Origin of the sequence: Pseudomonas sp. V88_4, from assembly GCF_029967985.1 — a bacterium.
Lineage (GTDB): Bacteria > Pseudomonadota > Gammaproteobacteria > Pseudomonadales > Pseudomonadaceae > Aquipseudomonas > Aquipseudomonas glycinae.
In genome coordinates, this window is the sequence record NZ_JASCAF010000044.1 from 1 (window position 1) to 54,891 (window position 54,891).

Consider the following 54,891-nt stretch of genomic DNA (forward strand, 5'->3'; position numbering starts at 1 on the left):
TGAGTCTCAAGGAGTTTTCCGTTTCGACTGCGCCGGAAGTGGGGCGAATTATAGAGACTCAGAATCTGCCGTCAACCCTTAATTTCGCTTTTCTTTCAATAACTTGCAGACAGGTCAAAAAACATCCAACTTCCTCTATACAGAAGAAGGATTCAGTATCCCTTCTATATAGAGAGAACCATCAGAGCACTCCATCCTCTTTCATCGCAGCCACTGCTCCAGCCCCAAGACCCAGCACCCGCTGCAAAACCTCCAACGTATGCTCGCCCAACAAAGGAGGCGCAAGGCGATACTCGACAGGCGTCCGCGACAACCTAATCGGACTGGCCACCTGCGGCACCATCCCCGCCAGCGCGTGAGGCAGCTCAATCGCCAACCCGCGAGACTTCACCTGTGGATCCTCGAACACCTGTGACAGATCATTGATCGGGCCGCATGGCACGCCCGCCTGCTCCAGCTGGCTCACCCACTCTGCGGTGGTCTTGAAAACGGTCGCCTGGCGGATCAGCGGAATCAGGACGGCCCGATTCGCCACCCGCAGCTTATTAGTCGCGAAACGCGGATCATCCGCCCACTGCGGTTGCCCCGCCACTTCGGCGAATTTGCGGAACTGCCCGTCATTGCCCACGGTAAGAATGAAGTCGCCATCGGCCGTAGGAAAATCCTGATACGGCACGATGTTCGGATGCGCATTACCCAGCCGCTTTGGCGCAGTACCCGTCGTCAGGTAGTTCATCGCCTGGTTGGCCAGGCACGCTACCTGAACATCCAGCAGCGCCATATCGATGTGCTGACCGCCGCCATCGTGATCACGGTGGGCCAGCGCCGCCAGAATCGCCACGGTCGAATACAGGCCCGTCAGGATATCCGTGAGCGCCACACCCACCTTCACCGGCCCGGCCCCCTCATCACCCTCAGGTCGCCCGGTCAGACTCATCAGCCCGCCGAGACCCTGGATCATGAAGTCATAACCCGCGCGCTTGGCATACGGTCCGGTTTGACCAAAACCGGTGATCGAGCAATAGATCAGATCTGGATTGATTGCCTTCAGCGACTCGTAATCCAGGCCGTAAGCCGCCAGGCCACCCACCTTGAAGTTCTCGATCAGGATGTCGGACTTGGCTGCCAGCTCCCGAACCAGCTTCTGACCTTCGGGACGCGTGAAGTCGATCGTCACCGATTGCTTGTTGCGGTTGGCCGACAGGTAGTAAGCCGCCTCGCTGGTGTTCTCGCCGTAGGCGTCTTTCAGGAAGGGCGGCCCCCAGGCGCGAGTGTCGTCACCATTACCCGGGCGCTCAACCTTGATCACTTCCGCCCCAAGATCAGCAAGAATCTGACCAGCCCATGGGCCGGCCAGCACTCGCGATAAATCCAGTACCCGTAGATGCGACAGCGCGCCCATGGTCGCTCTCCTGTTAATAGAACGCCTGCAGGCCGGTCTGCGCACGACCGAGGATCAGCGCGTGAACGTCGTGAGTACCTTCATAGGTATTCACCACTTCCAGGTTGACCAGGTGACGGGCCACCCCGAACTCATCGGAGATCCCGTTGCCGCCCAACATGTCACGCGCCATACGAGCGATATCCAGAGACTTGCCGCAAGAGTTGCGCTTCATGATGGAAGTGATTTCAACCGCAGCAGTGCCCTCATCCTTCATGCGACCCAGACGCAGACAGCCTTGCAGCGCCAGAGTGATCTCGGTCTGCATGTCAGCCAGCTTCTTCTGGATCAACTGAGTAGCGGCCAGCGGACGACCGAACTGTTGACGATCCAGGGTGTACTGGCGAGCGGTGTGCCAGCAGAACTCGGCAGCACCCAGCGCCCCCCAGGAGATGCCATAGCGTGCGGAGTTGAGGCAGGTGAACGGACCTTTCAATCCACGCACGTCCGGGAAGATGTTCTCTTCCGGCACGAACACGTTGTCCATGACGATTTCGCCGGTGATCGAAGCCCGCAGGCCGACCTTGCCGTGAATCGCCGGAGCGCTCAGGCCTTTCCAGCCCTTCTCCAGAACGAAGCCGCGAATATCGCCAGCATCGTCCTTGGCCCAGACCACGAACACATCAGCGATCGGGCTATTGGTAATCCACATCTTGGCGCCGGTCAGGCTGTAGCCGCCTTCGACTTTACGTGCACGAGTAATCATCGCGCCCGGGTCGGAACCGTGGTTCGGCTCGGTCAGACCGAAGCAGCCAATCCACTCGCCGGAAGCCAGCTTCGGCAGGTACTTCTGTTTCTGTGCTTCGGTGCCGAATTCGTTGATCGGCACCATCACCAGCGAAGACTGCACACTCATCATCGAACGGTAGCCAGAGTCGACACGCTCGACTTCACGGGCAATCAGGCCATAGCTGACGTAGTTGAGGCCGCTGCCACCGTACTGCTCGGGGATGGTTGCGCCCAACAGGCCGACCTCACCCATTTCACGGAAGATCGCCGGATCGGTCTTCTCATGGCGGAAGGCTTCGAGAACGCGCGGCGCGAGGCTCTGCTGGGCGAATTGCTCGGCAGTGTCGCGGATCATGCGTTCTTCTTCAGTCAGCTGTTGATCCAGCAGCAGGGGATCGATCCAGTTGAAGCTAGCTTTGCCGCCCATGAGTGAGTCCTCGCAAATCGGGTGAATTAACGTGGCATTGATCCTAGGCCCGCTTCGCCATCCCGGCAAACGAGGATTTCGCATCCTGTTGTGCTAATTTCTCACTCCGAAACGTCGCGAAATGCCGATTAAGCAATGTATTAGTGAGGTTGACGTACATGCGCCGCAAGATACCCAGCACCACCGCCCTGATCAGCTTCGAAGCCGCCGCCCGACACGAGAGCTTTACCAAGGCCGCCGAAGAACTTTCCCTCACACAGGGCGCCATTTGCCGACAGATCGCCAGCCTCGAGGACTTCCTCAGTGTCGAACTGTTCCGACGCTCGCGTCGCGGAGTGAAGCTGACCGAAGCGGGGCTTTCCTACAGCCGCCGCGTAGCGACTCAGCTCGATGCCGTTGAGCGCGACACCCTGTCGGTGATGGGTCAGCAAGGTGCCAACGTGATCGAACTCGCCGTGGTCCCCACCTTCGGCACGCAATGGCTGCTGCCAAGACTGAAGGACTTCCAGCTCAAACATCCGGAAGTGACGGTCAACCTGACCAACCGCACGCGCCCGTTCCTGTTTGCCGACACCGATTTCGACGCGGCGATCTACTTCGGCGATGCCGACTGGTCCGGCACCGAATCCCACAGGTTGATGGGCGAGAATCCGATGCCGGTGTGCAGTCCTGCCCTGCTCGGCAACAAGACGCATCTGACACCCGATGAGATCGCCGATCTGCCGCTGCTCCAACAAACCACCCGCCCGTACGCCTGGCGACAGTGGTTCAACTCGCAACACCTGAACATTCCCCGCGACATGACAGGTCCGCGCTACGAGCTATTCTCCATGTTGGCCCAGGCCGCCATGCACGACATGGGCATCGCGCTGATCCCACCGTTCCTGATTCAGCGCGAACTGACCGAGAAACGCCTGGTGATTGCCAACCCGAACGCGCTCTCCAGCATCAAGGCGTATTACCTGATGATTCCGGAGCGAAAGGTCGAATCAGCGTCACTCAAGGCTTTTCGCGACTGGCTGGTGAACCAGGCACACAGCTACAACCCAGAAGAATAAAGGCTTCCAACGATTACTAACCTCGTAGTCAGGAAAATAAAAGCCCTACAGATATAACTATTTGTCGCAAATAGACAGACTGTATCCGAAAGTCGTACAGACGTCCCACAAGCGCCTGCCGACGTGGCTTTGCGCCCTCATTCGCGACGCATTGCGGCCTATTCACGTCACCGATGAGAAAATTCTTCAAATTCATCCAGACTCCTTGAAAGGCACGGCCTGCAAGGGATTCAACTGGCCATCTGCGACATTCGGTCACGGGATGACTTGTAGTTAATTTTCCGTCACCCGTCATAATCCCTTGAAGGGCATAAACTTCGCCTGCAAAATGCCGCGCCCCGCCCTGATTTGGCGGGATCGTGCTGATCGGCCGCCCCAGTCGCACCATCCGTAGTGCATGGGTTTACTCAATAAGATCACGCAGGAGATTTGACGTGCACATTGGTGTTCCTCTCGAAACCCAGACCGGTGAAACACGGGTTGCTGCAACCCCGGAAACCATTAAAAAGCTGATCAGCCAAGGTCATAAGGTCACTGTGCAAACCGGCGCCGGCGTGAAAGCCAGCGTTGTCGACAGTGCCTATGAAGCGGCAGGCGCAACCATTGGCAGTGCCAATGACGCGTTTGGCGCCGAGCTGATTCTCAAAGTGGTCGCGCCAAGCGATGCCGAACTGACGCTGATCAAGCGCGGAACGGTGCTGGTGGGCATGCTCAACCCGTTCAACAACGACACCATCGCGAAAATGGCTGAATGCGGGATTACCGCGTTCGCCCTGGAAGCGGCGCCACGTACCTCCCGGGCCCAGAGCCTCGACGTGCTGTCGTCCCAGGCGAACATTGCCGGCTATAAGGCCGTGCTGCTGGCCGCTCATTACTATCCGCGCTTCATGCCGATGCTGATGACCGCTGCGGGCACTGTGAAAGCGGCGCGCGTGCTGATTCTGGGGGCCGGTGTGGCCGGGTTGCAGGCGATTGCCACGGCGAAACGTCTGGGTGCCGTCATCGAAGCGTCCGACGTACGTCCGGCCGTGAAGGAACAGATCGAATCCCTCGGCGCCAAGTTCGTCGACGTGCCTTACGAGACAGATGAAGAACGCGAATGCGCGGTCGGCGTCGGCGGTTACGCACGCCCGATGCCGGCGAGCTGGATGCAGCGTCAGGCCCAGGCCGTGCACGAGCGCGCCAAGCAGGCTGACATCGTCATCACCACCGCACTGATTCCGGGCCGCAAGGCGCCGACGCTGTTGAGCGCGGACACCGTGGCGCAGATGAAACCCGGCTCGGTGGTCATCGACCTCGCGGCAGCCCAGGGTGGCAACTGCCCGCTGACCGTGGCCGATCAGGTCGTGATCGAGAACGGCGTGACCATCGTCGGCCCGACCAACCTCGCCGGTGAAGTCGCCGCCGACGCCTCGGCGCTGTACGCACGCAACCTGCTGGACTTCCTGAAGCTGGTCTTCACCAAAGAAGGCCAGTTCGAAGTGAACCTCGAAGACGACATCGTCGCCGCGTGCCTGATGTGCCGCGACGGCCAAGTCATCCGCAAAAACGCCTAAGCAGGGATTCAGACGATGGAAGAGCTTATCTCCCCCGGTATCTACAACCTGATCATCTTCGTGCTGGCGATTTATGTCGGTTACCACGTGGTCTGGAACGTTACGCCTGCGCTGCACACGCCGCTGATGGCGGTGACCAACGCCATTTCAGCGATTGTGATCGTCGGCGCCATGCTCGCCGCAGCCCTGACCGTCACCCCGCTGGGCAAGACCATGGGCACCCTCGCCGTGGCGCTGGCCGCGGTCAATGTGTTCGGTGGTTTCCTGGTCACCCGCCGCATGCTTGAGATGTTCAAGAAGAAAGCCCCGAAAGCAAAAGAAGAGGCGCCTAAGTAATGAGCATGAACCTCGTCACGACGCTCTACCTGATCGCGTCGATCTGCTTCATCCAGGCCCTCAAAGGCCTGTCGCACCCGACCACGTCGCGCCGCGGCAACCTGTTCGGCATGCTCGGTATGGCGCTGGCAATCATCACCACGGTCGGCCTCATCTATAAGCTGGGCGCTGAGCTGGCGACCGCAGGCATCGGTTACGTGATCGTCGGCCTGCTGATCGGCGGCACCGCCGGTTCGATCATGGCCAAACGCGTTGAAATGACCAAGATGCCGGAACTGGTTGCGTTCATGCACAGCATGATCGGCCTGGCAGCGGTGTTCATCGCCATTGCCGCAGTGGTCGAGCCGCAGTCGCTGGGCATCGTAAAGCAACTGGGCGACTCGATCCCGGCGGGTAACCGTCTGGAGCTGTTCCTCGGCGCAGCCATCGGTGCAATCACCTTCTCCGGTTCGGTGATCGCATTCGGCAAGCTGTCGGGCAAGTACAAGTTCCGTCTGTTCCAGGGTGCACCGGTACAGTTCAGCGGTCAGCACAAGCTGAACGCAGTACTGGGTCTGGCGACGCTGATCCTCGGCGTGACTTTCATGCTGACCGGCAACCTCGCCGCGTTCGCACTGATGCTGGCCCTGGCGTTCGTCATGGGCGTGCTGATCATCATCCCGATCGGCGGCGCCGACATGCCGGTGGTGGTGTCGATGCTCAACAGCTATTCCGGCTGGGCAGCGGCGGGGATCGGCTTCTCGCTGAACAACTCGATGCTGATCATTGCCGGCTCGCTGGTGGGTTCGAGCGGTGCGATCCTCTCGTACATCATGTGCAAGGCGATGAACCGTTCTTTCTTTAATGTACTGCTCGGCGGTTTCGGCAATACAGCAGATGCCGGCCCTGCCGGTGAGAAGGAAGCCCGTCCGGTGAAATCCGGTTCGGCTGACGACGCGACCTTCCTGCTGACCAACGCCGACACTGTGATCATTGTTCCGGGTTACGGCTTGGCGGTGGCTCGCGCACAGCACGCCTTGAAAGAGCTGACCGAGAAGCTGACCCACCATGGCGTGACCGTGAAGTATGCGATCCACCCGGTGGCCGGTCGGATGCCTGGCCACATGAACGTACTGCTGGCCGAGGCCGAAGTGCCGTACGACCAGGTGTTCGAGATGGAAGACATTAACTCCGAGTTCGGTCAGGCCGATGTGGTCCTGGTGCTGGGCGCCAACGACGTGGTCAACCCGGCTGCCAAGAACGATCCGAAATCGCCGATTGCCGGTATGCCGATCCTCGAGGCGTTCAAGGCCAAGACCATCATCGTCAACAAGCGCTCGATGGCCAGCGGCTATGCCGGTCTGGACAACGAACTGTTCTACCTGGACAAGACCATGATGGTGTTCGGCGACGCGAAGAAAGTCATCGAAGACATGGTCAAAGCGGTCGAGTAACCCTCGCCAGCAACACCGAACGCCCCGACTTGTCGGGGCGTTTTTGTTTGCGCAAACCGTCGGACAATTTGCCGCGTTGTTGCAGATCCAGTAACGGTGTTTTACTTGAAACCCGCTAAATAGACGCCTCGTTTGCGACCTTGGTAGCGGGACAGGCGCTCGCGAAATTCACTAGACTGCGCATCCTGCTACTCGCTGCCCGAGAAAATAATCCATGTACCGTGACCGTATTCGCCTGCCTTCGTTGTTGGATAAAGTGATGAGCGCCGCCGACGCCGCTGCGCTGATTGAGGACGGCATGACCGTCGGCATGAGCGGCTTCACCCGCGCGGGCGAAGCCAAGGCCGTGCCCCATGCGCTGGCCGAGCGAGCCAAGGTCACGCCGCTGAAGATCAGCCTGATGACCGGCGCCAGCCTGGGCAACGACCTCGACAAGCAACTGACCGAGGCCGGCGTCCTGTCCCGGCGCATGCCGTTCCAGGTCGACAGCACCCTGCGCAAGGCGATCAACGCCGGCGAAGTGATGTTCATCGACCAGCACCTGTCGGAAACCGTCGAGCAACTGCGCAACCAGCAACTGAAACTGCCAGACATCGCCGTGATCGAGGCCGTCGCCATCACCGAACAGGGCCACATCGTGCCAACTACATCGGTGGGCAACTCGGCGAGCTTCGCGATCTTCGCCAAACACGTGATCGTCGAGATCAACCTGGCGCACAACGCCAACCTCGAAGGTCTGCATGACATCTATATCCCGACCTATCGCCCGACCCGCACGCCCATTCCGCTGGTAAAGGTCGACGACCGCATCGGCAGCACTGCGATACCGATCCCGCCGGAGAAAATCGTCGCCATCGTCATCACCCAACAGTCGGACTCGCCGTCCACCGTGTCATCGCCGGATGTCGATACCAAAGCCATCGCCGATCACCTGATCACCTTCCTCAAGCAGGAAGTCGATGCCGGTCGCATGACCAACAAGCTCGGACCGCTGCAGGCCGGGATCGGCAACATCGCCAACGCGGTGATGTGCGGGCTGATCGACTCGCCGTTCGAAGACCTGACGATGTACTCCGAAGTGCTGCAGGACTCGACCTTTGACCTGATCGATGCGGGCAAGCTGAGCTTCGCCTCGGGCAGCTCGATCACCCTGTCGGAGCGGCGCAACAGTGACGTGTTCGGCAATCTGGAGAAGTACAAGGACAAACTGGTACTGCGCCCGCAAGAGATCTCCAACCACCCGGAGGTGGTGCGGCGCCTGGGCATCATCGGCATCAACACGGCCCTTGAGTTCGACATCTATGGCAACGTCAACTCCACTCACGTCTGCGGCACGCGGATGATGAACGGCATCGGCGGCTCGGGCGACTTCGCACGCAACGCACACCTGGCGGTGTTCGTGACCAAGTCGATTGCCAAAGGCGGCGCGATTTCCAGCGTGGTGCCGATGGTCAGCCACGTCGACCATACCGAGCATGACGTCGACATCCTGGTGACCGAGGTGGGCTTGGCCGACCTGCGCGGGCTGGCGCCACGGGAACGCGCCCGGGTCATCATCGATAATTGCGTGCACCCGGATTACCGCCCGGCGCTGAACGATTACTTCGAAAAAGCCTGTGCGATCGGCGGCCACACCCCGCACATCCTGCGTGACGCCCTGAGCTGGCACATCAATCTGGAAGAAACCGGACGCATGCTGGCGGTGTAATCCGCACAGATTTTCCGCTGGCGCAGACACAGTTTCGCCAGCGGTATTTTGAAAACCGCTGCAAGCGTAAAAAACTGTACTGCTGTACCGGTCTTTTCCTACGGCTTTTACCTACTCGAATCATCGAACTGGGTAAAAATGCACCAAATAAGCGCAGACAGGTACAGTTTGCGCAATTTTGACCCGTACACCCCCTATAAACAGTTAACTGGTCACTCACAATACAGGTGAACTGTATCTAGAGAGTCTGGCCAAACGAGAGGATCATGGGCACCAGTTAAACCACTACCTAATCCCGCCACAAGCGGAAGGATGTCAACCATGGAACGTACACTCAGTTCCGAACTGTTCTTCGAAGACAAAGCTGTAAAAACCCAGGCTTCCCTGCCTCTGCGCGTTATCGCCAACCTGATGTTGTGGCAGCGCCGCATCTCCAGCCGCCATCAACTGGCTCGTCTGGATTCGCGTCTGCTGGCCGATGCCGGTATCAGCGAAGCACAACGCTACGAAGAGCTGAGCAAGCCGTTCTGGCGCTAAGCAGCGTCGCTGGCTCTGGTCGTTAGACCCACCGCCAGCAACCCGAATTGAACACACAAGACCCGTCGCGGGAAACCGCGACGGGTCTTGTCGTTTCAGGGCAGAAAAAACTGAATATCCAGCCCGAAACACGAGACAGGTACAGTTTCCAAGAATAGATAAACGACAAGTACAGTTACGTAAAATGTGTTCAGGCCAGCATCCTGACCACTGTGCGAACCCCGAACGGAAGCCTAAGCTCCATTCAGAACGTGGCGAATGCTGTGCGACTGGCGTCTGACCTTTCAGACACCGAGCCACCTCTCAATACGGTTTATCCACAGGAGTTCTCCCATGTCCCGTCTTCGTCTGTTCAGCGCTGCCGCCCTGCTGGCCGTCGCTGCCAACGCCAGCGCCACCAGCTTCATTGTTACCACCGACGCCGTGGTTGGCGCGCTCAAGTCTTCCTCCGACGCTACCTCCGACGTCACATCGTCCTTCCGTGATGACAAGATCGTGCTCGCTGCTCGTGACGACGCTGCCAGCTTCGTGGCCAGCGAAGGCGAGATCCGTGGCGTGAAACTGGAGAGCGCACTGGATCACATCCGTCATCAGGCTCCGCAACTGAACGCAACCGACGCACAGCTGGCCCAGGCCATTCTGACGATCTAAGCGACAGAAACATCGCGGGACACGCCGGTCGTTTCCCGATGTTTCGGCGCTGGCTCTAGTCCGGGCATTGCGCTAGCCTTGGGACTCGCCAACAGTTGCCGAGTCCCATGCGTTTTCTTACAAATCTGCTTATCCCCTCTGTACTGATCACCGCCTGCTGGGTTCCTCTGGCAGACGCCTTCGACGTGTCCACACAAAACACTGTGGTCAGCGTCTGGGCCACCGGCATGGTGTCTTCCGCGCCGTTCGACCGTAAACTGATCGTCGCCGCGCACGACGATGCCGCAGCGTTCGTTGCCAGTGACGGCCAGATGCGCGGCGCACAGCTCGAATCCGCCCTGCATTACCTGCGCAAGAGCCGGCCAAAACTTCATGTCAGCGACCTTGAACTGGCACAGGCAATTCTCGTCCAATAGTCATCCCTGTCCTTTCGGAGTCGTTCCATGCGTAGCCCGCTGATTGCTGCCACCCTTGGCCTGCTGTTGTTGGCCGATATGGCCCAGGCGCACACCCTGGTAGCCACCAGTAACATCATCGTCCGCGCCTCCCAGCGCACCATCGATTTCACCTCCGACACCACTACGTCGATTCGCGATTCGAAAATCATCCGCGAAGCCCACGACGACGCTGCCAGTTTCGTGGCCAGCGACGGTGATATCCGTGGTGCAAACCTGGAGGCGGCCTTCAATACCTTGCGCACCCGCGTGCCGGAAGCCCGTGACGCCAGTGATCAGGTACTCGCCGAAGCCATCCTCGCACTGTGAGGTCACTCGGCGCCTGGCTGCTGGCCGGGGCGTTGTTGCTGCTTGGCAACAGCGCCCACGCCGGCCTGCAATTGCGGCTCAAGACCGATGACCTGAGCCCCGCCCAACAACAGGCCAGCCAGGCGCTTCTCCATGAAGCCATGCAGGCGTTGCCGCCGAGCTTCATCGAACGCCTGGACCGGCGCATCGATGTCGGCTGGACCGACGACATGCCCAGCAACGCCTATGGTCAGGCGACGCTCGTCTCCGAGCTGGACCTGAACCGCAAACTGCTCGCCAGCCTCACCGATGGCAGCGCGGCCACTCAAAAAACCAATCGCCCCCACGACACTGTACGCCGGGAACTGCTGGCCACGGTGCTGCACGAAATCACCCACATTTACGATCGCGCGCGCTTGTGGCCGGCGGCCGAACGCACGCTGATCCAGCGCTGCACCCGGCGCAACAACAGCGCCGGGCTGATCGGTATTCCCGATGAGTGCCGCGGCCAGAACGGTCGCCGCTTTACCCTCAGCGATGATCCACGCCTGCTCGACCTCGCCGGCTGGCAGCAATACGTCGGCCGTCGTGGCGAACGTGAACAGCACAACCGGCAGATCGCTCGCAGCCCAGACCTCTACGAAATCTCCAGCCCGAAGGAGTTTGTCGCGGTCAACATGGAGTATTTCCTCCTCGACCCGAGCTACGCCTGCCGCCGCCCGGCGTTGTATCGCTATTACCAGCAGCACTTCGGCTGGGCACCGCCGGCAAAGGATGAATGCGCCAAAACTTTCGCCTTCCTCAATGCCGGCAACGACTTTGCCAAACAGCCCCTGGGCCAGGTCGATCCGGAACGCGTGTACGCGGTGGATTACCTGTTGGCCGAAGCCAACCAGAACTGGGTCAGTCGTTGGGGCCACAGCATGTTGCGTCTGGTGATCTGCGCACCGGGGCGGCCACGCGGGCCGGACTGCCGACTGGATCTGGACCAGCATCTGGTGCTGTCATACCGCGCCTTCGTCGGTGACGTACAGCTGTCGAGCTGGGACGGGCTGGTCGGCAAGTACCCGTCGCGCCTATTTGTGTTGCCGCTGGCGCAGGTGATCGACGAATACACCAAGACCGAACTGCGCAGCCTGGCGTCGGTGCCGCTGAATCTTTCGCGCAGCGAAATCGAGGGCGTAGTCGAACACGCCGCCGAAATGCACTGGAGCTACGACGGCAATTACTTTTTCCTCTCCAACAACTGTGCAGTCGAAGGCCTGAAGCTGTTGCGCAGCGGCAGCAACAATGCCCGCCTCACCGGCCTCGACAGCATCATGCCCAACGGATTGCTGGAAGTGCTGAAGGGCCGAGGCCTGGCCGACACCAGCGTGCTCGATGATCCGAAAGAGGCGTTGCGCCTGGGTTATCGCTTCGACTCGTTCCGTGATCGATATCAGGCGATGTTCGATGTGTTGAAGAAGCAATTGCCGATCAAGCAGACAACCGTTGAAGAATGGCTTTCGCTGTCCGCCGAAGAGCGTCGTCCATGGTTCGAACGGGCTGACCTGCGCACCAGCGCCGCGCTGCTATTGCTGGAGCAAGCCAGTTTCCGCCGCCAACTGTTGCTGGCTCAGGATGAGGTCAAGCAACGCTACCTCGGCGCCCGGGAGCTGGAGAACGGTGGCATGGACAAGGCCAACGCGACCTTGCAGCAGATCCTCGCCAACAGCGGCTTCCTCAGCCGACCGGCAGAACTGCTCGACTCCCGAGGTTATGGCCTGCCTCAACCGAGCGAGTTCAGCAGGCTTGAAGCGGAAAGCAGCCAGCGTCAGAAACAGTTGCTGGCCCTGACCGGCGATCTGGATAAAGAAGTGCGCGCACTGCTGGAGCCCAAACGAGCGGCCGAGATTGCGGCCAGCGAGGCCAACGTAAAGCAGATCGGCGAGCACCTGCGCAAACTGCACAAAGCCTCGGGCGGACTGGAGTTGCCCTGAAAAACAACGGCCCCGAAAACAAAAGACCGCAGCCTGTGAGGCTGCGGTCTTTTTTATTGCCTGACGATCAGTACAGAACGCCATCCAGCACTTCGTAAACGATCCCGGTGCCCACCGCGATCAGCACGATGTCACCACCGGCGCGACGCCATTCATAACCCGGGTAATACGGCAGGCGACTCAACGCCCGGTTATCCAGCCGCTCGCCGTAATAGCCATGGGGCAGCGGTCGGCCACGGACCAGGTGGATGCCTGGAGGGGGCGGCGCACCGCGAACGAAATAGCCATGATTGTCACGGATCACCTGACGCACCGGGCCGAAGTCCCGAGGCGGCGGGCCGCCGCGATGGTTGCTTTGCCAATCATGGTGATCGCCACCTCGATTGTCGTAGTGGCCCTGCTGCGGGCCGCCGTGGTCGTGATCGTCGCGCGGATCGGCGCTGGCCAGCAGCGGCGCTGCGCTGATCATCAGCGCGCCCAGACTGGCAATCAGACGTTTCGGCATTTTCATCGGATCTTTCCTCACTGCACTGACAGCAAAAAGGGGTTCAGAACCTGGCTCTGAACCCCTCGGTCTTGCTCAATTAGTCTGTGCCGCGAAGCCCTAATTCCTCTGTATCAGGAACTTTACCTTCAGCTGACGCGAGCCTTACGCACGCCTTCGGACAGCGCCGAGCACAGGCTCAGCACGCCGTCGATGGCCTGGTCCGGCGTGGTCGCGTTGGCGATGTGATCGATCAGCGCCGAACCCACCACCACACCATCGGCCAGACGCGCAATGGACGCGGCCTGCTCCGGCGTGCGGATACCGAAACCGATGCTGATCGGCAGATCGGTATGACGACGCAGACGCGCCACCGCTTCTTCGACGTGTTCCAGCGTCGCCGCACCGGCACCGGTCACACCGGCAACCGACACGTAGTAAACGAAGCCGGAGCTGCCGTTCAAGACTTTTGGCAGACGCGCATCATCGGTGGTCGGGGTGGTCAAACGGATGAAGTCGATGCCTGCCGCCTGGGCCGGGTCGCACAGCTCCGAGTTGTGCTCCGGAGGCATGTCGACCACGATCAGGCCGTCCACGCCCGCCTCTTTGGCTTCGGCGATGAAGCGCTCGACGCCGAACTTGTGGATCGGGTTGAAGTAACCCATCAGCACCAGCGGCGTGTCGCTGTTGTCCTTGCGGAACTCGCGAACCATTTGCAGGGTTTTCGTCAGGTTCTGCTTGGCGCCCAAGGCACGGATGTTCGCCAGCTGAATCGCCGGGCCATCGGCCATCGGGTCGGTGAACGGCATGCCCAGTTCGATCACGTCGGCACCGGCTTTCGGCAGGCCTTTGAGGATCGCCAGCGAGGTGTCGTAGTCCGGGTCGCCAGCCGTGACGAAGGTCACCAGGGCGGCGCGGTTCTGTTCCTTGAGTTCGGCAAAGCGGGTTTGCAGGCGGCTCATCAGTGTTTCTCCTGCTTCGATTGTTCCATGTGGTGCATGACGGTCTGCATGTCTTTGTCGCCGCGGCCGGACAGGTTGACCACCATCAGGTGATCCTTCGGCAGTTTCGGTGCGCGTTTGAATACTTCGGCCAGGGCGTGGGCGCTTTCCAGTGCCGGGATGATCCCTTCCAGACGGCAGCACTGGTGGAATGCGGCGAGGGCTTCGTCGTCGGTCACCGAGGTGTACTGAACGCGGCCGATGTCATGCAACCACGCGTGTTCAGGGCCGATGCCCGGATAGTCGAGGCCGGCGGAAATCGAGTGGGCATCAATGATCTGGCCATCGTCGTCCTGCAGCAGGAAGGTGCGGTTGCCGTGCAGCACACCCGGTACACCGCCGTTGAGGCTGGCCGCGTGCTTGCCGGTCTCGATGCCGTAACCGGCGGCTTCGACGCCGATGATTTCAACGCTCTTGTCGTCGAGGAACGGGTGGAACAGGCCCATGGCGTTGGAACCGCCGCCGATGCACGCCACCAGGCTGTCCGGCAGGCGGCCTTCCTGGGCTTGCAGTTGATCGCGGGTTTCCTTGCCGATCACCGCCTGGAAGTCGCGAACCATGGCTGGATAAGGGTGCGGACCGGCCACGGTGCCGATCAGGTAGAAGGTGCTGTCGACGTTGGTCACCCAGTCACGCAGCGCTTCGTTCATCGCGTCTTTCAGGGTACCGGTGCCGGCGACCACCGGGATCACCTCGGCGCCCAGCAGTTTCATGCGGAACACGTTGGCCTGCTGGCGTTCGATGTCAGTGGTGCCCATGTAGATCACGCAGTCAAGACCGAAACGCGCAGCCACGGTGGCGGTAGCCACGCCGTGCATGCCGGCGCCGGTCTCGGCGATGATGCGTTTCTTGCCCATGCGCCGCGCCAGCAGGATCTGGCCGATGCAGTTGTTGATCTTGTGCGCGCCGGTGTGGTTCAGCTCTTCGCGCTTGAGGTAGATCTTGGCGCCACCGCAGAACTCGGTCAGGCGCTCGGCGAAATACAGCGGGCTCGGACGTCCGACATAGTCACGCTGGAAGTAGGCCAATTCTTCTTTGAACGCCGGATCTTCTTTGGCCGCTTCGTATTCGCGGGCCAGGTCGAGGATCAACGGCATCAGGGTTTCGGCAACGTAACGGCCGCCGAACGAGCCAAACAGGCCGTTGGCGTCAGGGCCGTTACGCAGATCGGAGGTGTTCGAAGTCTGGGTCATGGTTCGCTCCAGCGGATTTCACGAGAAGACAATGGCGTTCACTCTACCCCTGACCTTCCAGGCTGAAAACCGATAAGATCGCCACAACCTGTCAGGAAAACTCACAGATATCATGAGCCATGACCTTCCCCCGCTGAACGCCCTGCGCGCCTTCGAAGCCACCGCCCGGCTGAACAGCGTCAGCCAGGCTGCCGAACAGCTGCACGTAACGCACGGTGCGGTCAGTCGCCAGCTCAAGGCGCTTGAAGAGCACCTGGGCGTCAGCCTGTTCGTCAAGGACGGTCGCGGCCTGAAACTCACAGATGCCGGCGTTCGCCTGCGCGATGCCAGCGGCGAGGCGTTCGACCGCTTGCGCAGCGTTTGCGCCGAACTGACCCAAAGCACCGCCGATGCGCCGTTCGTGCTCGGTTGCTCCGGCAGTCTGCTGGCACGCTGGTTCATTCCTCGATTGGGACGCTTGAATGCCGATCTGCCGGACTTGCGTCTGCACCTGTCGGCCGGGGAAGGCGATCTCGATCCGCGCCGTCCGGGGCTGGATGCACTGCTGCTGTTCGCCGAACCCCCATGGCCGGCAGACATGCAGGTCTATGAGCTGGCCAGTGAGCGCATCGGCCCGGTCATGAGCCCGCTGTTCAGCGGCTACCAGCGCCTGCAATCGGCACCGCCCATTGCCCTGCTCGACGAACCCTTGCTGCACACAACCTCACGCCCGCAAGCCTGGCCGAGCTGGGCGCAGCAAAGCGGCCTCGACGCCAAGGCGTTGAAGCTGGGGCAAGGTTTCGAGCATTTGTATTACTTGCTGGAAGCGGCCGTCGCCGGCTTGGGCGTGGCAATCGCGCCAGAGCCGCTGGTGACCGAAGACTTGAAGGCCGGACGCCTGGTCGCGCCGTGGGGTTTCAGTGAAACCTCGGCGCAACTGGCGTTGTGGCTACCCAAGCGCGCCGCAGACGGACGCGCCCGGCAATTGGCGCAGTGGCTCAAAAACGAGCTGCGCCAGGCGGATCACTCGCCGCGCTTGAACAGCAAGTAAGCGGCCAGCAGACCCAGCGCACCAACCGCCACACCGGCAGTCGTCCACGGGTGTTCCTGCGCGTAATCGCGGGTGGCGATCCCGGTCTCGCGGGTTTTGACTTTGACTTCTTCGTAGGCATCGCTGAGCAGGCTGCGCGAATGTTTCAGCGCGCTTTCGGCATTGCTTTTCAGCGCCTTGAGGGTCTTGCGCGACTCGTCAGAAGCGTCGTCCTTCAGGCTTTCCAACGACTTGAGCAGACTCTCGATCTCCGCTTCCATGCTTTGCAACGAGGCTTTGCGTAACGAGGTGTTGGCCATGGTGGCTCTCCTGCATTGGTGATGAGTGGCGTGTGTTGGTTGGGACTTCAGCGTTTCTGGAAAGTGCAGAAAATCTGAACTTCCTCTCGCCCGGATCGCCGAAATCAACACGGCAAATCGCTGCTAGGCTCAATTGCACACGTCAAGGAGAACACCATGAGTGACCATCACACCTACAAGAAAGTCGAGCTGGTCGGTTCGTCCACCAGCAGCATCGAAGACGCGATCAACAATGCGTTGGCCGAGGCCAACAAGAGCATCAAGCATCTGGAATGGTTCGAAGTGACCGAAACCCGCGGCCACATCAAGGACGGCAAGGCGGCGCACTTTCAAGTGACCCTGAAAGTCGGGTTCCGGATTGCCAGCAGCTGAGTTTGGTCTACGCTTCTGAACTTGCGCGCTGGCCGAGTGCCATAGGAATGGCAATGCGCTACGAGGTGAGCGCATCGAGCGAAAGGCTCGATGCCCGCCTTAATTAATCCGACCAGGGAGTGCGACCGATGAAGAAGTTGATATTGGCAGTAGGTTTGTTGAGCCTTGCGGGTGGTGCGTTTGCTGCCGGCAAGCCCTGTGAAGAACTGAAGGCCGAAATTGCGGCCAAGCTGGATGCCAAGGGCGTTTCCGGGTATTCGCTGGAGGTTGTCGACAAGGGTGCAGCCAGTGGCGGCAAGGTCGTCGGCACCTGCGAAGGCGGTGCCAAAGAGATCGTCTACACCCGCGGCTGATCACGCCGGAAAAACAAAAGCCGACGCAATGCGTCGGCTTTTTTCTGAACGGCTATCGGGTTCAGCCCTTCATCACCTGCGCCAGCAGCTCGTAGGAGTGCAGGCGGTCGGCGTGTTCGTACAGGTCGCAGGTGAAGATCAGTTCGTCAGCCTGGGTCTGTTCGATCAGCACTTCGAGTTTCGCGCGGATTTTCTGCGGACTGCCGACCATCGCCAGACCGAGGAAATCCCCCACCGCCTCACGCTCGTGGGGCAACCACAGGCCGTCCATGGTTTTTACCGGCGGACGCTGCACCAGACTTTGCCCACGCATCAGCGCGAGAATTCGCTGGTACACCGAGGTCGCCAGGTAGTCGGCCTGCTCATCAGTGTCCGCGGCCACCAGCGGCACGCCGAGCATTACGTACGGCTTGTCGAGCACTGCCGATGGCTTGAAGTGATTGCGGTAGACGCGAATCGCCTCGTGCATGAAGCGCGGTGCGAAATGCGAGGCGAAGGCGTAGGGCAAACCGCGCTCGCCGGCCAGTTGCGCACTGAACAGACTGGAGCCGAGCAGCCAGATCGGTACATTGGTGCCGGTGCCCGGCATCGCGATCACGCGCTGATCAGGGGTGCGCGGCCCGAGAAAGCGCGCCAGTTCAGCCACGTCTTCAGGGAAATCATCGGCACTGCCGGAGCGCTCGCGGCGCAGGGCACGGGCAGTCATCTGATCGGAACCCGGCGCACGGCCCAGGCCGAGGTCGATCCGCCCCGGATACAGGCTTTCAAGGGTGCCGAACTGCTCGGCAATAACCAGCGGCGCGTGGTTGGGCAGCATCACGCCACCGGAGCCGACCCGGATGGTCGACGTGCCGCCGGCCAGATAACCCAGCAACACCGAGGTGGCAGAACTGGCGATGCCATCCATGTTGTGGTGCTCGGCGACCCAGAACCGCGTGTAGCCGAACTTTTCGACGTGCTGTGCCAGATCCAGCGAGTTGCGCAGCGACTGGGCCGGGCTGCCGTTCTCGCGCACCGGCACCAGGTCGAGGGTGGAAAACTTTACGTCGGACAGTTGCTTCATAAACCTGCATCTCCGATTGAGGGCGCAGGTGTGTTCTTGGCGAACGCAAACCTGCCCAATTCATAAGCGTGTTCTGTGCAATGAGGGCATATACCCGAGTTTCAATAGCCGATCCGAAATTTCCTACTAAAAAAGTCAACGATTCACTTGGGCTGAACTTTGTTCCAGCGTCTATCCTCAGAAGCCTTGCAGGCAAAAACCACGACGGCGCGGCGTTTCGCGCCCGATTTGAAGGAGGCACACATGGCTATCGTGAAGAAGGCATCCGCGCATTGGGAAGGTGACCTGAAAACCGGCATCGGCTCGATTTCCACCGAAACCGGCGTCCTGCGTGAAGCGCCCTACGGCTTCAAGGCGCGCTTCGAGGGCGGCAAGGGCACCAATCCGGAAGAACTGATCGGCGCTGCCCATGCGGGCTGTTTCTCCATGGCGTTCTCCATGATTCTCGGTGACGCCGGGCTCAAGGCCGACAGCATCGACACTCAGGCTGAGGTCACGCTGGATCAGGTGGACGGCGGCTTTGCGATCACTGCAGTGAAACTGATTCTCAAGGCAAAAATTCCGGGAGCGACCCAGGCGCAGTTCGAAGAGCTGAGCAACAAGGCCAAGGAAGGTTGCCCGGTGTCCAAGGTGCTGAATGCGAAAATCAGCCTCGACGCCTCACTGGTCAGCTGACTGCTTGAGCCGGATCAGAACCCGCCAGGCAAAAATGTGGTCGAATAAGTGACAGCAGCTTTCGCGCATCTTCGTGCGCGCTGCTTCGATGGAGCTTCAACCATGAAACGTTTTGCCTTGGCGGTTATCTGTGGCGTGCTGGCAACGTCGGCCTTCGCAGCGCCCAAAGACTGCGAAGAACTCAAGCAAGAGATCGAAATCAAGATTCAGGCGAATGCCGTGCCCTCCTATACCCTGGAGATAGTGTCCAAAGAGGAGGCTGAAAAACACGACGTCGCCATGATCGTCGGCACCTGCGACAACGGCACAAAAAAGGTCATCTATCAGAAGAACGACCGCTGATACGCTTCAGATGATGCAGTTGACTTCGCGATCCTCGGCGACGATTTCCCGCTTGTCGTTATACAGGCGGGCACTCGGGGTGAAGGCCAGAGAACGGCCTTCCAGCCTGTAGCGCTGCCCCGCTTCGAAATGATCGTAGCGGATGGTCAGATAACACAGGCGCTCCACCGGGCCGGTCATCAGGCTGCCACCTCCCCCGAACACTTCAAAATCGAAGCGCACCCGCAACTCATGGCTTCCGGGCGTTACCTGAAAGAAACGCCCGTCAGTCAGCCGCTGGTTGTCGAGACGCTCGGCCATCAGCAACTTACCACCCGGGGACGGCGTCGAGAATTCGACCCAGGCCATGTTCGGGTCGACGGGGGGCAATGGTGTCTGGCAACCGGCGAGCAGGCCGGCGGCGAGCAACAGCATCAACGTGCGCATGATGAATGTCCGTGAGTTCGGACATCCAGCATAACGCCGATCAGGTTCGCTGGCAGCCTGCCGGCGTGCCCTGGCCCACCACATTGCGTTGTTGATCATAGAGCTTGGCCCACGGACGGAAACCGATGCTTCCCGCCTGCAACTGATACCGCTGGCCAGCGTTGAAATCCTTGAATTTCACGCTCAACTGACAATCACGCCACAGCGGCTCGGCATCCGGGCCGATGTTGGTCGCCTCGACGGGAAATTGATAACGCACCCTCAGCTCATGGCTGCCGGGCTGCACTTCGAAGTAACGATGATCGACGGCCGCCTTGTCGTCGACTTCCAGCGCCTGCAGCGCCGTGTCCTGTTGCCGGGCATCCAGATCAATCCAGGCCTGCGAGGGGTCGGGGGTCGGCATTCCGAATCCGGCACAACCGGCCAGCGTCAGCACGCTTCCTGTCAGTATCAACATGCGCATAGCGAAGCTCCAATGGGCGGGATAGTCTTGGGCAGACTTTCCGGGGGGATTTCTTATTTTGATCAGGCCGCTTCCAAGCCATGGGTTACTTGATCGCGTTTTGCGGGTTTTGTTTCCGGGTGTGATGATTTTGTTGCTCAACGGTTGCTCAAGCCTGAGCTATTACGGCCAGCTGGCCAGCGGTCAGCTGCAGCTTTTGCGGGCGCGGGAGCCGGTGGCCAAGGTGATCGCAGACCCGGCTCGCGATGCCACGCTGCGCACTCACCTGGCCCAATCCCAGAAAGCCCGGGCCTTCGCCAGCGAACACCTGCACCTGCCGGACAACCAAAGCTATCGCCTCTACGCCGATATCGGTCGGCCGTTTGTCGTGTGGAATGTGTTCGCCACCCCGGAGTTTTCCCTGAGCCCGCAGAACCATTGCTTCCCGATTGCCGGTTGTGTGGCCTATCGCGGCTTCTACAGCCAGAGCGCGGCGCGGGGCGAAGCTGCGATTCAGCGCCTGCAAGGCATGGACGTGTCGATCGGCGGCGTCGAGGCCTACTCGACCCTCGGCTGGTTCAATGACCCGATCCTCAATTCGATGATGGGCTGGGGCGACGAGCGTCTGGCGACGCTGATCTTCCACGAACTGGCCCACCAGCGCTTCTATGTGAAGGACGACACCGAGTTCAACGAGTCTTTCGCGACCTTCGTCGAGCAGGAAGGTACGCGGCAATGGCGAGCGTTTCGCGGCTTGCCCCCGGAAAACGACTCCAAGCTCAGGCAGCGCGATCAATTCATTCAGTTGATCCTCGACACCCGCTCACGCCTTGAAAAACTCTATGCACAACCATTGGCGGCAGCGCAGATGCGCAAGCGCAAGGCGGCGGAGTTCGAACGGTTTCGACAGGATTATCGAGCAATGCGCGATGGCCAGTGGGCCGGAGACAAACGCTATGACGCCTGGGTCAATGCGCCATTGAACAACGCACGACTATTGCCGTTCGGGCTGTATGACCAGTGGGTGCCGGCGTTTGCGGCGTTGTTCAGGCAGGTCGAAGGGGATTGGGTCAGGTTCTACGCAGAGGTCGAGAAGTTGGGTGGCTTGCCAGTCGTTGAGCGTAAGTCGGCTTTGAAAGTCCTGGCATGCTCATAAATCTACAGCGGCTTTTTTGGCCCCATCGCGAGCAAGTTTGCTCCCACAGAGACAGTGTTTCAGCAGTGGTACTCGGTTTCCTGTGGGAGCGAGCTTGCTCGCGATGGCTGACTCATCAGCGCTGCAAAAACGCCTGATGCAACTCCGCCAGCGTCTCGAAGTGATACGCCGGCGCTTCAGCGCTCAGCTCTTCATGGCTGCCAAAACCGTAACCCACTGCCGCCGCGTCCAGACCGTTGCTGCGAGCACCGATCAGGTCGTGCTTGCGGTCACCGATCATCAACGTACTGGCCGGATCCAGCCCTTCCTCGGCGATCAGGTGGGCAATCAGCTCGACCTTGTTGGTACGGGTGCCGTCCAGTTCGCTGCCGTAGATCACCTTGAAGTGTTTGGCAAAATCAAAGTGCCGGGCGATTTCCCGGGCGAACACCCAAGGCTTCGACGTCGCGATATACAGCTGCCGGCCCTGGCCGCTCAGGGTTTCCAACAACGGCGTGACGCCGTCGAACACCCGGTTCTCATACAGGCCGGTAACCTTGAAGCGCTCGCGGTAGTAATTCACCGCCTCCCAGGCTTTCGCTTCATCAAAACCATAAAACTGCATGAACGCTTGCAACAGCGGCGGGCCGATGAAGTGTTCCAGTCTGGTCAGGTCCGGCTCGTCGATGCCGAGTTTGCTCAAGGCGAACTGGATGGAACGGGTGATGCCCTCACGCGGGTCGGTGAGGGTGCCGTCAAGGTCGAACAGTACGGTCTGGTAATGCATGAAAAATCCCGGGCGGTAGAAAGAAAAGTCAGAGCTGGTCGTAGCCTTCAGCCAGATGCAGGTCCTTGAGCTTCACGTAGTTCGCCGCGCTGTAGGTGAAAAAGGCGTTTTCCTTGTCGGTCAGCGGGCGAACCTGTTTCACCGGACTGCCCACGTAAAGAAAGCCGCTTTCCAGGCGTTTGCCCGGCGGCACCAGGCTGCCGGCGCCGATGATCACATCGTCCTCGACCACCGCGCCGTCCATGACGATGCTGCCCATGCCGATCAATACGCGGCTGCCGACGGTGCAGCCATGCAGCATCACCTTGTGGGCGATGGTCACGTCATCGCCAATCAGCAGCGGAAAGCCGTCCGGATTGAACGGGCCGGCGTGGGTGATGTGCAACACGCAACCATCCTGAACGCTGGTGCGCGCACCGATGCGGATGCGGTGCATGTCGCCGCGGATCACCGTCAGCGGCCACACGGAGCTGTCTTCGCCGATTTCGACGTCGCCGATCACCACCGCCGAGCCGTCGACAAAAGCGCCTTGGCTCAAGCGTGGGGTGTGATTCTGGTACTTGCGAAGGGACACGATTAGTTCTCTCTCTGTCGCCGATAGCTGCGGTGGGTGTCGATTGTAATTAAGATGGGCGCATGTTTCTTCCAGCCAAGGTGCCAACCGTGAGCGTGAACAACCCTCTTCTGCAGTCCTACGACCTGCCGCCGTTCTCCGCGATCCGTGCCGAACACGTGCAGCCGGCCATCGAAACCATCCTGGCCGACAACCGCGCCGCCATCGCCGAAATCCTCAAGACCCAGGGCCAGAACCCGACCTGGGCCGGGCTGGTGCTGGCGATGGACGAACTCAATGATCGCCTGGGCGCCGCCTGGAGCCCGGTCAGCCACCTCAATGCCGTGTGCAACAGCGCCGAACTGCGTGAAGCCTACGAGTCGTGCCTGCCGGCATTGAGCGCCTACTCCACCGAAATGGGCCAGAATCGCGAGCTGTTCCAGGCCTATGAAGCCTTGGCCAACAGCCCGGAAGCCGCCAGTTTCGATGTCGCCCAGAAAACCATTCTGGAACATGCGCTGCGCGATTTCCGCCTCTCGGGTATCGACCTGCCCGAAGCTGATCAGAAACGCTACGCCGAAGTGCAGAGCAAGCTGTCCGAGCTGGGCAGCCGCTTCTCCAACCAGTTACTCGACGCCACCCAGGCCTGGACCAAGCACCTGACCGATGAAGCCGCCCTCGCCGGCCTGACCGATTCGGCCAAGGCGCAAATGGCTGCTGCCGCACAGGCCAAAGGCCTCGACGGCTGGCTGATCACCCTGGAATTCCCGAGCTACTACGCGGTGATGACCTACGCCCAGGACCGTGCGCTGCGTGAAGAAGTCTACGCTGCCTACTGCACCCGTGCGTCGGATCAAGGCCCGAATGCCGGCCAGAACGACAACGGCCCGGTGATGGACGAAATCCTCGACCTGCGTCAGGAGCTGGCCAAGCTGCTGGGTTTCTCCAGCTTCTCCGAACTGAGCCTGGCCACAAAAATGGCTGAATCCAGCGATCAGGTGCTGAGCTTCCTGCGTGATCTGGCCAAACGCAGCAAACCGTTCGCCGCCCAGGACCTGCAACAGCTCAAGGCTTACGCCGCCGAACAGGGCTGCGCCGATCTGCAAAGCTGGGACAGCGGTTTCTACGGTGAAAAACTCCGTGAACAACGCTACAGCGTCGCCCAGGAAACCCTGCGCGCCTACTTCCCGATCGACAAAGTGCTGGGTGGGCTGTTCGCCATCGTTCAGCGTCTGTACGGCATCGAAATCGCCGAACTGAAAGGCTTCGACACCTGGCACCCGGACGTGCGCCTGTTCGAAATCAAGGAAAACGGTCAGCACGTCGGCCGTTTCTTCTTCGACCTCTACGCCCGCGCCAACAAGCGCGGCGGTGCGTGGATGGATGGCGCCCGCGACCGTCGCCGCACCGTCGACGGCGTGCTGCAAAGCCCGGTGGCCAACCTTGTGTGCAACTTCACCCCGGCCGACAGCGGCAAGCCTGCGCTGCTGACTCACGATGAAGTGACCACCCTGTTCCACGAATTCGGCCACGGCCTGCATCACCTGCTGACCCGCGTCGAGCATGCCGGCGTTTCCGGTATCAACGGCGTGGCGTGGGACGCGGTCGAGCTGCCGAGCCAGTTCATGGAAAACTGGTGCTGGGAGCCGGAAGGTCTGGCGCTGATTTCCGGCCACTACGAAACCGGCGAGCCGCTGCCGCAGGATCTGCTGGAAAAAATGCTCGCGGCGAAAAACTTCCAGTCCGGCCTGATGATGGTGCGTCAGCTGGAGTTCTCACTGTTCGACTTTGAACTGCACGCCACCCACGGCGACGGCCGCAGCGTCGCGCAAGTGCTGGAAGGCGTACGCAACGAAGTCTCGGTAATGCGACCTCCGGCCTACAACCGCTTCCCGAACAGCTTCGCGCACATCTTCGCCGGCGGTTACGCGGCGGGTTACTACAGCTACAAATGGGCGGAAGTGCTGTCGGCGGATGCCTTCTCCAAATTCGAAGAAGACGGCGTGCTCAATGCCGACACCGGTCGCGCGTTCCGCGAAGCGATCCTCGCCCGCGGAGGGTCGCAGGCGCCGATGGTGCTGTTCGTCGACTTCCGTGGCCGTGAGCCGTCGATTGACGCACTCTTGCGCCACAGCGGCCTGAGTGAGGACGCGGCAGCATGAGTGAGGCATCCGTGAAGACCAAAAAACGCTTTATCGCCGGGGCGGTCTGCCCGGCGTGCAGCGAGCCGGACAAACTGATGATGTGGAGCGAGGACGATGTCCCGCACCGTGAATGCGTGGCGTGCGGCTACAGCGATACGCTCAATGCCCAAGGGCTGTCGGTGCCGAAAGAACTGGGCACGCGGGTTAACACCAGCGCGCTCAAGCCGGCACCGGACAAAACGGTTCAGGCGGTGCAGTTCTTCCCGAATCCGAAGCTGAAGAAAAAGCCCGACGAGCAGCACTGATCCAGAACCCCACCTTCCACGATTCGTCGGTGGAAGGTGGTATTGGCTTAACACCTGTCCCCCGCACTTGCTTCGTAGGCTGGCCTTTTGCGCCACGCCTCGAAGGAAGCTGCCATGCCCGACACCAATCCCCTCCTGCAACACTGGACGCTGCCACCGTGGCCGGCGATTCGCGCCGAGCATCTCGTGCCGGCAGTCAACCGCATCATTACCGACAATCGACGCATCATCGCCCAGGTGATCGCCAGTCAAACCGAGCATCCTGGCTGGGATGACCTGGTGCTGAGCATCGACGAAGTCGACGCCCGCCTCAGTGAAATCCGCTCGATTCTCGAAACCCTGTCGGTGGGCAGGTCCGACGATGCCGTCTGGCTTGTAGAAAGCGCCAAGGCGCATCTGGCGATCAATCAGTATCGCTCCGAAAAGGCCCGCAATCGCCCGTTGTACGAGACCTATCAGCGTTTGGCGCAGAGTTCGATCGCCGGCAGTTTCGATGAATCGCGCACCCTCGCCCTGTCCCGGATTCTGCGAAGATTCAAGCAGTCGGGCATTGAGCTTCCCCCTGACCAGCAACAGGAACTGGCGCGGTTGAACCGCGAGATCGGTGGGCTGGAGTACGTATTTCTGGATAACCTCGAACGCTGGGCCGCGAGCTGGAATAAGCACATCGACGATGCCGCACTGCTCGCGGGCCTGTCGCCGGCGATGAAAGATCGGCTGGCACTTGCCGCACGCCAGGCCGGGCATGACGGCTGGCTGATCCGCCTGGATCAGAACACCTGCCAGCACATCCTCAAATACGCCGAAAACCGAGCCTTGCGCCAGGAATGCTGCATTGCCTACGCGACCCGCACATCCGATCGCGGGCCGCTGGCCGGCCGCTTCGACAACGGCCCGGTGCTGGCCAGGCTGCTAGCCTTGCGCCAGCAACAAGCCCGTTTGCTCGGTCATGAAAACGCCGCGCAACGGAGTCTGGCAAAGGAAAGCGGCGGAACCACGGCGTGGGTCAGTGGGTTTCTTCAGCGTCAGGCGGCGCAGCTGGCACCTGTCCTCGCACAGGATGCCAAACAATTGGCTGCCTTTGCCCGACAACGCGGGATCGACCGGGTACAGCCATGGGATGAAGATTTCCTCGCCGAGCAATGGCGCCAACAACAGTTTCCCGGTGCGCTGGAAAACCTGCGGGATTACTTCCCGCTGGAGGGCACCCTGCGCAGGCTCTGTCTGTTCTGCGAGCGGATGTTCGGGATCCGCCTCGTCGAGCAGTCCGGCGGGGGGCACTGGCATGACGATGTGCGCCTGCTGCAAGTCAGCGAGCATGGGCAGGTCATCGGCTACATTTACCTCGAGCCGTTTCACCGTGACAACGCTGCGGATTTCCCCGGCACTTCCACACTGCGCAACCGCCGCATCAATGCCGAAGGTCGCCCGGCGCTGCCGATAGCCCTGCTCTACAGCAATTTCACACGGCCTACCGACACCCATCCCTGTCGGCTCGAGCTCGATGATCTGCGGGTGCTGTTTCATGAGTTCGGGCATTGCCTCCAGCATGTGCTGACGCGCTCACCCCACTACAGCCTGTCCGGTGTCCTGCAATTGAGCCATGAAGCGGCGGAGTTTTCCGGGCAGTTGTTCGAGCAGTGGTGTCTGTCACGGGAGTTTTTGCGCTGGCTCGGCGTGCATTTCCAGACTGGCGAACGCTTGAGCACCGCACGGATCGACGCGGCGTTGTCGGCCAGCCAGGCTCATTCCAGTCGACAACAGGCCTTGTTGCTGATGGGAGCGATGATCGATTTCGAGCTGCACCTGACCCACGGTGATGGGCGCTCGGTCGAAGAGGTTTGCACCGCTGTGCAGCGCAGACTGGCTCCTCTGCAACTGCCGGACAATCACCGGTTCGCCAATGGTTTCGATTACATGGTGACCCAGTACGACGCTTCGGTTTACACCTACGTCTGGTCGGGCGTGCTGGCCCAGGAGGCGTTCAAGCGTTTCAGCCGCGACTGGGTATTCAACGCGCAAACCGGCCGCGAGTTTCGCGCGACCTTCTTTGCGCCAGGTGCAGGGCGTCCATTGCTGGACGCGGTGGAAGCGTTCATCGGCCGACCGGTGGCCGGCCTCGTTGACGGGGCGCCCGCAAGGGTTACTTCAGATTGACCGTCTGAAACCAGCTCTTCATCGAGCACGTGGCAAACGCGCTGGTGCTGCAATCGCCATTGGCAAGCGCGGTGCGCAATTTGTCGACATCGACCTGCATTACGTAGCGCACGCCGTCCTTGAAGTGGCCGCTTTCACCAAATCCGCCCTGAGTCATTTCGTTCAGGGCGTCTTCCTTGCTCCAGCCCTGCACGACAATCCGGTACATCGCCGCCATCAGGCCAGTGCGATCGGAGCCGTGCTTGCAGTGCATGAGCACCGGGCCTTCGGCTTCGGCGGACTGGATGGCACGCAGGGTCTTGAGCACATCACTGTCGTCCACGTGATTGGTGCGATAGGGCAATTGCACCTGATGGATTCCGGGGGCTTTCAGCCAACTGGAATCCGCTTCCGGCAGAAAGTTGATAACCGTCGCCACTTTCAGGTTGTTCAACAACGGCACTGCACCGTCATCGGGGAGTGCACTGCGGTAAAGCGTGGGCGACATCTGGAACAGGTTGTATTGCACCTCGACCGGTTGCGCCCACTCAGTGGGACGAGCAGTAGCCGGAGCCTCCGCCGCTTGGGCGGGAATACAGCTGAACAGGGCAAGCAGCGACAAACAGAATGCGGAGGAAAAACGCGTCAGGAACATGCTTTGCGGCGACCGTGTGGGTTTTGTCATTGAAGGCTTCAGCTTGCGAGCCATGCAGTCAAATCCCCGTGAGGCGCTTGTAAAAGAATCGTGAAGACACCGGTTTCCTTGGTGAAAAACGCTGTTTTTTTGGCTGAATCGGTTCATCTCGTTGCTTAGCCTGCTACCATTTGTCACATCATGTTGCAGGCGCGTCCCCGTTGTTCCCGTCCTTCCGGCCACGTCGCAAACAGAAAATTCTTGAGCCGTTCGCAGAAACGGCTGACAACCATCAATGCCTGATGAGGTGCACCCCCATGTCTGATGAAGAGCGAGACAACCCGCGGCGTGAGTTCTTGCGCAAATCCCTGACCCTGATTCCGGTCGTCACCCTCGCCGGCAGCGGTCTCGGCAGCACGGTGCTGCAAGCCGCGCCCGAAAGCGCGCCTGCCACAGCGCCGGCGAAAACGGCCGCCGTTGAAGCCAGCACGTATCAGCCGAGCTACTTCACTGCCGAAGAGTGGGCGTTCATCAATGCCGCCGTCGCGCAATTGATCCCCAACGATGCGCAAGGTCCAGGTGCACTCGAGGCCGGCGTGCCGGAATACATCGACCGTCAGATGAACACGCCGTACGCCGCCGGTGCCCTCTGGTACATGCAAGGGCCATTCAACGCCGACGCCGCGCCCGAGATGGGCTGGCAGAGCAAACTGGTGCCAAAAGAGATCTATCGCCTCGGCATTGCCGCCACGGATCAGTGGGCAAAATCCATCAACGGTAAAACATTTGCCGAGCAAGACAGCGCTACCCGAGACGATCTGCTCAAGCAGCTGGAAGCCGGAAAACCGCAATTCGACGCGGTTCCGGCGAAGATTTTCTTCAGTCTGCTGCTGCAGAACACCAAGGAAGGGTTCTTCTGCGACCCGATCCACGGCGGCAATAAAGGCATGGTCGGCTGGACCATGATCGGCTTCCCCGGCGCCCGCGCCGATTTCATGGATTGGGTGGAACGCAACGAGCAGTACCCCTTCCCGGCAGTTTCGATTCGCGGCGAGAGGGCGTGAGCATGGCAACGGTAATGAAGAAGGTCGACGCAGTGATCGTCGGTTTCGGCTGGACGGGCGCGATCATGGCCAAGGAGCTGACCGAAGCAGGCCTCAACGTGCTGGCGCTGGAACGCGGGCCGATGCAGGACACCTACCCGGACGGCAACTATCCCCAGGTGATCGACGAACTCACCTACAGCGTGCGGAAAAAACTCTTCCAGGACATTTCCAAGGAAACCGTCACCATCCGTCACAGCGTCAACGACATCGCCCTGCCGAATCGCCAACTGGGCGCGTTTCTGCCGGGGAATGGCGTGGGTGGCGCCGGTTTGCACTGGTCGGGCGTGCACTTTCGGGTCGACCCGATCGAGTTGCGCATGCGCAGCCACTACGAAGAACGCTACGGCAAAAGCTTCATCCCCAAGGACATGACCATCCAGGACTTCGGCGTCAGCTATGAAGAACTGGAACCGTTCTTCGATTTCGCCGAAAAAGTCTTCGGCACCTCCGGCCAGGCCTGGACCGTGAAAGGCCAACTGGTCGGCCAGGGCAAGGGCGGTAACCCGTACGCCCCGGATCGCTCGAATCCGTTCCCGCTGCAAGCGCAGAAGAACACGGTTTCCGCACAGCTGTTCGGCAAAGCGGCTACCGAAGTCGGTTACAAACCCTACAACCTGCCTTCGGCAAACACTTCAGGGCCGTACACCAACCCTTACGGCGCGCAGATGGGTCCGTGCAACTTCTGCGGTTTCTGCAGCGGTTACGTTTGCTACATGTATTCCAAGGCGTCGCCGAACGTGAACATTCTGCCGGCGCTGAAGCCACTGCCGAATTTCGAGCTGCGGCCTAACGCCCACGTACTGCGGGTCAACCTCGACAGCACGAAAACCAAAGCCACCGGCGTCACCTACATCGACGGCCAGGGCCGGGAGATCGAGCAACCGGCGGATCTGGTGATTTTGGGCGCGTTCCAGTTGCACAACGTGCGCCTGATGCTGCTCTCCGGTATCGGCAAACCCTACGACCCGGTCAGCGGTGAAGGTGTGGTCGGGCGCAACTTCGCCTACCAGAACATGGCCACCATCAAGGCGTTCTTCGACAAGGACACCCACACCAACAACTTCATCGGTGCCGGCGGCAACGGTGTGGCAGTGGATGACTTCAACGCCGACAACTTCGACCACGGGCCTCACGGGTTCGTCGGTGGCTCGCCGATGTGGGTCAACCAGGCCGGCAGCCGACCGATCGCCGGCACCTCCAACCCGCCGGGCACCCCGGCCTGGGGCAGTGCGTGGAAACGCGCCACCGCCGATTACTACACCCACCAGGTGTCGATGGACGCCCACGGCGCGCATCAGTCCTACCGTGGCAACTATCTCGATCTGGACCCGGTGTACCGCGATGCCTACGGCATGCCGCTGCTGCGGATGACGTTCGACTGGCAGGAAAACGACATCAAGATGAACCGCTTCATGGTCGAGAAAATGGGCAAGATCGCCGAGGCCATGGGCCCGAAAGCCATTGCCGTGATCGGCAAGAAAGTCGGCGACCACTTCAACACCGCGTCGTACCAGACCACCCACCTCAACGGTGGCGCGATCATGGGCACCGATCCGAAGACCAGCGCGCTCAACCGCTATCTGCAGAGCTGGGACGTGCACAACGTGTTTGTCCCGGGTGCGTCGGCATTCCCGCAAGGCCTGGGCTACAACCCCACCGGCCTGGTTGCCGCGCTGACCTACTGGTCGGCGAAAGCGATCCGCGAGCAATACCTGAAAAACCCCGGCCCGCTGGTTCAGGCTTAAGGAGCGATGACCATGAAGACTCTCGTTATCGCGACCCTGGCCCTGCTCGGCAGCGCTGCCGTTCATGGCGCCGAAGTTGATCAATCCTTGATCAAAAAAGGTGAATACCTCGCCCGTGCCGGCGACTGCGTGGCCTGCCACACGGCCAAGAACGGCAAGCCGTTCGCCGGTGGCCTGCCGATGGAGACCCCGATCGGCATGATCTACTCGACCAACATCACTCCGGATAAAACCGGCGTCGGTGACTACAGCTTTGAGGACTTCGACCAGGCCGTGCGCCATGGCGTGGCCAAAAACGGCAGTACCTTGTACCCGGCGATGCCGTATCCGTCCTACGCCCGTGTCAGCGAACCCGACATGCAAGCGCTCTACGCCTACTTCATGCACGGCGTGGAACCGGTGGCGCAAGAGAACAAGGCCAGCGACATCCCGTGGCCATTGAGCATGCGCTGGCCGCTGATGGGCTGGCGCTGGTTGTTTGCGCCGAAGGTCGAGGACTACAAACCCGCGTCGGACGATGCCGTCGTCAGCCGTGGGGCGTATCTGGTGGAAGGCCTCGGACATTGCGGCGCCTGCCATACGCCACGGGCCCTGACCATGCAGGAAAAATCCCTGAGCGCGGCCGAAGGCAGCAGTTTTCTGTCAGGCAGTGCGCCGCTGGAAGGCTGGATCGCCAAGAGCCTGCGCGGCGACCACAAGGACGGTCTCGGCAGCTGGAGCGAAGAACAACTGGTGCAGTTCCTCAAGACCGGGCGCAGTGACCGCAGCGCGGTGTTCGGTGGCATGAGCGACGTGATCACCCACAGCATGCAGTACATGACCGACGCCGACCTGACTGCAATTGCCCGTTACCTGAAATCGCTGCCGGCCAATGATCCGACCGACCAGCCACATCAGTACGACGAAAAAGCTGCCAAGGCCTTGTGGAACGGTGACGACAGCCAGCGCGGCGCGTCGGTGTACATCGACAACTGCGCAGCGTGTCACCGCACTGACGGCCACGGCTACACCCGGGTGTTCCCTGCGCTGGCGGGCAACCCGGTGTTGCAATCGGACGACCCGACTTCGCTGATCCACATCGTGCTCAAGGGTGGAACGCTGCCTGCGACGCACACGGCACCGTCCACCTTCACCATGCCCGGTTTCGCCTGGCGCCTCTCGGATCAGGAAGTGGCGGATGTCGTGAGCTTCATCCGTGGCAGTTGGGGCAACAAGGGCGCGCCAGTCAAAGCGGCCGATGTGACTGCGTTGCGCAAGGAAGACATGAAGCAAACCTCGAACGATGACCTCGGTCAGGTGACACAGCACAACTGACTGTTCGCCAAACGGCACTGGTCAGATCGACAGCGCCTCGATACTGTATATGCACACAGTATCGAGGCGCTGCCATGTCCATCCCCCTTCCTCCGCGCGGTCGCGGCACCGCCACCAACCCGCACAACCGCTTCGCGCCGAGCCGCTCGGTGGCCGAAGATGACGGCTGGTATCAGGAAGTGCCATTGACCCAGGGCACCGACGTCAGCTTCGAGACGGCAAAGACCATCATCACTCGCAACACCTCGCCGGACCTGCCCTTCGACCGCTCGATCAATCCCTATCGCGGCTGCGAGCATGGCTGCATTTATTGCTATGCACGGCCCAGCCACGCCTATTGGGACATGTCGCCGGGACTGGATTTCGAAACCAAACTGATCGCCAAAACCAACGCCGCCCAGGTGCTGGAAGAACAGCTGGGGAAAAAAGGCTATCAATGCGCGCCGATCAATCTCGGCTCCAACACCGACCCGTATCAACCGATCGAACGCGAACACAAAATCACCCGCCAGACCCTGGAAGTGCTACTGCGCTACCGGCACCCGGTGACCATCATCACCAAGGGCTCGCTGATCCTGCGCGACCTCGACCTGCTCACCGAACTGGCACAACAGCGGCTGGTGGCGGTGATGATCAGCCTGACCACCCTCGACGACGAGCTCAAACGCATCCTCGAACCCCGCGCCGCTGCGCCCAAGGCCCGGTTGCGGGCGATCCGGGTGATGCGCGAGGCGGGGATTCCGGTCGGCGTGCTGTGTTCGCCGATGATTCCGATGATCAACGACAGCGAAATCGAAAGCCTGCTGACCGAGGCCCACGCCGCCGGTGCCCAGAGCGCGGCCTACATGATGCTGCGCCTGCCACTGGAGGTGGCGCCGCTGTTCGAGGAATGGCTCGAGGCGCACTACCCGCAGCGTGCGGGGCATGTACTGAGCCTGATCCGCCAGAGCCGTGGCGGCGAGCTGTACGACAGCCGCTTTGGCGCGCGAATGCGCGGTGAAGGGCCGTTTGCCGACCTGCTTGCCCAGCGCTTCGCCAAAGCGCTGAAACGCCTGGGGCTCAATCACCGCGAAGGCTTCAACCTCGATTGCACGGCCTTCTGCCCACCGGGTCGCCAGATGGCGCTGATTTAGGAACTATTGGCCGATGGTTGAGCGGCAGGAATGCTTGACCCGGTTTACGCCGGTCACGTTTTTTGTGACCTGGAACACACGTTCTAGAGCGCTTGATTCAGTTTGAGTTAAGTTTCGGCGGTTACCTTGTTCATCGAGTGACTGACGGGTCGGGATGACCCGGATGTTCTAAACAGCCACTGGCTTCACACCGGAATACACGGGAACGACTCCCCGAATCCGCCAATGAGGATGAATCATGAGTGACAAGGATAAACAGCCGTTGGCTGCGTCGGCGCAAGCCGCCCCTGTGGCGGAATCCGCCGATGCAGCGTTGAAGCGTATCGTTGACGGCTTTTTGCATTTTCATCATGAGGTCTTTCCGCAGCAGGAAGAACTCTTCAAGAAACTCGCCACGGCCCAATCGCCACGGGCGATGTTCATCACCTGCGCCGACTCGCGCATCGTGCCCGAACTGATCACCCAGAGTTCGCCCGGCGATTTGTTCGTGACCCGTAACGTCGGCAACGTCGTGCCACCCTACGGCCAGATGAACGGCGGCGTTTCCACCGCCATCGAATACGCGGTTCTGGCCCTTGGCGTGCAGCACATCATCATCTGCGGCCATTCCGATTGCGGCGCCATGCGCGCGGTACTCAATCCCGGCAGCCTGGAAAAGATGCCGACGGTCAAAGCGTGGCTGCGCCACGCCGAAGTCGCGAAAACCATGGTGCATGACAACTGCAACTGCACCGACGAAAAAGAAAGCATGCCGATCCTCACCGAGGAGAACGTCATCGCCCAACTGCAGCACTTGCGTACCCATCCTTCGGTAGCCTCACGCATGGCGAACGGTCATCTGTTCATCCATGGCTGGGTCTACAACATCGAAACCAGCGAAATCAAAGCTTACGACGCGGATCAGGGTTGCTTCCTGCCGCTCGACGGCAGCCATCCGATTCCGGTGGCGACGCCCAAAGCGCGCTTCTAAATCCTCCTAAAAATCCGTGTGGTTTGACGCCGGCCGCTGTTTCAGCGGCCAGGCCTTGCCACGCCTGAAGAACACTTCGGGAGAATCGCCATGCGTGCGGCTCAATTGAAAGCTGTGTTGCCACGGGAGTTGCTCGCTTCAGTGGTTGTGTTTCTGGTCGCTCTGCCGCTGTGCATGGGCATTGCCATTGCTTCAGGGCTGCCGCCGGCCAAAGGTCTGATCACCGGGATCATCGGCGGTCTGGTGGTGGGCTGGCTGGCGGGCTCGCCGTTGCAGGTCAGCGGGCCGGCGGCGGGTCTGGCGGTGCTGGTGTTCGAGCTGGTGCGCCAGCACGGCATCGAGATGCTCGGGCCGATCCTGCTGCTCGCCGGTTTCCTGCAACTGGTAGCGGGACGTCTGAAGCTCGGTTGCTGGTTCCGGGTCACGGCGCCAGCAGTGGTGTACGGCATGCTTGCGGGGATCGGCGTGCTGATCGTGCTCTCTCAGGTGCATGTGATGCTCGATGCGTCACCGAAACCCTCTGGTCTCGACAACCTCACGGCATTCCCCGGCGCGGTGGCGCAGGCGTTGCCGTCCGTTGGCTGGCAGGCCGGTTTGCTCGGGCTGTCGACCATCGCGGTGATGTGGCTGTGGGAGAAATTCCGCCCGCATTCGCTGCGCTTCATTCCGGGGGCACTGCTCGGGGTCGGGCTGGCAACCGGCGCCAGCCTGTTGTTGGCGCTGCAAGTGAAGCGGGTTGAAGTGCCAGCGAATCTGGCGGAAGCCATCGACTGGCTGAAACCGGCGGATCTGCTCAGCCTGGCCGACCCGACGCTGCTGATCGCCGCGTTTGCCGTGGCCTTCATCGCCAGCGCCGAAACCCTGCTGTCCGCCGCTGCCGTGGATCGTATGCATAGCGGCCCGCGTTCGGACTTCGACCGTGAGCTATCGGCGCAAGGTGTCGGCAACATGCTGTGCGGGCTGGTCGGGGCGCTGCCGATGACCGGGGTGATCGTGCGCAGTTCGGCCAACGTCCAGGCCGGCGCTACCACACGCTATTCGACGATTTTCCATGGCCTGTGGCTGCTGGCGTTCGTGTTGTTGCTGTCGAGCCTGCTGCAGAGCATTCCGGTGGCGAGTCTGGCGGGCGTTCTGGTCTACACCGGTTTCAAACTGGTGGACCTGAAGGCGTTCCGTGGTCTGGGGCGTTATGGCCGGATGCCGATGTTCACCTACGCCGCCACGGCCCTGGCGATCATCTTCACCGACCTGTTGACCGGCGTGCTGATCGGTTTCGGCCTGACTCTGTTGAAACTGGCATTCAAGGCTTCACGCCTGAAAATCAGCCTGATCGATCTGCCGCAGGAAGGGGAAATGGAGTTGCGTCTGGTGGGCGCCGCGACGTTCCTCAAGGTGCCAGCGCTGACTCAGGTACTGGGCAGCATTCCGCCGGGCACGACGGTGCATGTGCCGCTCAATAACCTGAGCTACATCGACCATTCGTGTCTGGAACTGCTCGAAGAGTGGGGCCGGGCGAATGCGGCAAAGGGGGCGAAACTGTTGATCGAGTCACGCGGGTTGAAGCGACGGCTCGAGGGGCGGATCCGCACCACGACCGGGATCGGTGCGGCGGGCTAACCCCCCTCTGGAAATAAACCTTGTGGGAGCTGGCTTGCCAGCGATGACGGAGTGTCAGTCTCTGATGATTTCGACTGATCCACCGCTATCGCTGGCAAGCCAGCTCCCACAGGTATCCGGGCATATTCCGGTTATGCGGCCGGCTGATCCAGCTCCAGGCCCACGCCCAGGCGGCGACTCATGCACGGCCAGCGCTTCCACGCCGCACCGGTGTCCGGGCTGCTGAGTTTCTCGCGGTAGGCTTCCACCGACTCCAGCGCGAAGCTGTCGTCGTCGAGCATGCTGTCCACTGCGTGATGCACCACTTCGTCGAGTTGATTGGCAAATTCCTCACCGAGCAACTGGTGAGCAATCAGATTGGCGACCGTCATGTCCAAGGGGATCAGTGGCTGGCCGAGATGCTTGATGTAAAGGTCGTTGACCTCTTCGACAAAACGATGCGCCAGATAGGCTTCGTCCAGCAGACTGTCCAGGCCCACGGGCGGCTGGAGGAAGTACTGCTCGGCGATTTTCAGCACCGGTTTGATCTGCGATTCGATTCCCGCTTCCCTGGCGACTTCATTGGCTGCATCCAGCAGATCTGGCACTTCGTCGATGTAGGCGGCGACAAAACGCGTCAGCACGCCGTTGGCGTCGGTTTCCGGCAACTGGATCGCCGGGTGCAGGTGTTGCAGTTGGGCTTCCAGCTGACGGGTCAGCTTTCCGGTTTCAATCTCGTGTTGTCGGGCTATGTGGATCTGCTCGCGCAATGCGGCGGTGTTCATGAAAACTCCAGGAAACAAGGCAATGAAATAGGGAAGACATAACTTAGCTGGCTTACGAAAAATGCTAAGACGCATTTGTCATAATTATTTCATCCTTGATGCACCGGCGTTATATCTGTTTGCCAACACTCGTCTGCATCCTTCTCCATTCGTGCCCTGGAACGCAAGTGCCAGCTGTTTCATACGATTTACGTGCGCACATTGCATTTCTCAGCGGCTGTCTATACTCGCCATTGAATGGAGTTAGCTGATGACGCCCGACTGCCCACGCAGCAAGGCCCGGCGATTCAAGTTCGTAGTCTGATGCAGCCGCTCCCTTGCCTCTGGTGAAAGCCGGCGGGATAACAAGAACGATAAGGGGAACCCGCAATGATGCGACATCCACACGTCTGGATGGGCCTCCTGTTGTGGTCGATTTTCAGCCCGGTGCAAGCTGCCTGGACTGTGAATATGGCGCCTGGAGCGACTGAAATCAGTCACGCAGTATTCGACCTGCACATGACCATTTTCTGGATCTGTGTGGTGATCGGGATCATCGTCTTCGGCGCCATGTTCTGGTCGATGATGGTGCACCGCCGTTCTACCGGGCAGGTCGCCGCAAAATTCCACGAAAGCACCACCGTCGAAATTCTCTGGACCGTCGTCCCGCTGCTGATCCTGGTGGCGATGGCCGTTCCGGCGACCGCCACCCTGATCAAGATGTACGACACCAGTGAGCCGGATATCGATATCCAGATCACCGGTTATCAGTGGAAGTGGCACTACAAATACCTGGGCCAGGACGTCGAGTTCTTCAGCAACCTGGCCACCCCCGCCGAGCAGATCCACAACAAGGAAGCCAAGGGCGAGCACTACCTGCTCGAGGTCGACAAGCCGCTGGTGCTGCCGACCGGGGCCAAGGTGCGCTTCCTCGTGACCTCCGCCGACGTGATCCACTCCTGGTGGGTGCCGGCCTTCGCGGTCAAGCGTGATGCGATCCCCGGTTTCGTCAACGAAGCCTGGACGCGCATCGACAAGCCCGGCATTTACCGAGGCCAGTGCGCCGAACTGTGCGGCAAGGACCACGGCTTCATGCCGATCGTGGTCGACGTCAAAGAGAAGGCCGACTACGAAAAATGGCTTGCCGAGCGCAAGGCCGAAGCGTTGCAGCTCAAGGAGCTGACCAGCAAGGAATGGACTCTCGACGAACTCAAGGAACGTGGCGACAAGATCTACCACACCACCTGCGTCGCCTGTCACCAGGCCGAAGGCCAGGGCCTGCCGCCGATGTTCCCGGCCCTCAAGGGCTCAAAAATCGCCACCGGACCGAAAGAGGCGCACCTGAGTCTGGTGTTCCACGGCAAGCCCGGCACCGCCATGGCGGCGTTCGGCAAGCAGCTGTCGGAAGTCGATATCGCAGCGGTCGTGACCTACGAACGTAACGCCTGGGGCAACAACAAGGGCGACATGGTCACGCCAAAAGAAGTGCTGGAGCTGAAACAGGCGGAAAGCAAATGAGCCGGTCTATTGCGTACTTCGTGAACCGGTCGGGGCCCTGCGCCTCGGCCTGCCCAGTCCACTCACTTGAAGGAGACCGGCCATGAGCGCTGTCATCGATGACCACGGTCATGCCGACCACGCCCACGGCCCTGCCAAAGGCCTGATGCGCTGGGTGCTGACCACCAACCACAAGGACATCGGCACGCTGTACCTGTGGTTTGCGTTCTGCATGTTCCTGCTCGGCGGCTCGTTCGCCATGGTGATCCGCGCCGAGCTGTTCCAGCCCGGATTGCAGATCGTGGAGCCTGCGTTCTTCAACCAGATGACCACCATGCACGGACTGGTGATGGTGTTCGGTGCCGTGATGCCGGCGTTCGTCGGCCTCGCCAACTGGATGATCCCGTTGATGATCGGCGCGCCGGACATGGCCCTGCCACGGATGAACAACTTCAGTTTCTGGCTGCTGCCGGCAGCGTTTCTGCTGCTGGTCTCGACCCTGTTCACCCCCGGTGGCGGGCCGAACTTCGGCTGGACGTTCTACGCCCCGCTGTCCACCACCTATGCCCCGGAAAGCGTGACGTTCTTCATCTTCGCCATCCACCTGATGGGGATCAGTTCGATCATGGGTGCGATCAACGTGATCGCCACCATCCTCAACCTGCGCGCCCCCGGCATGACCCTGATGAAAATGCCGCTGTTCGTCTGGACGTGGCTGATCACCGCGTTCCTGCTGATCGCGGTGATGCCGGTGCTGGCCGGGTGCGTGACGATGATGCTGATGGACATCCACTTCGGCACCAGCTTCTTCAGTGCCGCCGGTGGCGGTGACCCGGTGCTGTTCCAGCATGTGTTCTGGTTCTTCGGCCACCCCGAGGTGTACATCATGATCCTGCCGGCCTTCGGTGCCGTCAGCCAGATCATCCCGACCTTCTCGCGCAAGCCGCTGTTCGGCTACACCTCGATGGTCTACGCCACGGCGAGCATCGCGTTCCTGTCGTTCATCGTCTGGGCGCATCACATGTTCGTGGTGGGCATCCCGCTGGTGGGCGAGTTGTTCTTCATGTACGCGACGATGCTGATCGCGGTGCCGACCGGGGTGAAGGTGTTCAACTGGGCCAGCACCATGTGGCAGGGCTCGATGACCTTCGAGACGCCGATGCTGTTTGCCGTGGCGTTCGTGATCCTGTTCTCGATCGGCGGTTTCTCCGGACTGATGCTGGCCATCGCCCCGGCGGACTTCCAGTACCAGGACACCTACTTCGTGGTGGCGCACTTCCACTACGTGCTGGTGCCGGGGGCGATCTTCGGGATCTTCGCGTCGGCCTATTACTGGCTGCCGAAATGGACCGGCCACATGTACGACGAAACCCTGGGCAAGCTGCACTTCTGGCTGTCCTTCGTCGGCATGAACCTGACCTTCTTCCCGATGCACTTCGTGGGTCTGGCGGGCATGCCCCGGCGGATTCCGGACTACAACCTGCAGTTCGCCGACTTCAACATGGTGTCGTCGATCGGCGCGTTCATGTTCGGCGCCACGCAGATCTTCTTCCTGTTCATCGTGATCAAGACCATCCGTGGCGGCGAGCCGGCTCCGGCCAAACCGTGGGATGGTGCCGAAGGTCTGGAATGGAGCGTGCCGTCACCGGCGCCGTATCACACCTTCACCACGCCGCCGGAAGTGAAATGAACACTTTCTGCCTTGTGGAAACGCCTGTGGGAGCGGGCTTGCCCGCGATGGCGGCCGGCCTGAAACACCGCGTCGGCTGCATCGCTGGCAAGCCAGCTCCCACACGGTTCTCGGCCGAGGGCAAAGATCATGGCTGACTCGATTTCGATGAAGAAGCTGGTCACCCGACTGCTCGGCGTGGTGGTGGCGATGTTCGTCTTCGGTTTTGCCCTGGTGCCGATCTACGACGTGATGTGCAAGGCGTTCGGTATCAACGGCAAAACCGCCGGACAGTACGAGGGCGAGCAGACCGTCGATGCTTCGCGGCAGGTGCGGGTGCAGTTTCTGTCGACCAACACCGCCGACATGCCTTGGGATTTCTACCCCAAGCATGACGAACTGACCGCCAACCCCGGCGCGGTGAACGAGATGATCTTCATTGCGCGCAACCCCACCGACAAACCGATGAGCGCGCAAGCGGTGCCAAGCATCGCGCCGAGCAATGCGGCGGCGTACTTCCACAAGACCGAATGCTTTTGCTTTACCCAGCAGGTGCTGCAGCCCGGTCAGCAGATCGAGATGCCGGTGCGTTTCATCGTTGACCGCGACATGCCCAAGGACGTGAAGCACCTGACGCTGTCCTACACGCTGTTCGATATCACCGCCCGACATCCTCCGGTGGCTGCACACACTGGCGGTTAAGCGTGCCCGATAAGGAGAACAATAAATGGCAACTCATGAGCACTATTACGTCCCGGCCCAGAGCAAGTGGCCGATCGTCGCCACGGTGGGGATGTTCGTCACCGTGTACGGTCTGGCGACCTGGTTCAACGATCTGAAGGCAGCGCGTCCGGAATCCCACGGCCCGCTGATCTTTTTCGTCGGCGGCCTGTTGCTGGCGTACATGCTGTTCGGCTGGTTCGGCGCGGTGATCAAGGAAAGCCGTGCGGGGTTGTACAGCCCGCAGCTGGACCGCTCGTTCCGCTGGGGCATGAGCTGGTTCATCTTCTCCGAGGTGATGTTCTTCATCGCCTTCTTCGGCGCGCTGTTCTACGTGCGGCACATTTCCGGCCCGGCGCTGGGTGGCGAAGGCACGAAAGGCATCGCCCACATGCTCTGGCCGAACTTCCAGTTCACCTGGCCGCTGCTGCACACGCCGGATCCGAAACTGTTCCCGCCGCCCAAGGAAGTCATCAGCCCGTGGGGCCTGCCGCTGATCAACACCATCCTGCTGGTGAGCTCCAGCGTGACCATCACCATCGCCCACCACGCGCTGAAGAAAGGCCATCGCGGCGCGCTGAAACTGTGGCTGGCGATCACCGTGCTGCTGGGTTGTGCGTTCCTCGGTTTCCAGGCCGAAGAATACATCCACGCCTACCACGAACTGGGGCTGACCCTCGGCTCGGGCATCTACGGCGCGACGTTCTTCATGCTCACCGGTTTCCACGGCGCCCACGTGACCATCGGCACGATCATTCTGTTCGTGATGCTGATGCGCATCATGAAGGGCCATTTCGACAACGAACATCAGTTCGGCTTTGAAGCGGCGAGCTGGTATTGGCACTTCGTCGATGTGGTGTGGATCGGCTTGTTCATCTTCGTTTATGTGCTTTAACAGCAGCTGCAAGCGCCAAGCTACAAGCTACAAGTTAGAAGCTTTACCGCTTTGACTTGGAGCTTGCAGCTTGTGGCTTGCAGCTACCAAGGCGCATGCGACACCAGTTGGCCGCTGTAGAAACCCCAGGCGATCAAGCCGACGGTGCCAGCGGCCAATGCCACCCGAACACTCAAGGCGATCACCAGGCGATTCGAGCTGCTGTCGTCCTTGACCAGGAAAAACAGGCCGCTGAACAGGCTGACCACCGTGGCAATCAGCATCAGGACGATGGCTGCTTTGAGCATGGGAAGAACTCCGGGGGAACTAGCGATGCAATTGAGTATAGCGATCGCGTTCACTGACTTTCTGGCGCGACCATGAAGCGCTTCCGGCCGGGTGTGGTGCCGACCCTGGTGGTCGGCCTGCTGCTGCCGTTGCTGATTTCGCTGGGCTTCTGGCAACTGGGCCGGGGCGCGGAGAAAACCGCCCTGCTCGCCAGCTACGCCGAACGCCGCGCCGCCGATCCGATGGCCAGCACCGAGTTGCTGCACAGCGCCGACCCGGCCTTTCGCCGGGTGCATCTGCACGGCCAGTTCGACGCCGCCCACAGCCTGTTGCTGGACAACCGTCAGCGCAACGGCAAGGTCGGCGTCGAATTGCTGCAACCGTTTCAGGATCAACGCAGCGGCCAGTGGCTGCTGGTCAATCGCGGTTGGCTGCCGTGGCCGGACCGGCGCGCGGCCCCGCAATTCAACACACCGGCCGACGCCGTGGATTTCGATGCCTGGGTATATGTCGCCCCCGGCGCCACCTTCCAGCTGCATGCCGATCCGGTCAGCAGCACCTGGCCGCAAACCGTCACCGCCGTCGAACCCACGAAGCTGTGGAAAACCCTCGAACGCGACGGCTTCGCCTACGAATTACGCGCCGAGCCCGGCCCGGCCAGCTATCAGGCCGACTGGCCGGTGGTCGCGATGGGCCCGGAAAAACACCTCGGTTACGCCGTGCAGTGGTTCGCCATGGCCACCGCCCTGCTCGGTCTCTACCTCTATCTCGGCTGGCACAACGCAAAGGAGAAACACCATGGGAGCGGCCATGAATCCACCCAGCATGTCTGAAGCAAAAGCCCCGGCCAGTCGCCGTCGCGGACGCATCCAGCTGCTGTTGATCGTGCTCGGAGTGGTCGGTCCGATGATCCTCGCCACCGGCATGTACAAGTTGCAGTTCTGGGTGCCGGAAGGTCGCAGCTATCACGGCGAACTGATCGGCAACGGCCAGACCCGCGCCGACCTCGGCATCCAGGCTGACGAAACGCGCTGGCAGATGCTGGTCACCGCACCGAAAGACTGCGCGGTGGACTGCCAGCAACTGGTGTACCTGGCGCGGCAGATCCAGATCGGCCTGGGTCGCGAAGCTGGTCGCGCCAGCCACGCCCTCGCCGCTGCGCAACCACTGGGTGCCGACTACGAAGCCAAGCTGACCCGCGAGTACCCGCAGTTGCAACGCTACCCGCTGGACGCCGCCACCTTCAGCAAGGCCACGGGCGACAAGGCCACGCCGCAACTGTGGATCATCGATCCCCACGGCAACCTCGTGCTGCGATACGACCCGAGCGTCAAGGGCAAGGACCTGCTCAACGACCTGCGCCACCTGCTGAAACTGTCGAACATCGGATAAGGGCATCGTCATGGCCAAACCTGGATTTCGCCTCGCGCTGTTTGCCACCCTGCTGGCACTGATCGTCGTGCTGCTCGGCGCCTACACCCGCCTGACCCACGCGGGCCTCGGCTGTCCGGACTGGCCGGGCTGCTACGGGTTCATCAGCGTGCCGAAAAGCGAAGCCCAACTGGCCCATGCCGAACTGCATTACCCCGATTCACCGGTGGAAGCGCATAAAGGCTGGAACGAGATGATCCACCGCTACTTCGCCGGTACCCTCGGCCTGCTGATCTCGATTCTGGCCGGGCGCGCGTGGGTCAACCGCCGTCATCCGGGGCAACCGCTGAAGCTGCCGCTGTTTCTGCTGGCGGTGGTGTTCGCCCAGGCGGCGTTCGGCATGTGGACGGTGACACTCAAGCTCTGGCCGCAAGTGGTGACCGGGCATTTGCTCGGTGGCTTCGCGACCCTGAGCCTGTTGTTTCTGCTGACGTTGCGACTGTCCGGCGTGCTGCCGGCGCTGACCGTGCCCAAGCGTCTGCAATATTGGGCCACTGCCGGTCTGTTGCTGGTGATCGGCCAGATCGCGCTCGGTGGCTGGGTCAGTTCCAACTACGCGGCGGTGGCCTGCATCGACTTCCCGACTTGCCACGGCCAATGGCTGCCGCCGGCGGATTTCGCCAACGGCTTTCACCTGACTCAACACATCGGCCCCAATTACCTCGGCGGGCAACTCGACAGCGATGCACGCACGGCGATTCATCTGACTCACCGCATCGGCGCGTTGCTGGTGACGATTGTCCTGCTCGGTCTGGCCTGGCAACTGAAAGGGGTGGGCATGACCCGACTGGCAGGGCTGGTGCTGATCGCCCTCGCCGCGCAGATCACCCTCGGCATCAGCAACGTGCTGTTTCATCTGCCGCTGCCGGTGGCCGTGGCGCATAACGCCGGCGGTGCCGCGCTGCTGCTGACGATGGTGCTGGTCAACTATCACGCGCGAACCAGTCTGGTTCGGGTCAAGCAGCCGATGCTCGCGCGCTGGCGTCTGAGCCCGCGTAAACAGTCGGCGGCGCCCATCACTATAAAAGGAGAGACGCCATGGCGATTCTGATCGGTGAACGTCCCGCGCAGGCGTTGTGGCGAGACTATCTGGAGCTGACCAAACCGAAAGTCGTGGTGCTGATGCTCATCACCTCGCTGGTGGGCATGTTCCTCGCGACCCGCGCCGGGGTGCCGTGGACGGTGCTGGTGTTCGGCAACCTGGGAATCGCGTTGTGTGCCGGTGGCGCGGCGGCGGTCAATCATGTGGTAGACCGGCGCATCGATGCGGTCATGGCCCGCACCCATAAACGGCCGCTGGCCGAGGGCCGGGTTTCGCCCACAGGCGCACTGACCTTTGCGCTGGTGCTGGCACTGCTCGGCCAGGCCCTGCTGCTGACCTTCACCAACCCGCTGACCGCATGGCTGACCCTGGCCTCGCTGCTCGGCTACGCGGTGATCTACACCGGTTTCCTCAAACGCGCGACGCCCCAGAACATCGTCATCGGTGGCCTTGCCGGCGCCGCGCCGCCGCTGCTCGGCTGGACCGCCGCGACCGGCCACGTCAGCGCCGAACCGTTGCTGCTGGTGCTGATCATCTTCGCCTGGACCCCGCCGCACTTCTGGGCGCTGGCCATCCACCGCAAGGAGGAATACGCCAAGGCCGACATTCCGATGCTGCCGGTCACCCATGGCGAGCACTACACCAAGGTGCACATTCTGCTGTACACCTTCGCCCTGCTGGCGGTCAGTCTGCTGCCGTATGTGATCCACATGAGCGGCCTGCTGTACCTGATCTGTGCTTTCGGTTTGGGCGCGCGGTTTCTGCAATGGGCCGTGGTGCTGTACCGTGGCACTCGGCCGCACGCGGCGATCAACACCTTCAAGTACTCTATCTGGTACTTGTTTCTGCTGTTCATCGCCCTGCTCGTAGACCACTACTTACTGTTGAACCTATGACTCGAACCCAGAAAACCGTCTTCATCCTCGTCGCCGTGATCGCGCTGATCCTCGGCCTGACCGTCAACAAAGTGCTGAGCGGCAAGGGCCAGGGCGACCCGACTGCATTGATCGACGCCGGCATCATCCTGCTGCCGCAGAGCCGCAACCTGCCGGACGTGACGATGACCAATCAGGACGGCCAACCGGTCACGGTCAACGAGCTCAAGGGCAAGTGGAGTCTGCTGTTCTTCGGCTACACCTTCTGCCCGGACATCTGCCCGACCACCCTTGCCCAGCTGCGCCAGATCAAAAGCGAACTGCCGAAGGATGCTGTGGATAAACTGCAGATCGTGCTGGTCAGCGTCGATCCGAACCGCGACAACCCCGCGCAGTTGAAGCAGTACCTGGGCTACTTCGATCCACAGTTCATCGGCCTGACGCCGAAGTCGATCGACGAGCTGCAGAAGGTGGCGAACGCGGTGAGCATTCCGTTCATTCCGGCCGACACCAGCAAACCGAATTACACGGTGGACCACAGCGGCAACCTGGCGGTGATCGGGCCGGACGGGACACAGCGCGGGTTTATTCGGGCGCCGTTGAACAACGCCAAGCTGGTGGCGCAGTTGCCGGTGATGTTGAACCGCAAGTAAGAACAGCACTACTCCCACAGGGGATGTGTTTTAGGGACAAAAAAGGGGACGCCAGTGGCGTCCCCTTTTCGTTGCGGCGTCCGAATCAGAACGCCGGCAATACCGCGCCTTTGTACTTCTCGGTAATGAATTTCTTCACTTCCGGGCTGTGCAGGGCGGCGGCCAGTTTCTTCATGGCGTCGCTGTCCTTGTTGTCCGCGCGGGACACCAGGATGTTCACGTAAGGCGAGTCGCTGCCTTCGATGACCAGCGCATCCTTGGACGGATCGAGCTTGGCTTCCAGCGCGTAGTTGGTGTTGATCAGCGCCAGGTCGACCTGGGTCAGCACGCGCGGGATGGTCGCGGCTTCCAGTTCACGGATCTTCAGGTCTTTCGGGTTCTGGGCGATGTCCTTGACGGTCGACAGGATGTTGCTCGGATCCTTCAGGGTGATCACGCCGGCCTTGGCCAGCAGCAACAGCGCGCGGCCGCCGTTGGTGGCGTCGTTCGGGATCACCACGTTGGCGCCGTTTGGCAGCTCTTCGATTTTCTTGAACTTGCTGGAGTAGGCGCCCAGCGGCTCCAGGTGCACACCGGTCACGGAAACCAGGCTGGTCCCTTTGGCCTTGTTGAACTCATCGAGGTACGGCTGGTGCTGGAAGAAGTTGGCGTCCAGACGCTTCTCGGCCACCTGCACGTTCGGCTGAACGTAGTCGGTGAAGACCTTGACCTTCAGATCCACGCCTTCTTTCGCCAGAGCCGGCTTCACGAATTCGAGGATTTCCGCGTGCGGCACCGGGGTGGCAGCAACGGTCAGGGTTTCGTCGGCGTGGGCCGAGAACGCTGCAACGGCAGCCAGGGCAACGATCAGTTTTTTCATTCAGCTAACTCCTTTTTACGGCGCCCGTCTGGCGCCTGCCAGCGAATGGCCGGCTCATGTCATTACAAAACCGGTTATTTGCGCGAGAAGTGCACGACCAGTCGGTCGCCGACCATTTGCAGCACTTGCACCAGAATCAGCAGCAACACCACGGTCACGATCATCACGTCAGTCTGGAACCGCTGGTAGCCGAAACGGATCGCCAGGTCACCCAGACCACCGGCACCGACCACCCCGGCCATCGCCGTGTAGGAAACCAGTGTAATCGCCGTCACCGTAATTGCAGCGAAGATGCCCGGACGGGCCTCCGGCAGCAGGGCGTTCATGATGATCTGGCGAGTGGTCGCGCCCATCGACTGGGTTGCCTCGATGATGCCGCGATCGACTTCACGCAGGGCGGTTTCCACCAGCCGCGCAAAGAACGGCGTCGCGCCCACTACCAGCGGCGGAATCGCACCAGCCACGCCCAGCGAGGTGCCGGTGATCAGCACGGTGAACGGGATCATCACGATCAACAGAATGATGAACGGCAGCGAACGCAGGATGTTCACCACCAGCGACAGCAGCGCGTACACGCCTTTGGCTTCGAGCAACTGACGCGGGCTGCACAGGAACAGCAGCACGCCCAGCGGCAGGCCGAGCAGCACGGTGAACAGCAGCGAACCGCCGAGCATCATCAGGGTGTCGCCAGTGGCGAGCCAGATTTCGTACCAGTCGATATTGGTGAAGAAACTCATCAGGTCTTCCATTAGCGCAACACCTCCATGTGAACGTCAGCGGCGGTGAAGCGGGCGAAAGCTGCGTCCATGTCGCCACCGGTGACGGCGAGGGTCAATTGCCCGTAGGGAATGTCTTTGATGCGGTCGATACGACCGGCCAGGATGCTGTAGTCCACACCGGTTTCCCGGGCGACGGTACCGAGCAACGGCGCGTAGGTCGCTTCGCCCTGGAAGGTCAGACGCACGATGCGGCCAGGCACGTGAGCGAAGTCATCGCGCTGCTCGCTTTCGTCGATTTGCTCGCTTTCCTGAACAAAGCGCTTGGTGGTCGGGTGCTTCGGATGCAGGAACACATCGGCCACCGAACCTTGCTCGACGATCACGCCGGCATCCATCACGCCGACCTGATCGCACACGCGGCGGATCACATCCATCTCATGAGTAATCAGGACGATGGTCAGTTTCAGTTCACGGTTGATCTCGGCCAGCAGTTGCAGGACCGATGCCGTGGTCTGCGGGTCGAGGGCGCTGGTGGCCTCGTCGCAGAGCAGGATCTTCGGCTTGGTCGCCAGGGCGCGAGCAATGCCGACGCGCTGCTTCTGACCGCCGGACAGTTGCGCCGGGTACTTTTTGGCGTGATCGGACAGACCGACCCGCGCCAGCAACTCGGCCACACGCTGGTCGATCTCGGCACGAGACAGTTCACCGGCCAGGGTCAGTGGCAGCGCGACGTTGTCGGCCACGGTCTTGGATGCCAGCAGGTTGAAGTGCTGGAAGATCATCCCGACCTGCTGACGGAAACGGCGCAGGCCGTTGGCGTCCAGCGCGGTGACTTCTTCGCCGTCGACGATGATCTTGCCGCCACTGGATTGCTCCAGGCGATTGATCAGACGCAGCAGGGTACTTTTTCCCGCGCCGGAATGGCCAATCAGGCCGAACACCTGACCGTTCTCGATGGAGAAGCTGGTCGGGTGCAGCGCGGTGATGTCCTTACCGGCGACGCGGTAAGTCTTATGGACGTTTTGAAACTCGATCACGTAGCGAACCTTGTGGGGCGCGTTGGAAAAGGATCAGCGGTTAGCCGGGCGCGCATTTTAGCCTGTCCGTATAGAGGTTCTTAGCATTTATTTCGCGAATAACCTTCGATTTGGCAATAACAGGATCAAAGGTCATAAAAAAGGAACGCTCGAAACCCTCGTCAGTCACTAATTAAGCGACTTGAAATCCCTGGGTGCCGTGCCTGGGAAACACTCAAGCGTTCCGGAGCAATCCCGGGACAAACAGGAGTTCATGACTGATGAGTACCAAGAAACCTGCCAATGACAAAAGCCAACTGGCCGGCACCGATACCCCGGATCGCGCCAACACCAATGCCAAACTCGACAGCCTGGAGAAGTTTCGCTCCGATGCCACGGGCCAGGCACTGCGCACCAACCAGGGCGTGAAAATTGCTGATAATCAGAACACCCTCAAGGCCGGAGCTCGCGGGCCGTCGCTTTTGGAAGACTTCATCATGCGTGAAAAGATCACGCACTTTGACCATGAACGGATTCCCGAGCGCATCGTCCACGCCCGCGGCACCGGCGCCCATGGTTTCTTTCAGAGCTACGAGAACCATTCGACGCTGACCAAGGCCGGTTTCCTGCAGGATCCGGGGAAGAAAACCCCGGTGTTCGTGCGTTTTTCCACGGTGCAGGGGCCGCGTGGTTCCGGCGACACCGTGCGTGACGTGCGTGGTTTTGCCGTGAAGTTCTTCACCGACGAAGGCAACTTCGATCTGGTTGGCAACAACATGCCGGTATTTTTCATCCAGGACGCGATCAAGTTTCCCGACTTCGTCCACGCGGTAAAGCCCGAGCCGCACAACGAAATACCCACCGGTGGCTCGGCTCACGACACGTTCTGGGACTTCGTGTCGCTGGTGCCGGAATCGGCGCACATGGTCATTTGGGCCATGTCCGACCGGGCCATCCCGAAAAGCCTGCGCAGCATGCAGGGCTTCGGTGTGCACACTTTCCGGCTGATCAACGCCGAGGGCAAATCGCGCTTCGTCAAATTCCACTGGCGCCCTACCGCCGGCACCTGTTCGCTGGTCTGGGACGAAGCGCAGAAGCTCGCGGGTAAAGACACCGACTACCATCGGCGCGATCTCTGGGAAGCCATCGAAATGGGCGACTACCCGGAATGGGAACTCGGCGTTCAAGTCATCGAAGAGGAAAACGAACACGACTTCGATTTCGACATCCTCGACCCGACCAAGCTGATTCCCGAGGAAATTGTTCCAATCACGCCATTGGGCAAGATGACCCTCAACCGCAACCCGGACAACTTCTTCGCGGAGACCGAGCAGGTCGCGTTCTGCCCCGGCCATATCGTGCCGGGCATCGACTTCTCCAATGACCCACTGCTGCAAGGCCGGCTGTTTTCCTACACCGACACGCAGATCAGCCGACTCGGCGGGCCGAACTTTCACGAGTTGCCGATCAATCGCCCAGTGGCACCGTTCCACAACGGCCAGCGCGATGCCCAGCACCGTACGGTGATCGACAAGGGCCGCGCGTCCTACGAACCGAACTCCATCGATGGCGGCTGGCCGAAGGAAACCCCACCGGCGGCGCAGCACGGCGGGTTCGAAAGCTACCCGGAGCGCATCGATGCCAACAAGATCCGTCAGCGCAGCGAGTCGTTCAGCGACCACTTTTCCCAGGCACGGTTGTTCTTCAACAGCATGAGCCCGCACGAGAAAGAGCACATCATCGCCGCCTACAGCTTCGAACTGGGCAAGGTTGAGCGTGAGTTCATCCGGGCGAGGCAAGTGAACGAGATTCTCGCCAACATCGATCTGGAGCTGGCCAAACGCGTGGCGGCCAACCTGGGTCTGCCAGCGCCAGGCAAAGGCACCGTCGACGTACCGAAAACATCACTGGATCGCTCACCATCGTTGAGTCAGGCCAACCTGTTGCCGGAAAACATCAAGACGCGAAAAGTCGCGATCCTTGCGGCCAACGGCGTCGATGGTGCGGCAATTGATGCGATGAAGAAGGCGCTGGCGGCAGAAGGTGCGCACGCCAAACTGCTCGGCCCGTCTTCGGCGCCGGTGAAGACCGCCGATGGCAAAAGCCTGGCGGTGGATGCGTCGATGGAAGGTTTGCCTTCGGTGGCGTTCGACGCGGTGTTCGTGCCGGGTGGCGCGGCATCGGTCAAGGCGTTGAGCGGTGACGGCGTGGCGTTGCATTACCTGCTGGAGGCGTACAAGCACTTGAAGGCGATTGCGCTGCAGGGTGAGGCCAAGCAGTTGCTGGATGTGCTGAAGCTGGAGACGGATGCGGGGTTGATCGAGGGCAAGGATGTTGGCGCGCTGACCAAGCCATTCTTTGCTGCGATCGGGCAGCATCGGGTCTGGGATCGGGAGCCTAAGGCCAAAGCCATTCCCGCTTAAAATCTTCGTTGGCTGAAAAGACGCTTTCGCGAGCAAGCCCGCTCCCACAGGATTCACGCGGTACCTGTGGGAGCGGGCTTGCTCCGGGCAGCGTTCCGACGATGCTTTTAAGGTTTGCGCGGACTCAGAACCATCTGCGCCGGGACCGTACGCAGAATCTGTTTCTCGATCTTCAGATCGAAATCCGGATCAAGCTTCTTCACACGCTTGGTGATCAACGTCGCCAGCCAAGGATAATCATTGGTACGCGGGGCCTGAATGCTCACCGCACAGTCATAATTCACCACATCGGCGGCGATCGCATCCAGTTGGCGGCGAAGTTTGCGGCTATCGGTGATGTTCAGCGCGACCGTGGTGCTCTCGGCGGTCGGATCGATCACCTTGGCTTTCGGCTTGGCTTCAGCGGCTTGCAGCGCCGCTTCGGCTTTTTCCAGCTCAGCCTTGCGCGCTTCAGTGATCGCGCCGTTGACGCCACCGGTCAGTGCCGGGGCCTTGGGCATCAGCACGCGGGCACGGGCCAACGCGGTCGCGGCCGCATTCACATCGCCCTTTTGCAGGACGATCTGGCTGAGGCGCAGATAGGCTTCGGCCAACTGGCGCTGGTATTGCTCAAGGGATTGATCGTTGGGTGTCTCGGCCTGCAAGGCTGCCAATTGGTCTTCGGCAGTGGCCAGTTCGCTGCTGGCCAGACTTTGCTCCAGCTGTGCGATGGCCGTGGCCCGCGCATCGGGGACTTCGGCCACCGGCGGCGTGCTTTGGCAGGCGCCCAGCAGCACTGAAAAGGCCACAAGGAGCAGATAACGGGAGGCGAACGGCTTCATTCCTGCGACTCTCTATTTGCGCAAAAAACGAGCAAGTCTACACCCCTCGACGGGGCAGAACAAAACTCAGCAGAAACAGTGCGGCCGCCGTCACAACGATTGACGGGCCGGCCGGGGTGTCCTTGAACCAGGACAGCGCCAGCCCGCCACACACGGCGAGCATGCCCAGCACGCTCGCGCCCAGTGCCATCTGCTCCGGTGAACGGGCGTGACGTTGTGCCGCAGCCGCCGGAATGATCAACAGCGAAGTAATCAGCAATACACCGACGATTTTCATCGCCACTGCGATCACCACCGCGATCAACAGCATCAACGCCATGCGTAAACCAGCTACCGGCAGGCCTTCGACCCTGGCCAGCTCTTCGTGCACGGTGATCGCCAGCAATGGGCGCCATAGCGTCACCAGCAACACCAGCACGGCTGCGCTGCCACCAAGGATCCACGCCAGATCGGTCGGGCTGATCGCCAGCAGGTCGCCGAACAGATAGGCCATCAGGTCGATCCGCACTTCATGCATGAAGCTTAGTACCACCAGCCCGAGAGAGAGCGTGCTCGGTGCGAGAATTCCCAGAAGCGTGTCGGACGCCAGTGGCTGACGCTGCTGCAAGGTCACCAGCAACACCGCCAGCAGCAGGCAGCCGACGGTCACCGCCACGGTCGGGCTGACATCCAGCAGAAAACCCAGCGCCACGCCGAGCAATGCGGCATGGGACAGCGTGTCACCGAAATAGGCCATGCGCCGCCAGACCACGAACGAGCCGAGCGGCCCCGCGACCAACGCCAGCGCCAGACCTGCAAGCAGGGCGTAGAACAGAAAATCAGCCATGCTTGCAGCTATCTCCGTGAACGTGAGGTTGGCCTGTCACAGGCCCTTTGACCACCGAACCGTGCAGGTCGTGGGCGTGGTCATGATGATGGTGATAGATCGCCAGACTCGGCGCGTGGTTGCCGAACAGCTCGACGAACGCCGGATCGCCACTGACCTGCTCGGGATGCCCGGAGCAGCAGACGTGACGGTTGAGGCATACCACCTGATCGGTGGTGCTCATCACCAGATGCAGATCGTGGGACACCATCAGCACACCACAACCGTGACGGTCGCGCAGCCGGGTGATCAGGCTGTACAGCTCGGCCTGCCCGGCGACATCGACGCCCTGCACCGGCTCGTCGAGCACCAGCAGTTCCGGCTCGCGCAACAGCGCCCGGGCCAGCAGCACACGCTGCATCTCACCGCCGGAGACGTTTTGCACCGGGCTGTCGATGACGTGCTCGGCGCCGACTTCCTTGAGTGCCGCCAGCGCACGTGGGCGATCAACGCCCGGCACCAGCCGCAGGAAGCGCAGCACCGACAGCGGCAAGGTCGGATCGACGTGAAGTTTTTGCGGCATGTAACCGACGCGCAGTTTCGGCTTGCGCCAGACGCTGCCGCTGTCGGGTTTCAGCAGCCCGAGCACGGCGCGTACCAGCGTGGTCTTGCCGGCGCCGTTGGGGCCGATCAGGGTGACGATCTGCCCTGGCTCGACGCTCAGGTGAATGTTGTCCAGCACGTTCTGCCCGGCAAACCGGACCGCCACCTGCTCCAGACGGATCAGCGCATCGCTCATCAAGCCCCCCGGCAACCGGAGCAGAGACCAACCACTTCGACGGTCTGAGCCTCAACGATGAAGCCAACGTCCCTGGCGCTGTGGACGATGGCGTCGCTGATGGTTTTTTGCTCAAGTTCGATGGCGGCGTGGCATTCGCGGCAGATCAGGAACTGGCCCTGGTGCGAATGTTTCGGGTGAACGCAGCCGACGAAGGCGTTGAGCGAGGAGATGCGGTGCACCAGACCGTTTTCCAGCAGGAAATCCAGCGCCCGGTATACGGTTGGCGGCGCGGCGCGGCGGCCATCCTGCTCGCTGAGCACGGCCAGGATGTCGTAGGCGCCCAGTGGCTTGTGGCTCTGCCAGACCAGTTCCAGCACGCGCCGGCGCAGCGCGGTCAGACGCAAGCCTTTCTGTGCACACAGGGCATCGGCCTCGGACAGCGCGCTGTGAACGCAGTGCGAATGGTCATGGGGACGGCTGGCAATCGGTGTAATAGGCATGAGCGGCGACGAGTTTGGTTAGAGACGTTATTATGTTACCCGTTCTCGCCTCATTGAGTGGTCATCGTGTCCCGACTTTTTTCTGTTTTTGTCGTATTCATCACCGGCTTTCTGCTGATCGGCCCGGCTCAGGCCGAGGTCAGAGTCCTCACCAGCATCAAGCCCCTGCAACTGATTGCCGCTGCGGTGCAGGACGGCGTGGCGATTCCGGAAGTGCTGCTGCCGCCGGGGGCTTCGCCACATAACTACGCGTTGCGTCCGTCCGACGTACGCAAGGTGCAATCGGTGGATCTGCTGTACTGGATCGGCCCGGACATGGAAGGTTTCCTGCCTCGCGTGCTGAACGGTCGTACGCTGCCGAGCGTTGCCGTGCAGGACCTGCCGGGCATGAAACTGCGCCGCTTCGCCGCGGACAGCCACTCCCATGCCGAAGAAGCCGACGAACACGATCACGACCATCGCCCGGGTAACCTCGATGCACATCTGTGGCTATCGCCGGTGAACGCGCGGGTTATTGCCGACAAAATGGCTGCTGACCTGAGCGCCGCAGACCCGGCCAATGCCGAGCGCTACCAGAGCAACGCCAAGGCGTTCGATGAGCGTCTGGATGCACTTGATCAGCGTTTGAAGAAACGCCTGACCAGTGTTGAAGGCAAACCCTACTTCGTCTTCCACGAAGCCTTCGACTACTTCGAAGACGCCTACGGCTTGAAACACACTGGCGTGTTCAGCGTCGCGGCGGAAGTGCAACCCGGCGCCCAACATGTGGCGGCGATGCGCGCGCGGTTGCAGGAAGTCGGCAAGACCTGCGTGTTCAGTGAGCCGCCGCTGCGTCCACGACTGGCCGAGACCCTGGTGGCGGGCCTGCCGGTGAAGCTGGCGGAGCTGGATGCTTTGGGCGGGTACACGCCAGCCACGGCTCAGGGTTATGAGCAAGTGCTGGAGAAGCTCGGGAATGATCTGGCGGGTTGTCTCGAATCGCTCTGATAAAAAAACCGCAGCCTGCACAGGCTGCGGTTTTTTCTTTTACAGGGCGAAAGGTAGCGGCGTACTGACCGTCTGACGCTGCGCCAGCCGCTGCTCGAACTCTTTCGGATCGTGAATCAGCACGTCCTGCCCGGCGAACGATTCCGCCGCTATCAAACGCGACAGCCAGAACCGAACGCACGCCACTCGCAGCATGGTCGGCCACAGCTCGGCTTCGGCCGCCGTGAATGGACGCAGTGCCGCATAGGCACCGAGGAAGGCCCGAGCACGCGGGCCGTCGATCAGGCCGTCATCGTCCGAACACCAGTCGTTCAGAGCAATCGCCACGTCA

At 61.0% G+C, this 54,891-nt stretch carries 58 protein-coding genes (1 of these 58 only partly in view); 36 read left to right on the forward strand and 22 right to left on the reverse strand.

All coding sequences use genetic code 11. The features are described 5' to 3' along the window. Window positions 1-181: 181 nt before the first annotated feature. Both QLG12_RS21175 and QLG12_RS21180 read right to left on the reverse strand, forming a co-directional pair. The gene (locus QLG12_RS21175) at window positions 182-1,402 is read right to left on the reverse strand and encodes a CaiB/BaiF CoA-transferase family protein (RefSeq protein ID WP_197869033.1); all 1,221 of its coding nucleotides are present in this window, start codon (window positions 1,400-1,402) and stop codon (window positions 182-184) included. A gap of 13 nt (window positions 1,403-1,415) precedes the next feature. Then, the gene (locus QLG12_RS21180) at window positions 1,416-2,597 is read right to left on the reverse strand and encodes an acyl-CoA dehydrogenase (protein WP_085712999.1); all 1,182 of its coding nucleotides are present in this window, start codon (window positions 2,595-2,597) and stop codon (window positions 1,416-1,418) included. Between the two features lie 158 nt (window positions 2,598-2,755). Here QLG12_RS21180 and QLG12_RS21185 point away from each other — a divergent pair, with 158 nt between their 5' ends. The 10 genes from QLG12_RS21185 to QLG12_RS21230 all read left to right on the forward strand — a co-directional run bounded on the left by QLG12_RS21185 (window position 2,756) and on the right by QLG12_RS21230 (window position 12,598). Then, the gene (locus tag QLG12_RS21185) at window positions 2,756-3,655 is read left to right on the forward strand and encodes a LysR family transcriptional regulator (RefSeq protein WP_236192591.1); all 900 of its coding nucleotides are present in this window, start codon (window positions 2,756-2,758) and stop codon (window positions 3,653-3,655) included. Between the two features lie 434 nt (window positions 3,656-4,089). Further along, a complete protein-coding gene (locus QLG12_RS21190) occupies window positions 4,090-5,211 on the forward strand; it encodes a Re/Si-specific NAD(P)(+) transhydrogenase subunit alpha (protein WP_011331831.1) in 1,122 nt (373 codons plus the stop codon). A 15-nt stretch (window positions 5,212-5,226) separates the two neighbouring features. After that, complete coding sequence (locus QLG12_RS21195; protein ID WP_003220416.1) at window positions 5,227-5,547, forward strand: NAD(P) transhydrogenase subunit alpha; 321 nt, start codon at window positions 5,227-5,229, stop codon at window positions 5,545-5,547. Beyond that, the gene (locus tag QLG12_RS21200) at window positions 5,547-6,980 is read left to right on the forward strand and encodes an NAD(P)(+) transhydrogenase (Re/Si-specific) subunit beta (RefSeq protein ID WP_085613551.1); all 1,434 of its coding nucleotides are present in this window, start codon (window positions 5,547-5,549) and stop codon (window positions 6,978-6,980) included. The genes QLG12_RS21195 and QLG12_RS21200 overlap by 1 nt, the downstream gene beginning before the upstream one ends. A 214-nt stretch (window positions 6,981-7,194) precedes the next feature. Continuing rightward, window positions 7,195-8,688, forward strand: coding sequence for an acetyl-CoA hydrolase/transferase family protein (locus tag QLG12_RS21205; protein ID WP_074689736.1), 1,494 nt, complete (start codon window positions 7,195-7,197; stop codon window positions 8,686-8,688). Between the two features lie 321 nt (window positions 8,689-9,009). Next, window positions 9,010-9,225 carry a DUF1127 domain-containing protein gene (locus tag QLG12_RS21210; RefSeq protein WP_011331828.1) on the forward strand — a complete coding sequence of 72 codons (216 nt, stop codon included), beginning with the start codon at window positions 9,010-9,012 and terminating at the stop codon, window positions 9,223-9,225. 333 nt (window positions 9,226-9,558) lie between these two features. Then, entirely contained in the window at window positions 9,559-9,876 is a 318-nt protein-coding gene (locus QLG12_RS21215; RefSeq protein WP_064379326.1) for a DUF2388 domain-containing protein, read from the forward strand. A gap of 107 nt (window positions 9,877-9,983) precedes the next feature. Then, on the forward strand, window positions 9,984-10,292 hold the full coding sequence (locus tag QLG12_RS21220; protein ID WP_011331827.1) for a DUF2388 domain-containing protein: 309 nt from the start codon (window positions 9,984-9,986) through the stop codon (window positions 10,290-10,292). Window positions 10,293-10,319: 27 nt separating this feature from the next. Continuing rightward, a complete protein-coding gene (locus QLG12_RS21225) occupies window positions 10,320-10,640 on the forward strand; it encodes a DUF2388 domain-containing protein (RefSeq protein WP_011331826.1) in 321 nt (106 codons plus the stop codon). Beyond that, window positions 10,637-12,598, forward strand: coding sequence for a DUF4105 domain-containing protein (locus tag QLG12_RS21230; protein WP_282475182.1), 1,962 nt, complete (start codon window positions 10,637-10,639; stop codon window positions 12,596-12,598). The genes QLG12_RS21225 and QLG12_RS21230 overlap by 4 nt, the downstream gene beginning before the upstream one ends. A gap of 67 nt (window positions 12,599-12,665) precedes the next feature. Here QLG12_RS21230 and QLG12_RS21235 read toward each other — a convergent pair whose 3' ends face one another. The 3 genes from QLG12_RS21235 to trpB form a co-directional block, all read right to left on the reverse strand. Beyond that, entirely contained in the window at window positions 12,666-13,109 is a 444-nt protein-coding gene (locus QLG12_RS21235) for an anti-virulence regulator CigR family protein (protein WP_197869030.1), read from the reverse strand. 122 nt (window positions 13,110-13,231) lie between these two features. Next, window positions 13,232-14,044 carry a tryptophan synthase subunit alpha gene (gene trpA, locus QLG12_RS21240; RefSeq protein ID WP_197869029.1) on the reverse strand — a complete coding sequence of 271 codons (813 nt, stop codon included), beginning with the start codon at window positions 14,042-14,044 and terminating at the stop codon, window positions 13,232-13,234. Beyond that, window positions 14,044-15,276, reverse strand: a complete 1,233-nt coding sequence (gene trpB / locus QLG12_RS21245) for a tryptophan synthase subunit beta (RefSeq protein WP_236192574.1) — start codon at window positions 15,274-15,276, stop codon at window positions 14,044-14,046. Before trpB ends, trpA begins: the two co-directional genes overlap by 1 nt. Window positions 15,277-15,388: 112 nt before the next feature. Here trpB and QLG12_RS21250 point away from each other — a divergent pair, with 112 nt between their 5' ends. Then, window positions 15,389-16,306, forward strand: a complete 918-nt coding sequence (locus tag QLG12_RS21250) for a LysR family transcriptional regulator (protein WP_197869027.1) — start codon at window positions 15,389-15,391, stop codon at window positions 16,304-16,306. On the opposite strand, the gene QLG12_RS21255 is transcribed toward QLG12_RS21250, so the two are convergent. Continuing rightward, window positions 16,279-16,605: a DUF883 family protein gene (locus QLG12_RS21255; RefSeq protein WP_011331820.1), complete on the reverse strand. Its 327-nt coding sequence runs from the start codon at window positions 16,603-16,605 to the stop codon at window positions 16,279-16,281. The two genes, QLG12_RS21250 and QLG12_RS21255, sit on opposite strands and share 28 nt — an antisense overlap. A gap of 156 nt (window positions 16,606-16,761) precedes the next feature. On the opposite strand from QLG12_RS21255, the gene QLG12_RS21260 reads away from it, so the two are divergent. Both QLG12_RS21260 and QLG12_RS21265 read left to right on the forward strand, forming a co-directional pair. Beyond that, window positions 16,762-16,977 carry a dodecin gene (locus QLG12_RS21260; protein ID WP_007953919.1) on the forward strand — a complete coding sequence of 72 codons (216 nt, stop codon included), beginning with the start codon at window positions 16,762-16,764 and terminating at the stop codon, window positions 16,975-16,977. Between the two features lie 128 nt (window positions 16,978-17,105). Continuing rightward, entirely contained in the window at window positions 17,106-17,330 is a 225-nt protein-coding gene (locus tag QLG12_RS21265) for a DUF1161 domain-containing protein (protein WP_011331819.1), read from the forward strand. A 61-nt stretch (window positions 17,331-17,391) separates the two neighbouring features. Here the strand turns inward: QLG12_RS21265 and QLG12_RS21270 are convergent, their stop codons facing one another. After that, window positions 17,392-18,393 (reverse strand): LLM class flavin-dependent oxidoreductase, encoded by a 1,002-nt coding sequence (locus tag QLG12_RS21270; protein WP_039764807.1) that lies wholly within the window; start codon window positions 18,391-18,393, stop codon window positions 17,392-17,394. 243 nt (window positions 18,394-18,636) lie between these two features. Here QLG12_RS21270 and QLG12_RS21275 point away from each other — a divergent pair, with 243 nt between their 5' ends. Continuing rightward, complete coding sequence (locus QLG12_RS21275; RefSeq protein WP_011331817.1) at window positions 18,637-19,068, forward strand: OsmC family protein; 432 nt, start codon at window positions 18,637-18,639, stop codon at window positions 19,066-19,068. A 102-nt stretch (window positions 19,069-19,170) separates the two neighbouring features. Further along, the gene (locus QLG12_RS21280) at window positions 19,171-19,410 is read left to right on the forward strand and encodes a DUF1161 domain-containing protein (RefSeq protein WP_197869025.1); all 240 of its coding nucleotides are present in this window, start codon (window positions 19,171-19,173) and stop codon (window positions 19,408-19,410) included. Between the two features lie 6 nt (window positions 19,411-19,416). Here QLG12_RS21280 and QLG12_RS21285 read toward each other — a convergent pair whose 3' ends face one another. Further along, complete coding sequence (locus QLG12_RS21285; RefSeq protein ID WP_108558944.1) at window positions 19,417-19,836, reverse strand: hypothetical protein; 420 nt, start codon at window positions 19,834-19,836, stop codon at window positions 19,417-19,419. Window positions 19,837-19,876: 40 nt separating this feature from the next. Then, window positions 19,877-20,299, reverse strand: a complete 423-nt coding sequence (locus QLG12_RS21290) for a hypothetical protein (protein WP_085613559.1) — start codon at window positions 20,297-20,299, stop codon at window positions 19,877-19,879. Window positions 20,300-20,357: 58 nt separating this feature from the next. Here QLG12_RS21290 and QLG12_RS21295 point away from each other — a divergent pair, with 58 nt between their 5' ends. Next, complete coding sequence (locus QLG12_RS21295; RefSeq protein WP_282475183.1) at window positions 20,358-21,434, forward strand: aminopeptidase; 1,077 nt, start codon at window positions 20,358-20,360, stop codon at window positions 21,432-21,434. Window positions 21,435-21,549: 115 nt separating this feature from the next. Here the strand turns inward: QLG12_RS21295 and QLG12_RS21300 are convergent, their stop codons facing one another. Both QLG12_RS21300 and QLG12_RS21305 read right to left on the reverse strand, forming a co-directional pair. Continuing rightward, complete coding sequence (locus tag QLG12_RS21300; RefSeq protein WP_282475184.1) at window positions 21,550-22,200, reverse strand: HAD family hydrolase; 651 nt, start codon at window positions 22,198-22,200, stop codon at window positions 21,550-21,552. A gap of 28 nt (window positions 22,201-22,228) precedes the next feature. After that, window positions 22,229-22,774 (reverse strand): gamma carbonic anhydrase family protein, encoded by a 546-nt coding sequence (locus tag QLG12_RS21305; RefSeq protein ID WP_064379538.1) that lies wholly within the window; start codon window positions 22,772-22,774, stop codon window positions 22,229-22,231. A 62-nt stretch (window positions 22,775-22,836) separates the two neighbouring features. Here QLG12_RS21305 and prlC point away from each other — a divergent pair, with 62 nt between their 5' ends. The 3 genes from prlC to QLG12_RS21320 all read left to right on the forward strand — a co-directional run bounded on the left by prlC (window position 22,837) and on the right by QLG12_RS21320 (window position 27,359). Next, complete coding sequence (prlC, locus tag QLG12_RS21310) at window positions 22,837-24,915, forward strand: oligopeptidase A (RefSeq protein ID WP_282475185.1); 2,079 nt, start codon at window positions 22,837-22,839, stop codon at window positions 24,913-24,915. Then, the gene (locus QLG12_RS21315) at window positions 24,912-25,202 is read left to right on the forward strand and encodes a YheV family putative zinc ribbon protein (RefSeq protein ID WP_197869021.1); all 291 of its coding nucleotides are present in this window, start codon (window positions 24,912-24,914) and stop codon (window positions 25,200-25,202) included. Before prlC ends, QLG12_RS21315 begins: the two co-directional genes overlap by 4 nt. Window positions 25,203-25,316: 114 nt before the next feature. Then, window positions 25,317-27,359 (forward strand): M3 family metallopeptidase, encoded by a 2,043-nt coding sequence (locus QLG12_RS21320; RefSeq protein WP_197869020.1) that lies wholly within the window; start codon window positions 25,317-25,319, stop codon window positions 27,357-27,359. Here QLG12_RS21320 and QLG12_RS21325 read toward each other — a convergent pair. After that, the gene (locus QLG12_RS21325; protein WP_282475309.1) at window positions 27,346-27,993 is read right to left on the reverse strand and encodes a dual specificity protein phosphatase family protein; all 648 of its coding nucleotides are present in this window, start codon (window positions 27,991-27,993) and stop codon (window positions 27,346-27,348) included. The genes QLG12_RS21320 and QLG12_RS21325 overlap by 14 nt on opposite strands. Window positions 27,994-28,289: 296 nt before the next feature. Here QLG12_RS21325 and QLG12_RS21330 point away from each other — a divergent pair, with 296 nt between their 5' ends. From QLG12_RS21330 to QLG12_RS21355, 6 genes are all read left to right on the forward strand, one after another. After that, entirely contained in the window at window positions 28,290-29,036 is a 747-nt protein-coding gene (locus tag QLG12_RS21330) for a gluconate 2-dehydrogenase subunit 3 family protein (RefSeq protein WP_197869019.1), read from the forward strand. A 2-nt stretch (window positions 29,037-29,038) separates the two neighbouring features. Beyond that, window positions 29,039-30,823, forward strand: coding sequence for a GMC family oxidoreductase (locus QLG12_RS21335; RefSeq protein ID WP_064379545.1), 1,785 nt, complete (start codon window positions 29,039-29,041; stop codon window positions 30,821-30,823). A gap of 12 nt (window positions 30,824-30,835) precedes the next feature. Beyond that, window positions 30,836-32,137, forward strand: a complete 1,302-nt coding sequence (locus QLG12_RS21340) for a cytochrome c (protein WP_282475186.1) — start codon at window positions 30,836-30,838, stop codon at window positions 32,135-32,137. Window positions 32,138-32,211: 74 nt separating this feature from the next. Next, window positions 32,212-33,270, forward strand: coding sequence for a PA0069 family radical SAM protein (locus tag QLG12_RS21345; protein ID WP_282475187.1), 1,059 nt, complete (start codon window positions 32,212-32,214; stop codon window positions 33,268-33,270). A 238-nt stretch (window positions 33,271-33,508) separates the two neighbouring features. Next, window positions 33,509-34,240 (forward strand): carbonic anhydrase, encoded by a 732-nt coding sequence (locus tag QLG12_RS21350; RefSeq protein WP_282475188.1) that lies wholly within the window; start codon window positions 33,509-33,511, stop codon window positions 34,238-34,240. A 90-nt stretch (window positions 34,241-34,330) separates the two neighbouring features. Continuing rightward, on the forward strand, window positions 34,331-35,857 hold the full coding sequence (locus tag QLG12_RS21355; RefSeq protein WP_085653895.1) for a SulP family inorganic anion transporter: 1,527 nt from the start codon (window positions 34,331-34,333) through the stop codon (window positions 35,855-35,857). 131 nt (window positions 35,858-35,988) lie between these two features. On the opposite strand, the gene QLG12_RS21360 is transcribed toward QLG12_RS21355, so the two are convergent. Next, window positions 35,989-36,621, reverse strand: coding sequence for a hypothetical protein (locus QLG12_RS21360; protein WP_064379553.1), 633 nt, complete (start codon window positions 36,619-36,621; stop codon window positions 35,989-35,991). A gap of 369 nt (window positions 36,622-36,990) precedes the next feature. Between QLG12_RS21360 and coxB the strand changes: the two genes are divergently transcribed. From coxB to QLG12_RS21380, 4 genes are all read left to right on the forward strand, one after another. Then, window positions 36,991-38,118: a cytochrome c oxidase subunit II gene (coxB, locus tag QLG12_RS21365; protein ID WP_197869014.1), complete on the forward strand. Its 1,128-nt coding sequence runs from the start codon at window positions 36,991-36,993 to the stop codon at window positions 38,116-38,118. Between the two features lie 82 nt (window positions 38,119-38,200). Then, window positions 38,201-39,787: a cytochrome c oxidase subunit I gene (gene ctaD, locus QLG12_RS21370; RefSeq protein ID WP_115079849.1), complete on the forward strand. Its 1,587-nt coding sequence runs from the start codon at window positions 38,201-38,203 to the stop codon at window positions 39,785-39,787. Between the two features lie 129 nt (window positions 39,788-39,916). Beyond that, window positions 39,917-40,468 carry a cytochrome c oxidase assembly protein gene (locus QLG12_RS21375; protein ID WP_282475189.1) on the forward strand — a complete coding sequence of 184 codons (552 nt, stop codon included), beginning with the start codon at window positions 39,917-39,919 and terminating at the stop codon, window positions 40,466-40,468. Between the two features lie 25 nt (window positions 40,469-40,493). Then, window positions 40,494-41,381, forward strand: a complete 888-nt coding sequence (locus tag QLG12_RS21380; protein WP_179693127.1) for a cytochrome c oxidase subunit 3 — start codon at window positions 40,494-40,496, stop codon at window positions 41,379-41,381. Window positions 41,382-41,464: 83 nt separating this feature from the next. Here the strand turns inward: QLG12_RS21380 and QLG12_RS21385 are convergent, their stop codons facing one another. Continuing rightward, window positions 41,465-41,668: a twin transmembrane helix small protein gene (locus QLG12_RS21385; protein WP_236192553.1), complete on the reverse strand. Its 204-nt coding sequence runs from the start codon at window positions 41,666-41,668 to the stop codon at window positions 41,465-41,467. A gap of 72 nt (window positions 41,669-41,740) precedes the next feature. Here QLG12_RS21385 and QLG12_RS21390 point away from each other — a divergent pair, with 72 nt between their 5' ends. From QLG12_RS21390 to QLG12_RS21410, 5 genes are read left to right on the forward strand one after another with little or no spacing between them, the layout of a single operon-like run. Then, complete coding sequence (locus QLG12_RS21390; protein ID WP_282475190.1) at window positions 41,741-42,481, forward strand: SURF1 family protein; 741 nt, start codon at window positions 41,741-41,743, stop codon at window positions 42,479-42,481. After that, a complete protein-coding gene (locus QLG12_RS21395) occupies window positions 42,447-43,040 on the forward strand; it encodes a hypothetical protein (protein ID WP_007953988.1) in 594 nt (197 codons plus the stop codon). Before QLG12_RS21390 ends, QLG12_RS21395 begins: the two co-directional genes overlap by 35 nt. A gap of 10 nt (window positions 43,041-43,050) precedes the next feature. Further along, window positions 43,051-44,130 (forward strand): COX15/CtaA family protein, encoded by a 1,080-nt coding sequence (locus tag QLG12_RS21400; protein ID WP_282475191.1) that lies wholly within the window; start codon window positions 43,051-43,053, stop codon window positions 44,128-44,130. Further along, window positions 44,118-45,017, forward strand: a complete 900-nt coding sequence (gene cyoE, locus QLG12_RS21405) for a heme o synthase (RefSeq protein WP_197869010.1) — start codon at window positions 44,118-44,120, stop codon at window positions 45,015-45,017. Before QLG12_RS21400 ends, cyoE begins: the two co-directional genes overlap by 13 nt. Further along, entirely contained in the window at window positions 45,014-45,649 is a 636-nt protein-coding gene (locus QLG12_RS21410; RefSeq protein WP_007953994.1) for an SCO family protein, read from the forward strand. The genes cyoE and QLG12_RS21410 overlap by 4 nt, the downstream gene beginning before the upstream one ends. Before the next feature lie 85 nt (window positions 45,650-45,734). Here the strand turns inward: QLG12_RS21410 and QLG12_RS21415 are convergent, their stop codons facing one another. The 3 genes from QLG12_RS21415 to QLG12_RS21425 form a co-directional block, all read right to left on the reverse strand. Continuing rightward, window positions 45,735-46,508, reverse strand: coding sequence for a MetQ/NlpA family ABC transporter substrate-binding protein (locus tag QLG12_RS21415; RefSeq protein ID WP_282475192.1), 774 nt, complete (start codon window positions 46,506-46,508; stop codon window positions 45,735-45,737). Between the two features lie 74 nt (window positions 46,509-46,582). Beyond that, a complete protein-coding gene (locus QLG12_RS21420) occupies window positions 46,583-47,257 on the reverse strand; it encodes a methionine ABC transporter permease (RefSeq protein WP_011331789.1) in 675 nt (224 codons plus the stop codon). Continuing rightward, entirely contained in the window at window positions 47,257-48,264 is a 1,008-nt protein-coding gene (locus QLG12_RS21425) for a methionine ABC transporter ATP-binding protein (protein ID WP_011331788.1), read from the reverse strand. Before QLG12_RS21425 ends, QLG12_RS21420 begins: the two co-directional genes overlap by 1 nt. Before the next feature lie 260 nt (window positions 48,265-48,524). On the opposite strand from QLG12_RS21425, the gene katE reads away from it, so the two are divergent. Next, window positions 48,525-50,666, forward strand: coding sequence for a catalase HPII (gene katE / locus QLG12_RS21430; RefSeq protein ID WP_282475193.1), 2,142 nt, complete (start codon window positions 48,525-48,527; stop codon window positions 50,664-50,666). Between the two features lie 107 nt (window positions 50,667-50,773). Here the strand turns inward: katE and QLG12_RS21435 are convergent, their stop codons facing one another. The 4 genes from QLG12_RS21435 to zur are packed head-to-tail and all read right to left on the reverse strand — an operon-like array spanning window position 50,774 to window position 53,573. Next, entirely contained in the window at window positions 50,774-51,487 is a 714-nt protein-coding gene (locus tag QLG12_RS21435) for a PA5502 family lipoprotein (protein WP_282475194.1), read from the reverse strand. A gap of 37 nt (window positions 51,488-51,524) precedes the next feature. After that, window positions 51,525-52,313 carry a zinc ABC transporter permease subunit ZnuB gene (gene znuB / locus QLG12_RS21440; RefSeq protein ID WP_197869007.1) on the reverse strand — a complete coding sequence of 263 codons (789 nt, stop codon included), beginning with the start codon at window positions 52,311-52,313 and terminating at the stop codon, window positions 51,525-51,527. Then, window positions 52,306-53,091 carry a zinc ABC transporter ATP-binding protein ZnuC gene (gene znuC, locus QLG12_RS21445; RefSeq protein ID WP_282475195.1) on the reverse strand — a complete coding sequence of 262 codons (786 nt, stop codon included), beginning with the start codon at window positions 53,089-53,091 and terminating at the stop codon, window positions 52,306-52,308. Before znuC ends, znuB begins: the two co-directional genes overlap by 8 nt. After that, a complete protein-coding gene (gene zur, locus QLG12_RS21450; RefSeq protein WP_064379572.1) occupies window positions 53,091-53,573 on the reverse strand; it encodes a zinc uptake transcriptional repressor Zur in 483 nt (160 codons plus the stop codon). Before zur ends, znuC begins: the two co-directional genes overlap by 1 nt. A 66-nt stretch (window positions 53,574-53,639) precedes the next feature. On the opposite strand from zur, the gene QLG12_RS21455 reads away from it, so the two are divergent. Next, window positions 53,640-54,560, forward strand: coding sequence for a zinc ABC transporter substrate-binding protein (locus QLG12_RS21455; protein WP_197869005.1), 921 nt, complete (start codon window positions 53,640-53,642; stop codon window positions 54,558-54,560). A gap of 39 nt (window positions 54,561-54,599) precedes the next feature. Here the strand turns inward: QLG12_RS21455 and QLG12_RS21460 are convergent, their stop codons facing one another. Beyond that, window positions 54,600-54,891: the 3' end of a homoserine kinase gene (locus QLG12_RS21460; RefSeq protein WP_197869004.1), read on the reverse strand. Its footprint extends 662 nt past the window's final position; only the last 292 of its 954 coding nucleotides appear in the window; the start codon falls outside the window, past its right edge — the gene reads right to left on this strand; it ends in the stop codon at window positions 54,600-54,602.

Excerpts from the sequence above, each read along its gene's own strand:
- QLG12_RS21175 (WP_197869033.1), bottom strand. The coding sequence starts at position 1,402 with ATGGGCGCGCTGTCGCATCTACGGGTACTGGATTTATCGCGAGTGCTG.
- QLG12_RS21180 (WP_085712999.1), bottom strand. The coding sequence starts at position 2,597 with ATGGGCGGCAAAGCTAGCTTCAACTGGATCGATCCCCTGCTGCTGGAT.
- QLG12_RS21185 (WP_236192591.1), top strand. The coding sequence starts at position 2,756 with ATGCGCCGCAAGATACCCAGCACCACCGCCCTGATCAGCTTCGAAGCC.
- QLG12_RS21195 (WP_003220416.1), top strand. The coding sequence starts at position 5,227 with ATGGAAGAGCTTATCTCCCCCGGTATCTACAACCTGATCATCTTCGTG.
- QLG12_RS21200 (WP_085613551.1), top strand. The coding sequence starts at position 5,547 with ATGAGCATGAACCTCGTCACGACGCTCTACCTGATCGCGTCGATCTGC.
- QLG12_RS21205 (WP_074689736.1), top strand. The coding sequence starts at position 7,195 with ATGTACCGTGACCGTATTCGCCTGCCTTCGTTGTTGGATAAAGTGATG.
- QLG12_RS21210 (WP_011331828.1), top strand. The coding sequence starts at position 9,010 with ATGGAACGTACACTCAGTTCCGAACTGTTCTTCGAAGACAAAGCTGTA.
- QLG12_RS21215 (WP_064379326.1), top strand. The coding sequence starts at position 9,559 with ATGTCCCGTCTTCGTCTGTTCAGCGCTGCCGCCCTGCTGGCCGTCGCT.
- QLG12_RS21220 (WP_011331827.1), top strand. The coding sequence starts at position 9,984 with ATGCGTTTTCTTACAAATCTGCTTATCCCCTCTGTACTGATCACCGCC.
- QLG12_RS21225 (WP_011331826.1), top strand. The coding sequence starts at position 10,320 with ATGCGTAGCCCGCTGATTGCTGCCACCCTTGGCCTGCTGTTGTTGGCC.
- QLG12_RS21235 (WP_197869030.1), bottom strand. The coding sequence starts at position 13,109 with ATGAAAATGCCGAAACGTCTGATTGCCAGTCTGGGCGCGCTGATGATC.
- trpA (WP_197869029.1), bottom strand. The coding sequence starts at position 14,044 with ATGAGCCGCCTGCAAACCCGCTTTGCCGAACTCAAGGAACAGAACCGC.
- trpB (WP_236192574.1), bottom strand. The coding sequence starts at position 15,276 with ATGACCCAGACTTCGAACACCTCCGATCTGCGTAACGGCCCTGACGCC.
- QLG12_RS21250 (WP_197869027.1), top strand. The coding sequence starts at position 15,389 with ATGAGCCATGACCTTCCCCCGCTGAACGCCCTGCGCGCCTTCGAAGCC.
- QLG12_RS21255 (WP_011331820.1), bottom strand. The coding sequence starts at position 16,605 with ATGGCCAACACCTCGTTACGCAAAGCCTCGTTGCAAAGCATGGAAGCG.
- QLG12_RS21260 (WP_007953919.1), top strand. The coding sequence starts at position 16,762 with ATGAGTGACCATCACACCTACAAGAAAGTCGAGCTGGTCGGTTCGTCC.
- QLG12_RS21265 (WP_011331819.1), top strand. The coding sequence starts at position 17,106 with ATGAAGAAGTTGATATTGGCAGTAGGTTTGTTGAGCCTTGCGGGTGGT.
- QLG12_RS21270 (WP_039764807.1), bottom strand. The coding sequence starts at position 18,393 with ATGAAGCAACTGTCCGACGTAAAGTTTTCCACCCTCGACCTGGTGCCG.
- QLG12_RS21275 (WP_011331817.1), top strand. The coding sequence starts at position 18,637 with ATGGCTATCGTGAAGAAGGCATCCGCGCATTGGGAAGGTGACCTGAAA.
- QLG12_RS21280 (WP_197869025.1), top strand. The coding sequence starts at position 19,171 with ATGAAACGTTTTGCCTTGGCGGTTATCTGTGGCGTGCTGGCAACGTCG.
- QLG12_RS21285 (WP_108558944.1), bottom strand. The coding sequence starts at position 19,836 with ATGCGCACGTTGATGCTGTTGCTCGCCGCCGGCCTGCTCGCCGGTTGC.
- QLG12_RS21290 (WP_085613559.1), bottom strand. The coding sequence starts at position 20,299 with ATGCGCATGTTGATACTGACAGGAAGCGTGCTGACGCTGGCCGGTTGT.
- QLG12_RS21300 (WP_282475184.1), bottom strand. The coding sequence starts at position 22,200 with ATGCATTACCAGACCGTACTGTTCGACCTTGACGGCACCCTCACCGAC.
- prlC (WP_282475185.1), top strand. The coding sequence starts at position 22,837 with ATGTTTCTTCCAGCCAAGGTGCCAACCGTGAGCGTGAACAACCCTCTT.
- QLG12_RS21315 (WP_197869021.1), top strand. The coding sequence starts at position 24,912 with ATGAGTGAGGCATCCGTGAAGACCAAAAAACGCTTTATCGCCGGGGCG.
- QLG12_RS21320 (WP_197869020.1), top strand. The coding sequence starts at position 25,317 with ATGCCCGACACCAATCCCCTCCTGCAACACTGGACGCTGCCACCGTGG.
- QLG12_RS21325 (WP_282475309.1), bottom strand. The coding sequence starts at position 27,993 with ATGTTCCTGACGCGTTTTTCCTCCGCATTCTGTTTGTCGCTGCTTGCC.
- QLG12_RS21330 (WP_197869019.1), top strand. The coding sequence starts at position 28,290 with ATGTCTGATGAAGAGCGAGACAACCCGCGGCGTGAGTTCTTGCGCAAA.
- QLG12_RS21335 (WP_064379545.1), top strand. The coding sequence starts at position 29,039 with ATGGCAACGGTAATGAAGAAGGTCGACGCAGTGATCGTCGGTTTCGGC.
- QLG12_RS21340 (WP_282475186.1), top strand. The coding sequence starts at position 30,836 with ATGAAGACTCTCGTTATCGCGACCCTGGCCCTGCTCGGCAGCGCTGCC.
- QLG12_RS21345 (WP_282475187.1), top strand. The coding sequence starts at position 32,212 with ATGTCCATCCCCCTTCCTCCGCGCGGTCGCGGCACCGCCACCAACCCG.
- QLG12_RS21350 (WP_282475188.1), top strand. The coding sequence starts at position 33,509 with ATGAGTGACAAGGATAAACAGCCGTTGGCTGCGTCGGCGCAAGCCGCC.
- QLG12_RS21355 (WP_085653895.1), top strand. The coding sequence starts at position 34,331 with ATGCGTGCGGCTCAATTGAAAGCTGTGTTGCCACGGGAGTTGCTCGCT.
- QLG12_RS21360 (WP_064379553.1), bottom strand. The coding sequence starts at position 36,621 with ATGAACACCGCCGCATTGCGCGAGCAGATCCACATAGCCCGACAACAC.
- coxB (WP_197869014.1), top strand. The coding sequence starts at position 36,991 with ATGATGCGACATCCACACGTCTGGATGGGCCTCCTGTTGTGGTCGATT.
- ctaD (WP_115079849.1), top strand. The coding sequence starts at position 38,201 with ATGAGCGCTGTCATCGATGACCACGGTCATGCCGACCACGCCCACGGC.
- QLG12_RS21375 (WP_282475189.1), top strand. The coding sequence starts at position 39,917 with ATGGCTGACTCGATTTCGATGAAGAAGCTGGTCACCCGACTGCTCGGC.
- QLG12_RS21380 (WP_179693127.1), top strand. The coding sequence starts at position 40,494 with ATGGCAACTCATGAGCACTATTACGTCCCGGCCCAGAGCAAGTGGCCG.
- QLG12_RS21385 (WP_236192553.1), bottom strand. The coding sequence starts at position 41,668 with ATGCTCAAAGCAGCCATCGTCCTGATGCTGATTGCCACGGTGGTCAGC.
- QLG12_RS21390 (WP_282475190.1), top strand. The coding sequence starts at position 41,741 with ATGAAGCGCTTCCGGCCGGGTGTGGTGCCGACCCTGGTGGTCGGCCTG.
- QLG12_RS21395 (WP_007953988.1), top strand. The coding sequence starts at position 42,447 with ATGGGAGCGGCCATGAATCCACCCAGCATGTCTGAAGCAAAAGCCCCG.
- QLG12_RS21400 (WP_282475191.1), top strand. The coding sequence starts at position 43,051 with ATGGCCAAACCTGGATTTCGCCTCGCGCTGTTTGCCACCCTGCTGGCA.
- cyoE (WP_197869010.1), top strand. The coding sequence starts at position 44,118 with ATGGCGATTCTGATCGGTGAACGTCCCGCGCAGGCGTTGTGGCGAGAC.
- QLG12_RS21410 (WP_007953994.1), top strand. The coding sequence starts at position 45,014 with ATGACTCGAACCCAGAAAACCGTCTTCATCCTCGTCGCCGTGATCGCG.
- QLG12_RS21415 (WP_282475192.1), bottom strand. The coding sequence starts at position 46,508 with ATGAAAAAACTGATCGTTGCCCTGGCTGCCGTTGCAGCGTTCTCGGCC.
- QLG12_RS21420 (WP_011331789.1), bottom strand. The coding sequence starts at position 47,257 with ATGGAAGACCTGATGAGTTTCTTCACCAATATCGACTGGTACGAAATC.
- katE (WP_282475193.1), top strand. The coding sequence starts at position 48,525 with ATGAGTACCAAGAAACCTGCCAATGACAAAAGCCAACTGGCCGGCACC.
- QLG12_RS21435 (WP_282475194.1), bottom strand. The coding sequence starts at position 51,487 with ATGAAGCCGTTCGCCTCCCGTTATCTGCTCCTTGTGGCCTTTTCAGTG.
- znuB (WP_197869007.1), bottom strand. The coding sequence starts at position 52,313 with ATGGCTGATTTTCTGTTCTACGCCCTGCTTGCAGGTCTGGCGCTGGCG.
- znuC (WP_282475195.1), bottom strand. The coding sequence starts at position 53,091 with ATGAGCGATGCGCTGATCCGTCTGGAGCAGGTGGCGGTCCGGTTTGCC.
- zur (WP_064379572.1), bottom strand. The coding sequence starts at position 53,573 with ATGCCTATTACACCGATTGCCAGCCGTCCCCATGACCATTCGCACTGC.